Here is a 54,874-nt window from a genome sequence, read left to right as displayed (position 1 = left end):
CATCTGCGACCTCTTCGACCCCGAAGAATGCTTCAACTTCCTCAAAGCGTCAGGATATGTCGCAGATTAAACGCAAAGCGCTCTAGCCGCAGACAGCTGCCATCGGCATCGACTTCGCTCCAGCCCATGTTGATGACTTCCCCACGCCGGCAACCGGTGAGGGCAAGCACGCGGATCATCCCGGCCGCGACTACATATTGCCCATCCTCTTCTATCTTCCGGAGGATTTCGCCGAGCGTGCGATACTCATCTTCGCTCAGGCGACGGGTGTTGATGTTGTCCTTGGGCTTGCGGATGCCGTGGGCGGGATTCTGGTCGATAACCCCAAGCTCAATGGCATAGCTCAAGATACCGCCTAGAAGACTGACGGTGCGAGCGGCTGTGCCGGCGCCGCCACGAACGATCGACCGGCCGCGCAACTTACCGGTCTTCTCACTCATCCGCGTCTTGCCGGCCATGACGTCCTTCATGGCCTGGGTAATGTCCGCCTTGGTCAGGTCCCGCACCTTGCGGGCACCAAGCAGCGGGATGATGTGGCGCTTGATCCGTCCGACATCGGTAATGATCGTGGTTGCTTTCTTCGGGCGCCCTCTCTTGCCCAGAATAAGCCCGCGATCGAGATCGTCGAGGTAGCGGTCGCAGAGTTCCTTGACCGTCATCGCCTCGCGATCGAGTTGGCGATCCTCGGCAGGATTTCCACCCCTGGCAACGTCGCCCAGAAGAGACTTCGCCTCCCGCTTCGCCGTCTCTGGTGTCCACACGCCATGCAAGCCGATCGTATAGCGGCGCGAGCGGCCGGCCGCGCGGTACTGGACGACATAGCTGCGCTTGCCTGATGCGAAGACACGCAAGCCGAAGCCTGGGAGTTCTTCGTCCCAGATGATATAGTCGGATGCGCGTATCTCAGCGCCATCGACGATCCGTTTGGTCAGTTTCGCCATGCTTCGGCACCTCGCGGACAGACCCCTCGCGTAAGCCAAGCGTAAGCACGACAGGGAGAGGTATCAGCCGCTGCATCGTATCGACGGCACAGTTGCGAAGCAAACTTCTTTTTGTATTTCAACGTCATAGCGTGCATTCGGATAAAATCGGATAGTTTCGGCAAGGCCCACTATCCATTCTCCGAAGGCAGAGGTCACAGGTTCGAATCTTGTCGGGTGCACCAATATTTTCAATGACTTAGAAGGTTATGCGGTTCTGCCGAAATGCTCCGGGTAGCACCGGCGTAGCACGCCGGGCTGAGATTTCGCCCCATTCTGGTTGTGAGAAAATCCGCCGTTTTCTGCCGCTTTTCCTGTGAATTCGCGTCGCCCACCTGACCTGCCACCGAATGCATCCCAGACCGCCGCACTGCTGCGGCCACAAGATAGAGTTAGAGATAGGGATATAAGAGAGTTTGCTTTCCTCGGAGCCGCCTTCGCACAAGCGAAGGAAGGCGGTTCCGAGGGAGGCAAACGGCGCTTTCCTTGGTGAGCAAGAGCATGCTGCTCATCCCACCTGCCGCAGAAGCGCCTCCGCCTGTTCCAGCACGAGCTTCACCGCGTCTTCGGCAAGATCGGGGGGATAGCCATATTTTTTCAGGATGCGTTTTACTAGTACTCGCATCCTTGCCCGGGCGCTTTCCCTCTTATGCCAATCAACCGTCGCGTTTTGCCGAAGCTGCTCAAGGAGTTCATGAGCTATCAAGCGAAGCGTGTCGTTTCCGAGCACTTCAATGGCACTCTCATTTTGCGCCAGCGCGTCATAGAAGGCGATCTCCTCGCCCGATAGCCCTTGTTCTTCGCCTCGCTTTCTCGCGGCTTGCAGGTCTTTTGCAAGGGCAATCAATTCGTTGATCATTTCCACCGCCGAAATAGCGTTGGAATGGTACCGTGCAACCGCTTCTTCCAGTCTCTTTGAGAAGGTGCGGCTTTCGACCACGTTGGATTGCATCCGGCTTTTGATCTCGCCGTTCAGCAGCTTTCGCAGCGCCTCTAGGGCAAGGTTCTTTCGTTCCATTCCCTGAAGTTCAGCGAGGAAATCATCCGACAAGATCGAGATATCGGGGCTTTCAATCCCGGCAGCGTGAAGCACATCTATGATCTCGGTGGATGCGACCGCGCGATCAATAAGCTGTTGAACCGCGAATGTTCGGTCAGACTGTGAAATGGCTCCCGTGGCAGTGGATTTCGCAATTGCTGCGCGGATTGTTTGGAAGAAGCCAACCTCATTGCGGATTGCGGCTGCCGCATCGCTGGCGGACGCCAGAGCATAGGCCTTGGTCAGGGCGAGGACCAAATCTTGGTAGGCACGATGCGCCTGCTTTCGGCTTTCATCGTTCGTGGCCTTTCCAGCTTCCTCCTCCTGCCACTTGAGCACCCAGTCGATAGCACCTGCGACAGCTTTCAAGCGCTCTTGTGGTGCTCCCGTCAAACCGGCTTGATAGTCGTGCCCATGAAAAACAGCCTTTACCCGCTGGAAGGCTTCTTGCGTGACAGCTTCGGCCTCGTCTTCCGGGATACCAGTCTTGCTTTGGTCTGTCGGGCTATAATCCTTAAGTGCGTTTTTCAGGTTCTGGAGGATGCCTATATAATCGACGATGAGACCGCCCGGTTTGTCGCGAAATACCCGATTGACTCGGGCAATCGCCTGCATCAGTCCATGACCTCGCATAGGCTTGTCGACGTACATCGTGTTCATGCAAGGCGCGTCAAAACCGGTGAGCCACATGTCGCGTACGATGACGAGTTTAAGCGGGTCATTCGGGTCTCTGGCCCGCTTCGCAATCAGGTCGCGCCGTCGCTTGTTGCCAATGTGCTGCTGCCAGCTCAACGGATCGGATGCCGCGCCGGTCATAACGATTTTGACTGCGCCTTCGGCATCATCTTCAGAATGCCAGTCAGGCCTTAGCTTGATGATCTCTTCATAGAGTTCGACGCAGATACGCCTGCTCATGCAAACCGCCATCGCCTTTCCGTCCAATGAGGCAAGACGTGCTTCAAGGTGCGCGACAAGGTCGGACGCAACCAAACTGAGCCGCTTTTCGGCACCAACCAGCGCTTCTACCGTCGCCCATTTGGCTTTGAATTTCTCCGCCTCGGTTAGCGTATCGTCTTCGACCAGCGATTCAACTTCGACGTCGATTTTCGGTTTCTCGTCCTCGTCCAACTCGATGCGGGCCAAGCGGCTTTCATAGTAGATCGGAACGGTCGCACCGTCTTCTACCGCGCGCGAGATGTCGTAGACGTCTATGTAGTCGCCGAAGATCGCAGGCGTGTTTCGGTCCTCACCTTCAACAGGCGTTCCTGTGAAGCCAATGAAGGAAGCGTTGGGCAACGCTTGGCGGATATAATGCGCATAGCCGTAGCGGCGGATGCCGGTCTTTGTATCAAGGCGCGCATCGAGCCCGTATTGGGTGCGGTGTGCTTCGTCAGCAATGACAATGACATTGCGACGATCAGTCAGAAGCGGGAAGCTTTCTTCGGTTCCGACCGGCAGGAACTTCTGAACAGTGGTGAAGATCACACCGCCCGCTGATCGCTCTAACAGGCGCTTCAGGTCTTCGCGGTTTTCGGCCTGCTCTGGACGCTGGCGAATGAGGTCGCGGCACAGACTAAACGTGCCAAAGAGCTGATCGTCGAGGTCATTCCGATCCGTCAGAATGACCAGCGTTGGGTTTTGCAGCTCGACCGAACGGACCGCCAAACCAGCAAAGAACGCCATAAGGAAGCTCTTGCCTGAGCCTTGAGTATGCCAGATCACGCCGATCTTGCGGTCGCCCTCCGGACTCGATGCGTCAATGGCCTCCCGGATAGCCTTCTGTGCGCCGTGGAACTGATAGTATCCGGCAATGATCTTGAAGGGGCCATCGCCGCGATCACCGAAAACTGTGAAATCCCGAATGAGTTTCAGGAACCGCTGACGCTCGAAAACACCCTGCAATAAAGTGTCGAGTTCCGGCGTGCCGGGTGGCGCGTAATCTGTGCCCTCCACAGTGCGCCAAGGCATGAAACGCTCTTCCTGAGCGGTTAGCGAACCGACACGGGCCTTGATGCCATCTGAGGTGACGAGAACTGCATTCGTCCGAAACAGCGAGGGGATATCGCGCTTGTAGGTCTCGATCTGATTGAACGCCGCCGTGAGGGTCGCATTCTCGTCGCCGGGGTTTTTCAGCTCAAGAACGGCCAGAGGCAAACCATTGACGAAAAGGACGAGATCTGGCCTACGGTTTTTGCGTCCTTCGATCAGCGTAAACTGATTGACCACAAGCCAGTCATTGGCATCTGGATTCTCGAAATCGATCAGCCAGACTTTTTCCCCGACGATGCGCTCCTCTGAGCGATATTCAACGGTCACACCCTCCGTGATCAGTGCGTGAATGCGCCGGTTCTCTTCGACAGCGTCGTGGGTCCGGCTGGTCAGCACTCGCCGGATCGCTTCGGCGCGTACCTCATCGGGCACATCGGGGTTGATCTGCTCAACCCAAGCCTCAAGGCGCTTGAGTAGCACGGCCTCGGAGTAGGACGGGCGTTGGGGTGATGCTCCGTCCGGAGCTATAACGCTGCCGTGCAGATAGAGCCAACCGAGTGTCTTCAGCGTCTCGATGCCGGCCTGCTCGACAGTGTCTTCGGAAAAGCCGCTCATGCCGGCCCCGCCGCTTTACCTGACTTCACGTCCCACACGTCTGTGGCTAGCCGTGTCAGGAACTTCTGTCTGTCCTCCACGGATGTGGAATTCCAGACTGGAAAAACCTCTAGCGATTCTGCCGCCTTGGTGATCTTGTCTGCAACGCCAACTTGGCCGCTTTGTTTGCTCGCCTGACAGCGCGTCAGCAGGTATTTAGATTGCGGATAGACCTTAATCTTCTCGGAGTATTTTCCGTTCTGGATCGCTCGATTGATGGATTTTTCGATAAGCAGTAGATTTCCAAGCCGTTGGATGATCTCCTGATCATCGCCGCCGTCTCCGAATTCAGAGAGCGCGTCGCCATCCCCATTGTCAGGAAGAATGTGCTCTATGTCGTTTCCGCCGGAAACATAGTCTTCTAAATCGTCTCGACCTTGGCTAGGTCCGTAGGCCTGCAAGTCCACGTGCTGGGTGATCTTCGCCAATAGGTACCGGATACGGAACTGGCGGGTGTCTCCAAATTTCAGCGTTTGAAGTCGGGCCGAGAAATGAGTTGCGAGGCTCTCTCGTTCCTTCTTGAAGTGATCGAGAATAAACTGATCAAATTCGTCGTCGGACGTGGTTCGCAACTCATGCGCCGCATCCACAATCCGGCGCTCGTACTCTTTGCCCGGCGTCCCTGTGATAAGCCAGACAAACATCGTCTTCTCAATCTCGTCGCAAAGATTGGCAAAGTTCGATGGCGTTAGGTGCCGCCCGGCCATCAGAATTATGAAGTGCTGCTTGATTGACTTGCCGCCAAGCAGCCGCGTGTTGCCAATGCCCCTTTCGATCCCGCCAGACGCATTCCGGTTCGAAGCGAAGTTTCTGTAAGCCTTTGCCGCATCCAACAGTTTGTTCGCAAACTTGGTCGGCTCGCTTGCGTGCTTGGTCAGCTTTTCGTTCTTTAGGAACCAGTCATAGATGACCTCTTCCCGAAGCTTGCTGTCCACATCAAAGCTAGCGAGGAGATAGTAGCGCAAAAACCGCAACGGCTTCTCGCGGGCGTTGTAGATTTCGTCCGTCAACTGCTTCCAGATGTCTTTTAGCTTGGTGTACTCGCTCTCCTTCGCATTCATGAAAAGAAGGTTTTTGAGAAGGTCCATGGCGTCGAGTCCGACGCCACGATCGTTGATCGTCTCGAATATCTTAAGCGCCTTCGCAATCGTCGGCGTCTGGATGCGGATGATTTTGACCTTGTTGGTCAAATAGCCATGGAATTTACGGATCGCAGCGGGATCGCCTTCCAGCGTGGAGGAAATGAATTCGCGGACCGTCTGATAAGCGTTACCGATGTTTCGAATGGAGCGCGTCTGCTCCTTGTTCGCATCCTTGCCCGTTCCCTCAGCATATTGAACGAGGATGCCGCCAGAATCCTCGTATTGCAGCTCCAGCCGATAGCGCGCGATACTCTCTCCCTGCCAATCCACAGTGCTTGATGCGATTTGACCTTTGAGTTCTTCGGGAAGGCTCTGTTCAAGCTCAACCAATGCGTCCCGAAGTGCGCAAAGCGTCAAATAAGCTGTGGTAGTGCGCTGTTGACCGTCGATCAGCTCGAGAACATCATTGGCGTCTTTGCAGACAACAATTGTCCCGATGAAATATTCCGGCGCAAAGTCCTTGGTGGCGTTTTCATATTCGGTGTAGATGTCAGTAAGGAATTGGTCGACTTCCTCACCGCCTTCCCCCTTGGGGTTGGTCTCTCCCCAGACATATTCCCGCTGATAGTCAGGTACCCGGTAGAAATCCTGAAACATCCGCTTCAGTGTCATGTCGTCGGAGATGATGCTTTGTTCAGTCATCCAGCCCGCCCTCCATCAGTGTAATCAACAGGTCTTCAATATATTGGTCGTGGTCGTCCGCCGGATAATAGATCGGGTGGATTTCGGCTTCGGCTAAAAAGGCTCGGCGTGCCGCTCGGTCGTTCTCAACGGGGCAAGGTAGAAAAGCATAATGGCGCACGGGTGCATCGGCGTTCTGTGCGCGGATATCGCAAAGAGCTGAATAGGTCCGGTCTGATTGCAAACTGGAACCCATGAACAGCAAGCTTCTTGTGCCGATCAGAGCCCCGAGGATGCCGGTTAATGTTACGCCGCCATTATACGCTGCATCATATTCCGCCTGCGTGAGCACCCTGCCGTCCTGCGCATCGGCTTCGCCATGTAGCCGCAATAAGCAGTGCGGGTCGTTTCCTAGCCGCTGGCGGGCTTCACGTAGACGCTGTCCGCAAAACTCGTTGGAAAAGGGGATCGCGGCTCCATGGTAGATATGCGTCAGGACGTAGTCGAAATTGGTCGTCAGTACCTCGTTTTGAAATAAGCTGGGCAGGAGACAAACAGGGCCGGCTGCATTTGGACGATGCCGTCCAAGCTGGTTGTTGATTTCTTCGGCAAGCACACCCGGGCCAAGCGTGTCATGCACAAGCTGTGCGGCTTCTTCATATTTGCCGCGCGTCAGCATCGCTTCGACATCGGCTCTGATCTGAGGCGCATCAGGTAAGAGCGAAAGCAGGAACGCACCCCAAGGCCGATAGCCGCTCGCGATGGACATGCCCGCACCAATGAACGGGAAAATCTGTCCGTTTTGCTTACGAGCGGTCAGCGTGCGGAAGCGGTCAAGGCATCCATTTTCACCGAGGAACTCCGCGACACGATCCTTGGCTTGTTGGATTTGATCTTGAACGTAGACCGTGAACGTTGCCTCATAATCGTGTTCCGCCATTGTCTTGAACACCTCAGCGCTCTCCCACGTGAAGCCTGCGACTTCGACCGAGCCGCTACTGTTGAGGTCATCAATGAAACGCTGGCGGAAATATTCCATCGATCATTCCACCAGCTTTTCGGCATTCCGCATCCGCACTTCACCAGACATGAGTTTTGGCAGGAGATAATCTCGGGTTTCAGCGAGAGTGCGGTTTTCGAGGTCGTTGTGAATGGTACGCTCAACCAGCGACTCGATGATTTCGGTCATCGCCCCAAGCATTGGTTCCGGCGGAGCAATGACGCGCGCCGCCGACAGATGGCCCCGCTGGATATGGCCCATCGTTGTTGCCTTGGAGGCGGCAATCGTCTGGAACTCAGGCAGGTGGTGATGCACCCATTGGGAGTAAAACCATCGCGGATGGGTGGCGGATGACACCTTGAAAAGGTGTTGATTCAATGCTCCTTCGCCTTCGGTCCAGAATTTCGCCATTAGGCTGCCCGACCACGAGAACAGGAAATCCCCATCTTTGATCAGATACTTGTCCGCAATCGAACGGTTCGCGAGGTTGGTCTTTGTTGTGATCCCTCCGCGAAGCTCGGCAATCTTGATGACAGGCAGGTCGTCGTCGCCGGTTGGTGGGAATTTCTGCAGGGCGACGCCGTTTAGAAATTCTGCAACTTCATTCAAACCTTTGTCTTCCCACCCCTCGGGCAAACCATCATCGCCGAATCTGTCCGGGAACAGTCCGGCGAGGGCGACGGCTTTGGCGGGGTCGGTGATGAGACCGCCGAGAATGGCGACGGGATCGGTTACGCCTTCATGCTTACGGCGGGTTGGGCCAAAATCGACGAACCAGTCCTTGAAGATCGCCTGTGCCAAAGCCTCCAGCGTCTCATTTGTTCGCCGGTTCAGCTCAATCTTGTCATCGAGGGCAGAGAGGACTGAGCCAATCTCCTCCTGCTCGTCTAAGCTGTCTGGGAGTTCAAGTGCATGTGTTGTAGCGAACTGAGTATATTGGAAGCGCGCAACTCCCGTATGCTGAACATGGAATGGCAGCAATTCTTCTCTGATATATTCGTCTTGCAGCTTCCAAAATATGTAGCGTGCATCTGCCGAACCTTCGCGAATTCGGAGAAATCTTGCAAAGCTCGCGCAAAGAAGCGGTCGTTCGCTGCCTCGAAAAATACTTTCATTGAGAAAGACGCTTCGGCCCGTGAGCTGATCTTTCGTTCCGCCTGCGGTTTCAATCAGAACATCGCCGGATCGTAGCTTCTTCTTTTCGACAACACTCGACCGCACATAGCGCTTCGGAATGCTGGAAAGGTCTCCATACCGGACATTGCTAAAGTCAGTGCCCCGAATAATCCCGACTTCAACGAGCCCGGCGTCGGGTTCGCCTTTTCCCCACTCTCCATCGCGTGTGAATTCTAACAAGTCGGCGAGTACGGAAACACTCATTCCGCAAGCCTCAAGAGATTTGTCGTGATCTGGCTTTCGAGAATTCGGGCTTGTTCGAACTGAGCCTTTAAGGTGTGACGTAAGCTGCTAATCCGCTCCTCAAACGGCACGCCGTCATCCTCGGCATCCTCGGCCCCGACATATCGGCCCGGCGTAAGTACGTAGCCGTGCTTGGACACCTCTTCCTTGCTTGCCGATTTGCAAAATCCCGGCACGTCCTCATAGCCGCCGTCCTTGTTGCGCCAGCTATGATAGGTACCAGCGATCTTTTCGATATCCTCGGGCGTGAACTCGCGCCGCGTACGGTCGACCATTACGCCCAGTTTGCGCGCGTCAATGAACAGAAACTGACCACGCCGGTCACGGTGGCCATTGGCGCTCTTGCTCTTGGCAAGAAACCACAGGCAAGCGGGAATTTGCGTAGAATAAAACAGCTGGCCGGGCAGAGCGACCATGCAGTCGACAGCATCTTCCTCGATCATCTTGCGCCGGATTTCACCCTCGCCCGATTGCTGTGAAGACATCGAACCATTGGCCAGCACCACGCCCGCTGTGCCGCGTGGGGCAAGGTGGTGGTAGATGTGGCTGAGCCATGCGTAGTTGGCATTGCCCTGCGGCGGGGTGCCGAACTCAGTCCAGCGGATGTCTTCCGCGAGGCTTTCGCGCCACCAATCCGACACGTTGAAGGGCGGGTTGGCGAGGATGAAATCAAAATAGGTGTTGGAGAACTCGTCGCGGGTGAAGGAGCCTTCGTTGTTCCACTTGATATCAGCATCGATGCCGCGAACGGCGAGGTTCATTTTGCAGAGCTTCCAAGTGGTGTGGTTGCGCTCCTGCCCATAGATTGAGATTTGCCGCTTGGCCTCTTCGACATGCTGTTGGTCTGAATGGTCTTCGATGAACTTTTCCGACTGCACGAACATGCCCCCTGAACCGCAGCAGGGGTCATAGACGCGGCCCTTGTAAGGCTCTAGCATCTCGACCATGACGCGCACGACCGAGCGGGGGGTAAAGAACTCGCCGCCGCGCCGTCCTTCTGCTCCGGCAAAGCCCGACAGGAAATACTCGTAGGCCCTACCCAACAGGTCGCGCGCTTTCTCGCCTTCCACATGCATGGTCACATCGGAGAATAACTCGACCAGATCGCCGATCATCTCCTTGTCGAGCGCCGGACGGCCATAGTCCTTGGGCAGAACACCCTTCAGCGTGGTGCTGTTGGCCTTCTCGATGGCTTCCATGGCGGCGTCGATCAGACCGCCGATATCGACCTTCTTTTCCTTGTTGGTGACTGGATCGATGATCTTTAGGTCGCGGGCGCGGGCGTTATCCTTCAGATAGGACCAGCGGGCGATGTCGGGTACCCAGAATACACGATCTTTCAGGTACTCTTCCGGGTCCTCCAAATCGGCGAACTCTTCCTGCTCCAGCTTTTTGCGCTGAGCTTCGAAGGCTTCAGAGATATATTTCAGGAAGATCAGGCCGAGCGCGACATGCTTGTACTCGGATGGCTCCAGATTGCCCCTGAGCTTGTCCGCTGCCTTGAACAGGTCCGCTTCAAAGTTCAAATCGCCATTACCATTGCGCCCGTTCGCCATTATTTTTCTTTCCCTTTTGCGTTTTTCCTAGCGGCGATAGCCTCGGCTTGGATAACGAACAATTCGAGTTCTTCAGCGTTCATGCCTTTTGCCGCGTTTGCAAATCGGTCAATGAACGCTGCTTTCTCAGGATCATCTTCATGCGCACCAGCAACCCCGAGTAGCCAGTTGGGGGTAGTCTGCAACACTTCGGCGATCTTCGTCAGCGTCGTCAAATCCGGCTCCCGCCGACCGGCGATATAGTGACCATATCTGCGCTCCTCCAACCCCGCTCGTCGCGCGGCTTCTGAGTTTGAAATTCCCATTTGATCGGCTCGCTCTCGGAGCCTTTTTGCAAAAATGCCCATGCGAACATTCTGTTCTGCATAGACTCCGTTCCGGCTATGTACTATTTGTTGTAGAGATAGAACTTTATGTAGTAAACGGATGCCCTCGAAATCCATGTCTGATTGGCGATCATGGCTAGAACCGGCTATTTGGTTCCTGTGCCTTTCCCCGATCTGGGGCGCTTTCGCATGGGGATTTTGGGAAGGGTCCATCCGGCCCGGTCTGATCCCGCGCGACGAAATCGTCGCCGAAGCTGATAGGTTATGGGCAATGGACGATGATCGCGCCTTTGACACGGCCTGCATTGAAGAACATGCGGCATGGTATCGCTCCGACACTTTCGAGCAGGGCCGTTGGCGGAGGGTGCGGCGCGAAATCATGCGCAGGGAACGCGCAAGGGGCACCACGTTTCGAAAGGTGCGTCATGTTGCTGACTTTCAGTGAGTTCTGAAGCCCTCCGGTTTGGACTTTTCATCCTCACCGGAAGGCGGATACCGATTTCTCCCAATCGGTAAGGGTTAGGTCTTCCCTATCCTGTCGATTTGTCCTTGCCACACATTCCAACTTCCTAATCCTGATATTATCCGCTGAATTGCTACCTGTTTCCTGATCCGTTTCATGCTCGGGAGCATGCAGTAGATATTCCGGTTGGGGTGCCGGTCCGTTACCCTGATACTCCGCACCGATGACTGAGGCCGGCGACAACCCCGGTGCAGAGATGAAAACGAGAGTCGCATGACGCGCACTTTTCGCTCTCATGTTACGTCCATACAGAGTCGATAATCGGCATCAAATGCTGTGACTCTGGTCGGGCGAATAGATTCCGACGAATTTCGCCGCAGACGCTTCCGCCCCCCGAAGTTTTCGGGCGCGCCAGCCAGCTACGTGTCCTTGCCGCAAATTTCGAAATCGATCTGCCTACAGGTGGCCTTTAGAGCGCTTTGCGTTTAATCTGCGACATATCCTGACGCTTTGAGGAAGTTGAAGCATTCTTCGGGGTCGAAGAGATCGCAGATGTCGCCGAGGGCGGAGATGAGGGCATCGAATGTCCTTGCGCCGATGCGTCTGAGATGGGCTTTAGAAGCGACGGACGATGCCGACTTGCCCAGACAAAGTGGCAATGGAAGCGGCGGCGGTTCCCGCCTGTTTCGCCTGTTTCTTACTCTGTTTCTTTTGGTTCCCGCCGAGAGCTGATTACCGGCCCTACGGCGGCGTGACAGGCATGTGCAGCGTGCTTCTTGTTTCCCGGCAATGATTCTCGGCCAAGGGCAGAATATCTTTGGCCGTGAGTCCACAAGCGTTGACCTGCTCCCCTGAATTGTCCTCGGTTTGAGGTTAGCCTGTACCCTGACTGAAGTGCTCCCCGTCTTTGGACCGCCGCGCGCCGGAACTTCCGGGGTGTCTGGCTCAGGAGGCGGAAGCCGCCGATGAGCCGTTCATGAGCGATATCGGCGGCTTGTTGCCGATAGCGCTGTGCGGCCGGACGGTATTGTAGTCCTGACGCCATTCCTCCATTTTCGTGCGGGCGTCGTCAAGGCAGAGGAACCAGTGGGCATTGAGGCATTCGCTCCGGAACTTGCCGTTGAATGACTCGATGAACGCGTTGTCGGTCGGCTTGCCCGGTCGCGAGAACTCCAACTCGACGCCACGCTGATAGGCCCACAGGTCAAGGTCGCGAGAGATGAACTCGCTCCCCTGGTCGACCCGGATGATCTTCGGATAGCCGACCGATCGACAGGTTCGCTCAAGCGTCGCGACAACATTTTCTCCTCGATAGCTGAACCGCGGATCGACCACCGGTGAGAAGCGCGAGAAGGTGTCGATGACCGTCAGCACGCGGATCTTGCGACCGGTCGCCAATTGGTCGTGGACAAAGTCCATCGCCCACACATCGTTGGAATGCACGGCTTCTGTCCTGTCCTCACGCAGCTTCGCCTTCACCCGCTGTTTTGGCGTCTTGTTCCTGAGCTGCAGGCCCATCTCTTTGTAAAGACGATAGATTCGCTTGGCGTTGACGTTCCAGCCTTCGCGGCGCAGCAAGACATGGATGCGCCTGTAGCCATAACGCACGCGCGTCGCAGCAATCTCCTTGATCCTGGCCTTCAGAGCAGCCTGGTCGCCGCGCTTCGACTTGTAGTGATAGAGCGACGCGTCGATCCGCAGGCAGGCACAAGCCCGTCGGATCGAAACCTTCCAGTCCACGCGGACTTTATCGACAAGCCGACGGCGGCGAGCAGGCTTCATAGCTTTTTTGACAGGACGTCCTGCAACATGGCCTTGTCGAGCGTCAGGTCGGCGACGATATTCTTCAGCCTGTTGTTCTCATCCTCCAGCTGCCGCATGCGTTTGACTTCGGACGGTGTCAATCCGCCATAACGCTTGCGCCAGTTATAGAAGGTCGCATCGCTGATGCCCGCCTTGCGGCAGACCTCCGCCACCGGCGTCCCTTCATCCGCCTGGCGCAGAATGAAGGCAATCTGGGCCTCCGAAAACTTCGACCTCTTCATGGAACTCTCCTTCTCCCCACAACGGGATCATAAGTGGAAAATTCCAGCTCAAAACGGTCCGAAATTCGGGAAGCACGTCAAGGTAGAAGGCCGGGATGATGGCACGTGAAATAAGCCAGAGCATTACTCGTGGTCTCATTATCATGCGAGGTGCACTGAGTTCTTCGTTCGGCGAATATTCCCAATTGGAAAAACGCGCGCGCGCGAACTCGGGCAAGTCCTATTTTCGGCCTTTGTCCTATTCGTCGGAGGGCAGGCGTCGCCGGCGGGCGCCAAGGCCGGCGCGCAACAGGCTGGCCGTCAGGATCGCCAGGATGGCGAGGGAGATCGGCCGCTGGAAAAAGGCGAAATACCAATCGTCGCCGAAGATCTGCATCGTGCGGACGAGTTCCGCATCGGTGATCTTGGCGAGGATGACGCCCATGACGAGGGCAGCGGGTGAATAGCCGTAGCGTTTCATGAAATAGCCGAGAACGCCGAAGCCGAGCGTCATCCAGACGTCGAACGTGGCGTTTCTGAGCGCGAACGTGCCGTAGATCGACAGCATCAGCAGGAACGGTACGAGGACGCGGGTGGAAATCGTCAGCGCCCGCGACATGACGCTGCCGGCCAGGATCGCAAACAGAACCATGACCGGCTGGGAAAGGATGGCGGCGATCACCAGGCCATAGACAAGGGTCGGCTGCTGGACGACCATCATCGGGCCGGGCTGCAGGCCCTGCATGGTGAGGGCGCCGAGGATGACGGCGGTGGCGACGCTGCCCGGCACGCCGAGCACGAGCGAGACGGTCAACGCGCCGCCGGAACAGGCGTTGTTGGCGGATTCGGCGGCAACGATGCCTTCGATCGATCCCTTGCCGTATCGTTCCGGCTCCCGCGACAGGCGCCGGGCGAGCGTGTAGGAGGAAAAGGCGGCAAGCGTCGCGCCCGCCGCCGGGATCAGGCCGACGCCCATGCCGAGGAACGAGGACCGTAAAAGGGTGACCGGATGGCTCAGGACCTCCCTGAACCCGGCGACCGTCGCGCCGATGCTGCGGTTCACTTCCGTGGCGGCGTCGACCACGGTTTCGCGGTGCGAGAGCACGAGGAGTTCGGCGACGACGAACATGCCGATCAGGACCGGCACGATCTGGACCCCGTCGGCGAGATAGGGTTCGCCGAAGGTCGCGCGCCATTCGCCCGTCGGGACGATGCCGATAGTGCCGACAAGAAGGCCGAACATGCCCGAGGCGAGGATTTTCGCCGGCGATCCCGAACCCACCGCACCGAGGATCATGACGCCGCTCAGCGCGATCAGGAAGATCTCGGTCGGCCCGAAGGTCAGCGCGATGCTGGCGACGGAGCTGATACCGAACAGCATGACGAAATAGGACAGAAGCCCGCCGAGAGCGGAAGCGGCGATCGCGACGCCGAGCGCGCGGCCCGACTGGCCGAGCCGGGTGAGCGCGTGGCCGTCGAGCGCGGTTGCGGCGTTTTCCGGCGCGCCCGGCGTGTTGAGCATGATCGCGGTGACGGCGCCGCCATAGGTGACGGCGACATAGACCGAGGTGAGGAAGACGAGCCCGGTCAGCGAATCCATCGTGAAGGTCAGCGGCAGGAGCACCGCGACCGCCATGCCCGAAGAAAGGCCGGGGGTTGCGCCGACGATGATGCCGAGAAGGGTGCCGAGGAGCACGAAGCCGGCCGCGTGCAGCGTGAAAACGGCGTCGAAACCGGCGGAAAGGTCGGTCAGGAACTGCATGGGCGCCTCAGCCAAAAAGACCGGCAGCCAGGCCGGCCGGGATGCGGGCATGGAGAACCATGGAAAAGATGACGTGCAGACCGGCAGCCATTCCGACGGGGAAAAGGACCAGAACGGCAATCCGCCTTTCGCCCATGGCAAAGGCGACGGCGAAGGTCGCGACGAGGGCAAAGAGGATGCCGCCGAGCGTCGACCACAGGCTGAGCAGCACGACGGTCACGACAATGACAAGGGCGGGGACCGCAAGGGCGCGGAACGTGACGGCGGTATCGTCGCTTCCCGCCGTCCCGTCATCTTCGCCGACGGGCCGGAAAATCCGGTAGGCGACCACGGCCAGGAGGGCCAGAAGAGCGACCGTCAGGGCGGCGGGAAAGAACCGCGCCTCGAAACTGAGCGCGTAGGCCTCGCGCCAGTAGGCGGCGACGAAAACCAGCATTGCCGCCGGGACGACGAGTTCTCCGAAGGGAAACTTCTTGATCATGGCTCCGCCGTCGATTGGGGAACGGAACCGGGGACGGCATGGGCCGAAAGGGCCGCCCCCGGGTCAGATGTCCGGATGTCTCGTCCGGTTACTTCGCGGCCTTGGCAACCGCCTTTGCGGTCGCGTCGAAGGAGGCCTTGAAGTCCTCACCGGCTGCGCGTTTCGACAGGTCGTCGAGCTTTTTCGCTTTCACTGCGGCCAGGAAGGTTTCCGAATTCATCGCCTTCAGTATCGCGTCCTGCAAGACCTTATAGTGTTCCGGGTTGTCCTTTTTCATGGCGCTTTGGACGGCATAGATACCGAAACGGGCGAGAAAGTCCGGGGTCGGGACTTCGACGCCGTATTTCGGCATGACCTCTGCCATGACGGCCGCTTCGGGCCAGCGCGGGCTCGGGCCGTCGGCGGCGATGAGAAGGGCGTGGGACTGGTCGCGGATGTTGAGGCGGGAGAAGTCGTCGCCGAGCGCGGCCGTCACATGGCCGCCGAGCATGGCGTTGGCGGCCTTGCTGCCGCCGGGATAGCCGACGATGCGCACATCGAGGCCGAGTTCGCCGACAAGCCACTTGGCGAACAGTTCCTGTGCGCCGCCCTGGGACGCGGAAATCGTCAGCTCGCCCGGGTTTTCCTTCGCCGCTTTCACGAAATCGTCGAAGGTCTTGTAGGGGCTGTCCTTGGCAACGAGAAGCAGCCGCGGGTCGGTGACGTCGACGGCGACAACCGTGAGGTCGTCGCGGGAATAGGGTGCATTTTTCAATAGCGGCCCCATGCTCAGGTCGGGTTCGTTGGTGGCGAGGATCACGGCTTCGTCGGCCGGCTCGCGCAGCACGGCGGTCGCGGCGACCTGGCCGCCGCCGCCCGGCAGGTTCTGGACGGTGACAGGGACGCCGAGGACCTCTTCGAGCGGCCCGGCGAGGAGGCGCGCCTGGCGATCGGTGCCGCCGCCGGCCGAATAGGACACGATGATCTGCACCGGACCGGTAGGCCAGTCCTTGGCGACGGCGCCGGATGCCGCGCTGAAGGCCAGGGCGGCGGTCAGCGTGGCGCCGAGGCATCGGCGAATGAATGAAGAGCCAATCATGATCTGGGATCTCCTTGCTGTTCGCGGCCGATCCGTTGGGAGGACGGAGCGGTCGTTTTGCCGGGCTGTTTGCCAGTCCCGGCTCCCTCTGACATTGGGCATCCATCGGATGCCTAGGCCCATTCAGCTTAAAAGGTATAGTTGATTAGTCAAGAACTCTTGGAGACTGGCCTGGCGCCAGCGACGCTTATTCGTTCTGCCGGACCTGGTAAGGCACCTGAAACTGCTCTTTGTAGAAGGATTCTCCGAAGACAAGCGGGCGTCCGTCGGCGTTCTTCAGTGTGTAGTCACGAATGAGGAGGGGGGCGCCGGGCGGCACATGCAGCAGGTCGCCCATCGTCTCACCGGCCAGGCCCACCCGAATGACGCCTTCGATGGCGGCGACGGGTTGCCCGACCACTTCAGCGAGGATGCGATGGATGGACAGCGTGTTGAGCGCGTTGACGGTCAACTGATCGGCGATGTCGGCGGGGATGAAGCGGCGCTCCAGGCTGAGGGGAACGGCGTTCACCAGGCGCAGACGCTCCAGCAGGTAGATGCCGCCGTCCTTCTGCTGCAAAGCCGCGCGAACCTTGGCTTCGTCGGCGATGCGGAAACTCACGAGCTGGTAGGATATGCGCTCGCCACTGGCCGCGACCTGTTCGTCGAAGGAGCGGATGCGCGTCGTCTCGAAGGGGATGTTCAGGTTGCTCTCGACGACGAAGGTGCCGCTGCCCGCGCGCCGCTCCACGGCCCCCTCGAAGACCAGTTCCTGTAGCGCTCGGGCGACCGTTGCCCGCGTTGTCTTGAACTGGGCCGACAGTTCCTTTTCTGACGGCAGTCGCTCGCCGGCACCATAGGTGCCGGATTCGATCCCGTTGCGGATGAAGTCCCGAATTTGCGCATAAATCGGCGTGAACTTGGAAGGGGTCGCCATGGCGGTGTGTTTTGCTCTCTTGAAAAGAATAGACAACTAGTCATTATAGGGGCATCTGATCGATGACTCGGCGTGAGGCGGGGTAACCCGCCCGTAAGAAGCTTAGGTGACCGGTCAACCTGTTGTCCATCCGTCGCGCCGGCGCGCCCGCGCGGCGTCCGAAATTCCGGGGGGAGGTAGACGGTGAACGTGGAATTGCAGGCAAGGTCCGACGACCTCACGGATATCGGGCGACGCGTCGCCAGCGCCTTTGCCGCCCTTGGCCCGGATGACCTGCCTGCCCAGGTGCGGCAGGTTACTTGCGATTTCCTGCTCGACACGTTCGGGGTGATCGCCGGGGCGGCCCGGGCGCCGGGCATGGTCGAGCTGCGCCGGGCGATGGACGGGTTTGAGCCGGAGGGGGCGGCGACGGATCTCCTCGGCGACGTCGGGCGCAGCCCCGCGACGGCGGCTTTCCTCAATGCCTCTTCGGCACATGCGCTCGACTTCGACGACCAGCACGATCCCGCGCGCGTTCATGTCTATTGCGTCGTGTTGCCGGCGGCGCTGGCGGCGGCCGAAGCGCGCGGCGGCATCGACGGGCGGACCTTCGTTGCCGCGATCGCCTGCGGCGTGGAGCTTTTCTGCCGTCTCGGCCTTGCCTGCTACAACAGCCTCGGCAAGGGCTGGCATCCGACGACCGCCTTCGGGTCGCTCGCCGCCGCGCTGACCGCCGGTCGCATCTTCGGCCTCGATGGCGAGCGGATGACCCATGCGCTCGGCCTTGCCTTCACCCAGATGAGCGGAACGACGCAATTCATCGCCGACGGTGCCCTTGCCAAGCGGATGGGTCCGGGCTTTGCCGCGCGAAACGGCGTCACCGCGGCCCGGCTCGCCGAAGCGGGATTAACCGGTCCGACGCGGTTTCTGGAAGGCGATGCCGGGCTTTTCGCGCTCCACGAGCGCGGCGAGGTGCGGCCGCAGGTGCTGCAGGACGGCATCGGCGATCGGTGGCACATCCTCGACATTTCGATGAAGCCCTATCCGTGCTGCCGCTGCGTCCATTCGACGATCCAGCTCGGACTGGAGCTTCATGCCGAAGGCGTCCGCGCCGCCGATGTCGAAAGCGCCGTCATCTCGCTCGGCCGGGTCAATGCCGACATCGTCGGCGCGCCGTTCGATCCCGCAGCCGCCAATCCGGTCGTCCATGCCCAGTTCAATGCCTGCTACGGCCTTGCCGCGGCGCTGACCGACGGCACGGTCGGGCTTGCGACCTATACCAAGGAGCGCATCCAGGCGCCGGAGAGCCGGTCGGCGACGCGGTTTTCGGTTGTCGTTCCAGGCTCGATCGAGCCGACGGCGATCGCCCCGGCCGCCATCGATCTCACCCTGAAGGACGGTCGCCGGATCACCAGGCGCACCGAGACCATGAAGGGCGCGCCCGACGATCCGATGTCGCCGGAGGAAATCCGCGAGAAATTCGCCGGCTGCCTCGCCTGGGGCTTCAGTGCCGACAGGGCGGCAAGCGACGGCCTTGCCGAGGCGATCCTTTCGATCGAGGACGCCGCCGACATCCGCACCGTCGTCGATGCCTTCAGCGCTTTGCGCCGCGCCCGGCGCGACTGAGCATTTCTTGAACCGGAAATATCGAACAGGACCATGACCAGACAGAGCTTTCGCCTTGGCGTCGATATCGGCGGCACCTTCACGGATATCGTCCTCATCGACGACGACGGCCGGGTCTTTTCCAAAAAGATCCTGTCGACGCCGCGCGATTATTCCGAGGCGATCGAGGTGGGTTCGCGCGCGCTTTTCGCCGAGCTCGGCGTCGATCCGGCCGATATCCGCGAGTTCGTGCACGCAACGACGGTCGCGACCAACACGATCATCGAGCGCAAGGGCGCCAAGGTCGGCCTGGTGACGACGCTGGGATTCCGCGACGTCCTCGAAATCGCCCGGTTCCGCACGCCGCGGCTCTACGACATCACCTACCGCAAGCCCGACCCGCTGGTGCCGCGTGACCTCCGGTTCGAGGTCGCCGAGCGGATGGGCGCGGACGGTGCCGTCGTTGCCCCGCTCGATGAAAGCCGCCTTGAGGACATCGCGTCGGCGATGGAGACGGCGGGCGTCGAGGCGGTGGCGATCACGCTGATCAACTCCCACGTCAACGCCGATCACGAGCAGCGCCTTGCCGATTTCTTCCGCAAGCGCATGCCTGACCTCATGGTCACCGCCTCGTCCGATCTGGTGCCCCAGATCGGTGAGTATGAGCGCACGTCCACCACGGTCGTGAACGCCTATCTGCGCCCGATCGTGACGCGCTACGTCGAAGCGCTGCAGCGGCGTCTCGATGGTATGGGCATCGCCGCGCCGCTGATGATCATGCAGTCGTCGGGCGGCATCGCCCCCGGCATGCTCGTCAAGGATCAGCCGATCACCATCATCGAAAGCGGTCCGGCCGCCGGTGTCCTCGGCGGGGCGCGGCTTGCCAGTCACATCGATCTCGGCGACGTACTCGTCTTCGACATGGGCGGCACCACCGCCAAGGCGACGCTGACCGAGGCGGGCGCCTACACGATTTCGCCGGAGACCGAAGTCGGCGGCGAACCGGTTCTCGGCGCCCGCATGGTGCGGGGCGCGGGCTATCCGGTCCAGGTGCCGACGATCGATATTGCCGAGGTCGGCGCCGGTGGCGGCAGCCTGGCCGCCGTCGACAGCGCCGGCGGCATTGCCGTGGGGCCGCGCAGCGCCGGTTCGGAACCGGGGCCCGTCGCCTATGGGCGGGGCGGCACGCAGCCCACCGTCACCGACGGCAACCTGATGCTCGGCTATCTCAATCCGCAGGCCCTCGTCAGCGGCGAACTGTCCCTCGATCACGGGGCGGTTCGCCGCGCTTTCGGCACGCTTTCCGGCGAGCTGGCAGTGGCGGAAACGGAAGCCGCCTATGGCGTCCATCAGATCGCCAATGCCTCGATGCTGCGTGCCTTGCGCGGCGTTTCCTCCGAAAAGGGGCGGGATCCCGCACAGTTCGTGCTGATGGCGATCGGCGGCAACGGGCCGGTCCATGCCTGTTCGCTGGCCGAAGAGGCCGGCATGCACCGGGTGGTCATCCCGCCGGTGGCCGGACTTTATTCCGCCCTCGGCATGCTCTTTGCTGATGTCGAGCACCAGCTTGTCGCGGCCTTCTACCACCGCCTGGACGAAACCGACCTTGCCGCACTTCAGGCGACGATCGACGGTCTCGTTGCCCATGGAGCGGAGCTTCTTGAAGGCCAGGGCTTTGGACCGGATGCGCGCGACATGCGGATCGAGATCGACATGAAATATGCCGGTCAGACCTCCCCGCTGACGGTGATGCTGGGCGGCACGGAGGCAAGCGAGGCGGCGATTGCCGCATTGATCCGGTCGTTCCACGAGCAGCATGCCCGGACCTTCGGCTATTCATCGGCGCATGAGCCGCTTCAGTTCGTGGCGGTGAAGGCGGTCTGCCGCGGCGTGCCGGAGCGGCCGCGCATGCCCGAACAGTGCCTGCGCGGCAATGAGCGCAGCCTCGGAGCGACCGGTCGCCGGGCCTATTTCGGCGCGCAGGGCTGGCACGAGACGCCCGTCGTCACCCGTGCCGACCTGAAGGCGGAGCCACGCTCCGGGCCGCTGATCGTGGAGGAATACGACACGACCTGCGTCATCCGGCCGGGTTGGGAGGCCTCTCTCGACCATTGGAACAACATTCACGCGATCAAGAAGGAAAGCGCCGAGGCATGAGTACGATCAGTCCGATCCAGCGCGAACTCCTGAAGAATGCCCTCGTCACCATTTCCGACAACGCGCTTGTCATGGTGATGCGCACGGCGCGCACCGCCAACGTCAAGAACTCGATGGATTTCTCCGCCGCGATCTGCGACGGGACGGGCAATCTCGCCGCACAGGGCCTTGCCGTTCCGGTCCACCTCGGAGTGGTCAATCCGGCGCTCAAGGGCTGCCTCGACTATTTCGGCGACGACATTGCGGAAGGCGACGTGCTCGCCTCCAACGATCCCTATTCGGGGTGTTCGCACCTCAACGACATTTTCACCTTCAAGCCGGTCTATGTCGACGGCAAGCGGGTCGCCTTCGTCGTTCTCGTCCTGCACCATACCGATCTCGGCGGCCGGGTGCCCGGCGGCAACGCCGCCGACAGCCAGGAGATCTTCGAAGAGGGCCTGCGCCTGCCGCCGGTCAAGATGCGGGTTGCGGGCAGGAACAACGACGCGGTCTTTCGCATCATCGAGGCGAATACGCGCATTCCCGACCGTGTCATGGGCGATCTCAACGCCCAGCTTGCCGCGCTCGACGAGGCGGCGGCCGAGGTGGAGAAAATCGCCCGGCGGATGGGACCGGAGGCCTTCGGCCGCTATCTCGTCGATCTGATCGACTATGCCGAACAGCTCACCCGCAACTCCATTGCCGATCTGCCCGACGGCGAGGTCGAGTTCGACGAATGGAACGACGACGACGGCGCCGGCCACGGACCGATCCACCTCCACGTCAAGCTGACGAAGAAAGGCGACGAGATCGTCGTCGACTATGAGGGCACCCAGGAAGACACCGGCGGGGCGGTCCACTGTAACTGGGAATTTGCCGTCTCGTGCACCTATGCGGCGCTTCGCACGGTGCTCGCCGCGGAAGTGCCGAACAACGCCGGCCTCTATCGTCCGATCACGGTCAAGGCGCCGAAGGGCACCTTCATTTCGGTGGAATTCCCCGCCGCCGTCGGTTCGCGCGGCCAGATCGGCTTCCGCCTGCGCTCCATCATCCTCGGTGCGCTCGCCAAGCTCGTTCCGGGGCGCATGCCGGCCTGCGCCGGTGGATCAGAATTCGCGCTTGCCGCCTCCGGACGCACGGAGACCGGCCGGTCCTTCCTGCACCTGGAGTTCCACAACAATACCGGGCTCGGCGGCGGCCCCGACCGGGACGGGCAGGACGCCGGACCCTATTGCATCGGCAATCTGGCCAACGTTCCCGTCGAACTGATCGAGAGCGAGAATCCGATCCGGGTGGAGCAATACGCCTTCCTTCCCGACACCGGCGGAGCGGGCGAATATCGCGGCGCGCTCGGGCTGGTCCGCGACTATCGGTTTCTCACCGACGCCGTGCGGGTGCAGGTCCGGTCCGATCGCTACACGTCGCAGCCCTGGGGCCTGTTCGGCGGCGGGCCGGGAGCCGGCGGCAAGCTCGTCCTCAATCCGGGCACGCCGGGCGAGGATCCGCTGCCCTCGAAGTTCATCAGGACGTTCGCCAAGGGTGACCTCTTGAGCGCCCAGATGGCGGCCTCGGGCGGCTATGGCGAGGCGGCGAAGCGCGACCGCGCGGCGGTGGCGCGCGATCTTGCGGAAGGCAAGATGACGGCCGACCATGCGCTTAAGGCCTATGGGTTCAGTGCCGGGGAGGAGCCGGACGCGTGACGACAAGCCCGAATGCGGGACTGATCGGCAGGGACGGCGCGCGGCAGAAACTGCTGACGCCCAGCCTTCTCGTCGACTGCGAAACGCTCGACGCCAATCTCGCCAGGATGCAGGCGATCTGCGAGGCGGCCGGCGTCGCGCTCCGCCCGCATGGCAAGGCCCACAAATGTTCGATGCTCGCCAGGCGTCAGATCGAGGCCGGCGCGGTCGGTATCTGCGTTGCCACGCCCGGCGAGGCGGAAGCTTTCGCCAATGCCGGGGTTGGCGACCTCCTGCTCACCTCGACCTTTGCCAGTCCGCAGGCGATCGAGCGGGTGGTGCGGATCTGTGCCGGCGGCGTGCGGCTTTGTTGCGTCGTCGACCATCCCGATGTCGTCGAGCGTATCGCGGCGGCAGCGCGCGCCAAAGGCATTACCGTTCCGCTGCTTGTCGATCTCGACATGGGGCGCAAGCGGGCGGGCGTCCGCGGACCGGACGAAGCGGTACTGCTCGCCCGACGCATCCTTGAAACGGCAGGCGTCACGATGGACGGACTGCAGGCCTATGCCGGCCATCTTTCCCACTGTGTCAGCTATGGCGAGCGCAAGGCCGGGGCCGCGGAGGCCGTGGCTCGCATCCGTGCCGTCATCGAGGCACTGGCTAGCGAACTGGATTATACGCCGGAGCGGGTGACAGGCGGCAGCACGGGCGCCTTTCCGCTGGAACTTGCCGGCGGCGTCTACACGGAAATGCAATGCGGCAGCTATGCGCTGATGGATACCGAATATGCCGCCGTCGATGCGGATGGCAGCGGCGAGCCGATGTTCCCGCCGAGCCTCTTCGTCGCCACCTCGGTGACAAGTGCCAACCACCCGGGGCTTGCGACGGCCGATGCGGGTGAAAAACGGCTGGCAACGAAATACGGCGTGCCGCCCCGGATCGCGCGCGGCGCGCCCGACGGGGCGACCTATCGGGCAACGAGCGACGAACACGGCCAGATCACGCTGCCGGAGGGTGTCTCGCTGTCGCCCGGAAACCTATTGGAACTCGTCGTCCCCCACTGCGATCCAACGGTCAATCTCTACGATCACATGCATGTCGTCAGCGGTAACCGGCTGATCGATATCTGGCCGATCGACGCGCGCGGCGCCTGATTGACAGGGGGGCTCGAGTCTCCTGCGATGCCTGAGTCCTGGCGCAATGAATTTGAGGCAACCTCACCTTCCGGACAACTTCGCGGCGCTGCGAAAGAACTCTCCCCGAAAGCTACAGAAATTTTGGATAACAGATTGCGTCAAAACAATATTTTAAAGTATTCCGCGTGTTCAGGCGCTACGGACTTGACCCACTGCTGTCCGGTTTAGTTTTATGAGAGTTCGAAGGCCAATTGTCGTGGGTCTGTGGGTGATCTCCGGCATTCTTCATGTCCTCAAGACCGGATGCCGCTGGCGCGATGTGCCGGCCGAGTACGGCCCGGCGACCACGGCCTACAACCGCTATCATCGTTGGGCCAGGCGCGGTATCTGGCAGCGCATTTTCGAGAGTTCGGCTGCCACCGGGCCGGTGCCTGCCGAACTCTCGATCGATAGCAGCCACGTCGAGGCGCATCGGTCTGCGCAAAGCTCAAAAGGGAGGCGTGGACGCAAGCGAGTGGCACCTCACGTGGTGGACGAACGAGCAAAATCCATGCTTTGGCCGATGATCAGGGCCGACCAATGGCCTTCGCACCGACGCCGGGCAACATTGCCGACATCAGCATGGCAATCCCTCTGCTTGAAGGAATTGCGCCTCCGAAGCGGCTCATTGCCGACAACGCCTATGCTGCCGACAGGTTCCGCAACTGGCTAAAAGCCCGCAACATCAAAGCCGTCCTCCCGTCCAACGCGACACGAAACCGACCCTATCCTCTTGACCGCACCGCCTATCGCCGACGCAATGTCATCGAGCGCATGTTCGGCAAGCTGAAGAACTGGCGCCGCATCGCGACCCGGTACGATCACCTGGCCAGAAACTATCTTGCCGCCCTGGCGCTCGTTTCCATCGTTATCGCTTGGATTTAAATGAGCCCCCAACCTAGGTCACGCATGATAAATCTCAATTTTGGCGTTATGTGGCATATGAACAACGTCTTTTTATCAATAATCGGACTCGGCATACCATAAAATTATCTGACTTCATCAGCTTTGCGCATATCCTCGACGTATTTGGGTACCTCGAAGAACCCCTCCCATGAGCGCGGTCTTCCGATTCACTCTCCCGGTGAATTTGCGCGGAGGCAGCGAATGCGGGATAGCAGGTTCTTCGAAATGTCCAGGTGGTGGCAAGGACCATTTTCAGATTAGCTATCTATTGAGCTCCAAGCTTAGCAGTTTCAGCTTGAAAGGATTGCTCAAAAATCGCAGCGACTTCTGCTTTGGCCGGCAACGGTGTAGCTGGCAATGACGGCTGCACCGAAGCGACCGCAACAACTGAATTTCCAGCGGGCAACATTTCATTTCGGGAAGCTTGAAGCAGGTGCGAACGCTGCGCCTTGGTAAGATGTCCTGTCTGCTGGTAACCATAGGAGGCTTGGAAGCGACGGACGGCGCGCCGGGTTCCCTCGCCGGCAACGCCGTCGACCGTGCCCGCGTCGAAACCGAGAGAATTTAGCGCAGATTGCATCTTCCTCACGTCTTCCCGTCTCGCGTGTGTTATCGTTCGATCGGATCTGCGGCTACGATGACCTTTCGTGCGAGAAGAATGCGAGTTGTTGCGGCGGGATTTGCGCCGCACGTTCCTTTTTTTCGACATCGCCCCGATAGCAAGACCGGTCACCACGCCTGCACCAAAAGTTACCAAATCTCTGCCGCCTGCACGCGCTTTCATGTTTCCGTTCATGCCAGGCAAAGCAAAACAAAAAGCGGCGGTCAGAAGGGCAATGCCGAATCTATTAACTGACGAAATTATCATCGATCGACCTCCAAATGCGTGCAGCAATTATGCATGCCGGCGGCATCGTTGACAATCGCAGATTGGTGCTGTCTTCTGGTCTAGCAAGGTTATGTTCAGACGTCGGAAATTCGTGGTAAATCGGGAAAATCATGCGATATCAAGTTATTTTCAAATAGGTACAACGTTGTTCTTGTGTTTTTTGCGATGCGCCAAGCTCTCCAGAGAAATAAGATGCAACTCCACCGTACAACAAAACGTCTGATTGTTTGTGCCGCAATCTACGCCGGTCTGGCCGTCGCCATGGTGTCGCCGGTCAGGGCTGCAAAAATCGCTCTCGGCTACATCGATTTCATCGATCTTGAGATGTTCGTGGAAACCGATGGCGGCGACTGGTGCAGACCGGTGCCCTCGGTGCGCATCGTCACCTCCAAGGTCGGCACCTTCGCGAGCCGGGCGCCGTTGCAGGACTCGCTCGGGAAACTGGGCCGGTTGCTGCGTGACAAGTGTCCGCAGATGCAGGCTATTTCGGTGTACGGGTTCGTTCGCGGGCAGACCGAGGCAACCTACACGGGCTTGTTCGAGGCGGGCACCGGTTGGGCGTACGCGGATTTGGATCCGCGAAGGGTGGCGGCCCTCGAGGCATCGGCCGACCAGCGCCAGTTTGCGGGCACTCGGAGATATTCCTCCGATCCGCTGACGGTGGCAGAGGTGCGTCTGCTGCAGCAAGCACTCAACACGCTCGGATACAACGCCGGCCGGGTGGACGGGCGCGCTGGGCGCCAGACCGGGCGCGCCTTTTCGCGGTTTCTCACCGACAACGGCTTTGTCCCGGAAACGACGCCGGCGCGCCAGGGTTTGGCATTGGTTGCCGAGACCGCAGGACTGGACTACACGCCTCCGGGTGCGGCGGGATACGACGCTGCGAAAGCGCGATCCGGCGAGATATCGGTATTCGCCGGCCCGGCTCCTCAAGGGCGGACCGATCCGGCAGACCGCGCCGACCGCGTCGGGAGCGCATTCAATCCTGACGACTTCGACCCCTTCCACATGGATGAAACCTTGCGGTCGGGCGGTTCCCATTCTCCCGACCTGCTCCGCATGGTCGTCGCGCAGAACCCCGATCTGTTGACCGATGACGCCGTCGACCGGATCATGACGGCAGAAGGGCGGAGCTTTGATACCAAGTATTCCCGCGAAAGCGAACGGGTGCAGTTTCGACAGGCCTATCTGGCGCGGCCGGCGCGCGAGACCATCCGGCTGGCGGTTACCTATTCCGCATCCATGAGCCGCGGAGGCTACAATAAGAACGGCGGCATGTTCCCGGTGACTTACAGTTTTCGGGAACTTTCCAGCTTGCGCTATCCGGGGCTTTCTCTACCGGAAATCGGGCGCGATATCTTTATTGCGCTTCCCGATCTGCCCGACATCACGGGCATTCCGATGGCCGTCGGAGCCGCCGAGAGACTAGAAAGGACGAAGTTCCGGGGCGCCTATGACGACTCCATAAGCCTGCAGATCACGGTTTACGTCGAATTGGCCAATCTGCGGTTCGACGCCAGTCGCAACCGGATGGAGGCGGACGCGACGCTGTTCGGCGTGTCCGCGGAAGAAGAAGAATACTCGGCCCGGAAGACTGAGACCGAACCCTTCCGCTACACGTGGGGTGTCGTTCCACCCAATCGATTCTACACTGCCGAAAATCCCGTCGCAGACGCCGTGGCGTTCGCCGACGTAATGGGCGGGCTGACGGTCATCCGCAATCACATCGCCATTGCCCCGAAGAGCAATTGGGGTTCTCTGACCGCAGCCCTGCTCATGTCGCGTTTGCCGAACGTGCTCGATCAGGACGGCGCGGCGATCTCTCTTGCACAAGCGTTGCTAACGGAGGCGGAACAACAAGACCTCTGGGGCGGACGGCCGCCGAGCGACCTGGACAGGGCGAACGAGTTCGACCTCAAGGATGCGGCGGACAAAATTCGCGAAAAATACGGCGACGTGCTGCATTCACGCACTGTCTACGCGCCCTTCAAGGCGGTCGAAATCAGGGACGTGGACCTTGGGGACTACGATTTCGGACAGAGTGCCTTCAGCATGGACTACTATGCCTACAAGGATGTGAGCTTTTTCCTCTCCTTGGACTACCCGGCCATTCCGCAAGCCGATCTCGGTTCGACGTTTCTCCCGGAACGGCTGCCCTTGCCCGAGATGCAAGCCCGCCAGCTCGATGGCATCCTGCGGTTCAAAGGATCCCGCAAGGTTTATCTCGGCATCTTTTCCGACGTGACGACCGCCGCCGCCGAGCCGACGCAGCACGACACGATGAAGGTCTATCGCGACGGTCGCTACTACAACCTGAACCTGGCGCTGTCGGTCACGCGCATCGCGCTCTTCGCCGACCCCGACCTGAAAAACCTGATCTATGACTTCTACAGCGAGGACCGGGACAATTTACGCGAGCTACAAGTCTCGCAAAGATCGGTGCTGGAACTCTACCGTCTGAGACCGGTTCGCTTTGAGCAGCTCGCAGTGATCGCGGACAGGCTGCTCGACGATCCGGAGTACGTCCCCGCGCTCATCAAGACGTCCGACGACTACAGGCGCGCCAACGAAATCGAACGTCTCGATATCGAGGCGCGATTGCAGCGGCAATTGGCCGAGACTCATGAGCCGCCCGAACTCTGGTTCTGGGGCAAGATCAAACTCGGCGAATATTCCGTCGAGAAGCAGGAATTCAGCGTCGAACGGCTTTCCCTGGACCATCGGCGCGCCTCGATTGCCTCCTTCAACGGGCGTTTCCAGTCTGAAGACGTCAACGAGACCGATGTTTCAGTGCCGATGCCCATCGACAAAGCCAAGGCGTTGCTGGCAGACATCCGGAGCCGCGAATTCCAGGTCCGCGTCCGCGCAACGCCGGTCAGCGCAACGTGGGAGAGCGACACCTCCGATGAGCCGGTCGTGGCGTTCGCCTATCATCTCGACGAAGTGCACATTCTGCGCGGCGACGGCGACACGCCGGATCGCGAGAAGGCTGTGATTGCGAGACTCGACTTCGAGCCCTTCAAGGGCTTCGGCGGCGCATCGATGCCGGCACCTACCGCGAACACAGGGCAGGGTCGTCCGCTTTTCACCCAGGAACTGGCGATCCTTCTCGCTCTCAAGCAATCGCCGGTCGCCTTGTCGGATGCGTCCGGCAGTTGGCTTCTGGCCAGCCAGTGGCTTCGCGACCAAGGGTCTTCGAACGGCCTAGCACCTTCGCGATATCCGTTCTTTCGCAAGGGCGCAAGGGCGCCGAGCCGGGCGACCCTCGGCCAATTGCAGCGGCAGTATGCAAACTGGATTCGGCAGCTTCCTTTGACCATGCCAGGGACGGTTCGGATCCGGTTCTCGCCGCCATACTTGCCCCAGCCACTGGTGACGGACACGGCCTGCCACAACGTATTTCACAATCCGGAAGACCGGAGCTACGAAGACTCCATCGAAGAATTCGGTCCGTCAGCCGCCGAAGAAGACCAACTTTCACGCTGGCGCCGCCAACAGGCCGAAAGGGTGCGAGCGGTGTCGCGGGAGCGAACGGGAGCCCCTCCGGCGGTTGACGAACGTCCTATCCTGACGTTTCGCGCCGGTGCCGCTGCCGATTGCCGTTTCCTCTCGCTCGAAGACGGGCTCGAGGAGTTGTTGGAAGCCGCTAAGGGAAAGCGCCCAACGATTTCCGTCGACGTCGATTCGCTGCCGTCCAACATCCTGTTTTCTCAGCAGGACGGGTTCGGCCGGCGAAAGTTTGTCACAGGGTATATCGACGTTCGCCTTAGCGGAATGAACGTCATTGCCAACGGGAACGAAATCCCTTCGGTCCGGTTCCAGGCATCTTTCGAGCGTGCGGGTTTCGACGTGTTCGTGGAGGAGGCATCCGGAGAGATCAGTCAAACCGTCCAAGCGGGCGAGATCACGCGCGACGGCCTGGAAAAGGCGGCGAATGCTGCGCCCGAAAAGCAGCAACGCGATGTCATCGGGCTGACGCTGGGGATGACGGAACAGGAAGCTGACAAGCTCCTGCGGCAGCATTTCGGCGATCCGGTCATATTGCGTTCCTACATCGACCGCAGCCCGGAGATTCCCCCCTTCTCGGATGCGGTCATGTATCACCGCCGCGACAAACAGGAACGGGTATCGCTGTATTTCGAGGCGGGAAGCGGCGACCGCAGGATCCTGGCAATTGAGCGGATCGTCCGCGCGCCGAACTGGGGACTGTCGCGGGAAGATGTCAGCACCTCCGCAACGGCAAAATACGGCAAGCCCGAACAGGCAAGCTATGACGACAGTGTGACTGTGCTCTACTGGGGCGACAACTTAAGCAATAACTATTGTACCAGCGTGACCCAGGAACGCATAGATTATTGGGTCGATTCAAAGAACAACAGGCACGCCGTCTGGGAGTATTTCGATTGGGCGCAGGCGCGTGATTCCGGCATTGGATACTCTCCGGGATTGTATTCTTCGGAAATGATTTCTAATCCCGAAAACCCATACAAAAATTGCGGCGAATTGCTAAGTTTAAAGCACACCAGCCAATCCTTGTCTCTTTTTTTAGTTAACCTCAAAGAATACACGCATGCGCTTAGACAGACGCGGGTCCAGATAAAGAAGCAGTTCGAAGGAGAAGCGGCAAGCAAGGAGAAGCCTAAGATCAAGCTCTAGCGCCGGCGGCTCTGAATTGGGTATCAACCGGGCTCGCGGGTCGCATTGATTCATCGTGCGTCGAACGCCGGACCCGATTCAAGAACTGGCGTTTCCTTGCGGCCTGTTCGACGTCCGCTCCGGGCCGAAAGATGTCGGAGATCACCAACGACTGCAAAAGGCAACCTGGGGACGAATTCCTACGACCCTCTCAGTCTTGTCCGTCGGCAACTATTTTCGGTCTCCCGCTGATCGCGCATATCGACAAGCCGCCCGCTTTCGGCGAGCTGCGCGAAGATCAACGCGTCCAGCTCTTCCCTGTCCCGTAGCTCGCTGGCTTAGGCCTCCGTCTCGTTGCGTCGTTGAATGCGTTTTGTCTCCCCGCGAGCCCAATCCCACAGACCCTTCAGGCCGGAGCGGAAGCGAGATTGGCGGGGGCGGGCTTCCTCCCATTTGCGGCAGTCGATGGCCTCGATCAGCCTTCGTCGCGTGGCACGGTTGCGGTGAACCATGGCGCGGCGCTGTTTGTGCAGTTGGCTGTTGCGCGGCTGGAGGTCTTCGAGCAATCCGTTCTTATGCCGCTGCACAGCCCCTCCTGCATCTCTTCGGCAATGCGGGCCTTTGCGGTCGCCACATCCGGCAGGTCGTCCTCATCACCCAGCCGTTGGCGCACCGTCTTCGTCCTCACGCCAACGCATTTCGGAAGTGCGTAGACCTCGCCATGCATGTCGAGAGCGACGAAGCTTCGTCGGTCGCCTCTGGCCAGCCGGTAGCCGCGCTCTTCCAGCGCATGGATGAAGGACGCCTTCGTATCGGAGATCGCCCAAGCCTCCTGGAGGGCCGTCTTGATCGCACGAGGATCCTTGTCCTGGCGCTTTGCCTGTTGCCATTCGGCGAGAGAGAAATTGCACGGATCGCGTGCCTCGCTTTGAGTCAGGGCCGCGCGGCATCATCCAGCCGTGTTCAAGGAAAAGCTTCCGCGCCATCCGCATAACAGTCTTCTTCGTGTACGAAAGCTGTACGGCTTTCATGTCGTCGGCCTTGATACGGCTCCACACCGCATCGGCATGACGACGCCCTTCCTTCTTATGAAAGACGATCGCGCGTGGCTGGCCATCGAGGTCCAGTTCGTTTTCAATCCGCTCAATCGCTGCTTCGAAATCCGCCGTCCCGACCTCGGCAAAGAAGGGCGGATTGAGGGAAAGCGAATAGAGATATTACTTGCAGCGCGTACCGCGACTGACGGCGTAGGCCTCGTTCAGGGCTCCATACAGGTCCTGCGCGACGAAGCCACGAAGCTCTTAAGACCTGAACATGGTCGTTCTCCTCCTTCAGAAGATGAAGAGCGAGTTGCTTCCCGCCGCCGCGCTGATTGCCGACGAGGATCATTGACCATCGTCCGGCATGACCCTGAGCGCTTGCATCAGCGCATCGCGCATGGTGCGGATTTCAGCACAGGCGCAATGAAGCTCGTCGACCAGCTCCGGCGTCACCGGCAAGGCGCCCATCCTTGCGGCCTTCGCTATGTCCTGGAGACTGCGACCGAACTCCGACCGGCCCAAGGCAGCCAGGACCTGGGCGAGAAGGGCGCGGTCCATGCTCGGACGCTGCTGCTTCCGCGACGGGAGCTTTCCCCGTCGCGGTGACGCCGTCTCGCCGAAGAGCTTCTGCCGGATATGCGAGGCGAGCGACAGCTTGCCGGCTTCCCGCAACAGCATCTTCCGCTCGTCGTCGCTCAGCCGGATGGAGAACGGTTTGGCGACCGGCTTGCGCCGGCCGCTGCCGGCTTTCGTCTTCTCCAAGAAATTCTCTCGCAGTCCGTCCGGCTTTCCCGCCGCCGTCACGGCGACGGTCCCCGACGGATCGGTCCGCCGGATGATTTTCTCCGTTTATCTGGTTCGGAATTTGCCGCCTTGAGGCAGGTGTGCCAGTCTTCCAAGGCCTTGAAGAGAGCGTTCAAATTCTTTCCCTCAAGGCGCGCCATGTCTTTTCGCTCGCCACAGGGCTGCTGTGCTTGATGTCTCCGCGGCGGTGGGGGTCGTCAGGCGGTGTCGCTGCGCTGCCGGTTTTTTCAGCGCCTCGCGGCGGGTTGAAAAACTCTGTGCTTCTGGAATGCGAACCGGTCGGGTCATCCGGTCGCGCATCCCGGCGGGCCATTCCGGTGGTCCCTTCGATGCGTTGACAGTCGCCCGACATAAGCCTGTCCTTGGGGATATCCCCAAGCCTCCTTGCTTACGCCGGACTGTCCGATCGAAACGGGGGGCGGTTCATTCACCGATCTGCATTTCATCGACGACTCGCCCGGCGAGTTCATGACCACCCGGCTCTGTCTTCGGCGCGAAAAGATCAACGTGACCCTGTCGAGCTACGCCGAGTTCGGCGAGTTCGAGAAGACGGTGCTTGAGACCGAGCGGACCCTCGGCGACAGCGACCTGGTGGTGGGCGACCTCCCCTTGCGATCTCCCGCGGCATCGACGCGGTCAAGGCGCTGCGTGGCAACGAGAACGGCAAGGGACTGATCGTCGGCATCTGCACGGGCCCGGAGGACCCGAAAGATCGCCTCATTGAGATGGCGAAGGACAATGTCGCGGGGATCTTCCTGGACAGCCGCCTGCCGCCCTACACCGACTACCGGCAAACCGTGCCGAAGCTTCGCGGCAAGGGCTTTGCCGGCCGGATCGTCGTCATTTCGTCGGATATCCAGGACCCGGTCTTTGACCAGTTCGAGGAGTTCGACGTCGACGACTGCCTCGACAAGGTCCACATCGACCTGAAGACCTTCAAGGACATCGTCGCCGCTTATCTGTGAAGAGCCGGGGGTGGCGACAGCGCCTGCCGCTTGGCCGGAGCCGCCGACGGTCTTTATCGGTCGGTGCGGAGATCAGCCCTAAACCGAGGCCCGAAAGGTGCGGGCGCTTTCGCGGATCAGGGCGGCTTCGGCGCGCAGTTTGCGGGAGACGGATATCAGATGGGCGGGCTCCGACAGGAGTTCCGGCGCTCACTCGCGGCTTGTCTTGACCTGGCCAGAAGCGGAGCGGAAGGGCGTTTCTTCTTGCACGCTGGCAGTATCCAGCAGACCGACCCCTGATCTGTTGTTACCGGGAAATATCTTCACCGAGATCGTAGGTAATCGACAATTAACCCCACGCTGTCGATGCTGGCGTCGACGACCTGGCTGGGCGCCCGCGCCATCGCGTTCGGTTGACAGGCTTCGCCCCGCGTCCAAAAGTGGCGATTCGGTCACCCAAGCCGGCACGGATATGAACGAGACCCCGCACATCAACGATTCCGCCTTCGACTTCCTGCTGCAGAGCTTTGCGGCAGATACCGGAGCGACGCTGCCGGCGGTCATCTGGCGCGCCGATCTCGTCAAGAACGAGATCAACTTCCTCAATGAGCACGTCATTCCGGGGCTGGAGGAGGGCGTCGCCCAGCTCCTGCAGGACGCCGCCGGCGCCGAGGAGATGCTGGCCGAGGACGACCGGTCGGTGTTCGCCCGCTTCCAGGAGCGGCTGCACCAGCGCCAGCCGGTCTCCGAAGTGATCCGCGCCCGCGGCCGCGACGGCGTCATGCGCTGGCTCTATATCCTCGGCTCGCCCGATCCGGAGATGACCTTCTGCTATATCGGGCTCCTCGCCGACTGCACCTCGCTCGCCAACGCCATCCTGAAGCGCGGTTCGCAAGCCGGGCTCGCCGAGCATGTGGAGCTGTTCTCCAACCCGGTCTTCATGGTCCATGTGGGCAGCCGCCAGGTGGTCGCCGCCAACGAGGCCGCCCGCATCCGCCTCGGCATCGATCCGGCCGAGCGCCAGACCGGTGTCGCCGACCTCCTCGCCGGCAATCCGGAGGCCTATCTGCGCGACATCTACGAGCGGCTGCTGTTCGACCTCTCCTGGAACGGGCTCCTGGAAATCCGCACCGCGACCGGCGAGACGCTGGCCTGCACGGCGCGGGTCCGGGCCTACGACCGGGACGGCCGCCACCTCCTGTGGTTCTCGCTGACGCCGCGCCACCAGGTAGCGGTCGCGGAGCCCGCCGCCCGGCCGGTGCTGTGCAAGGACGGCCAGCGCCGGCTGAAGGGGGCCAAGTCCCTTGCGGACCTGTTGACCGTCGTCCTCGACCACCAGCCGGAGACCGGCCGCGCCGATGCCGCGCTCTTGTCGCAGATCTTCATTTCCGAGGGCCATGTGGTGGTGACCGGCGTCGGCGCCGCCTTCAAGGACATCCAGAAGAACAACACGCACCCCTATCCGGGCTCGATCGCGGAGAACATCGTCCTTTACAACCTCGACCACCTGATCGTGGACGACACCTCAAAGAGCATCAAGCCGATCGACTGGGCACTGTTCATCCCGCACGGCATCCGCTCCTATTTCGCCGTGCCGTTCTTCCACGAGAACGTGCTGCGCGACGTCGTCATCTTCTGCTCCACCACGCCGAACGCGTTCTCGCCGGACAACATCCAGCCCTATCTGGGGCTTGCCGAAAGCCTCTGGCCGCACCTGCCGCGCATCGTCGGCGACCTTATTCACCAGAAGACGCCGGCCTGATCGGCGCCCTGTCCGCCATCGCAGGCGGTGCCGGCAAGCTTTTCGCTCACTGCCCGCAAACTGGTTGCCAGGGAGCGCACCCACCGCTGCGAGCCGGCCGTGACGGCCGCCCGCTCGAGCCCTTGATGCGGCCCGGTCGGGTTCTGCGACAATCTGGTCCAACAAAATATCACCGGCCGGGATTCTTAAAAATTCCCAGAATCCCAAGCCTTTGGCGGGTTCTTGCGCCTTTGGTCGAATCTTGAAATTCAATTGGTCCAGCCAAATGGCGATTCATTCTTGCGAAGTGCCGAATTTCTGATCTAAGTCAGCGGTATCGTGTTACGAACCGTCCCGAACACGATAATTGGTTGGACCAGATGGGCGCTAAAAAATGGCACATCCCTGCCTCGACAGCTTGCTCACCGTCATCGACTCCCTGCACCTGAAGGCAGGCGACAGGTTGCCGAGCGAGCGCAGCCTCGCCGAACAGCTCGCGGTCAGCCGCAACACGGTCCGCGAGACCCTGATCGCGCTCGCTGCCGCCGGCCGCATCGAGATACGCGGCCGCAGCGGCTGTTACCTGCGCGATGCGTCCGCGATCACCTGGAATTCCCTGCGCAAGAAGGGCGCGCCGGGCGACACGCTGGAGGCCCTTCGCCTCATTGCGCCGCAACTGGCCGCCCGCGCCGCCATCCGCTGCACGCCGGAAAAGGCCCAGGCGCTGCAGACCCTGACGACCCGGCTCGGCCGCGCCCTCGTCAACCGCGACGGCGCCCTGACGGCGCAGATTTCCCTGTCCTTCGTCGGCATCCTCGCCGACCTTGCCGGCAATCCCTATTTCGTCCTGCTGATCCGTGAGATCGCCGCCAACGACCAGTTGCCGACCACCCTCGGCGAGCTCGACCAGCCCCATATCGACGCCTTCTTCCCGCTCCATGTCGGGCTTCTGCAGGCCGTCCAGAGCCATGACGGCGAGCGCGCCCGCGTGCTTGCCGCCCATTGCCTGGAGGCCTTTGCGGATCTGCTCGGCTTTCCGGTGAACGACGCCGTCTCGGCAAGGAGCCAGGACCAATGAACCGGCGCCAGTTCCTGTTAGGCCTCAATCGCCTCGGCTCCGGGCGCGCCGCCGCGCCGGAGGCAATGCGGATCGCCGCGCCCGTCGATGCGGCGCGCGACGCGCTGTTCCGGGCGGCAATGGCTGCGGGCCTGGACCCGGCGACCATCGACCCCGCGCAGCTTGAGACGCTGCTCGGCGAGGAGGAAAGGGAGAGTTCTTAAAACCGGAGAAGAGGGTGCGGGGGCCGTACCTGCAAGTCGTTCCCCCACACCTGACTATCCACATTGAAGGAGGGTTGATCCATGCAAGTGGACAATCAAGCGGTAAGTTACCTTGAAAGCCGCAAACTCGTCAAACGATGGAGCGGGCCCTGGCCGGCCGTCGTCAACACCCTGCTGATCTTTGGGTTTTTCTACGCCACATGGTGGATCTTCCAGGATCCCCGCGGCATCATGCGCATGTACACGCCCTATGTGGGCTACATGGTCTGCCGCTGGCTGCTGATCCTGTTCATCTGGCTGGCCTACATCTTCGATTTCTGGCCGTTCAAGCGCACCTGGCTCAACAGCGCCCATCCGCTGCTGAAGGGCGTCGTGCTGACCGCGGTCAGCGTCGCGGCCATGCTGCTGCTGATCAAGGGCTTCTTCATCGAGATCCTTGGCAATTTCGGCATCGCCTATTTCAACCCCGACCGCCTGATGGCCATGGGGCTGACAGACTTCTATTCGATCGAATACGCCGCCGAAGCGGTCATGATGTTTGCCGCGATCGCCTCCTGGCTGTCGCCGAGCTGGGTCGTCGCCTGCGAAAACGCGCCCTGGCAGAAACTGACCCAGCCGACCCGCGGCATCACCATCGTCATCGTCACCTTCTTCCTGTCGATGATCGTCTACCTCCTGACCATGCATTCGCACATGGCGATCCTGTTCTACCCCTGGCAGCAATACACCGCGATCACGCCGCCCTACTGGGAGGGCTTCGCCAACACGGTCTCCGGCAACTTCCACATCGCCTGGATCATGTGCTGCACGGTGGTGGTCTGGGTCTATGAGAGCATCTGGCAGCGCTATCCGTTCAACCTGATCCAGACCGACTGGCTGCGTCGCACCTCGTCGTTCTTCGGCATCATCCTCGTCGCCCTTTGCATGTGCTTCTTCCTGTACTACGCGCAGGATCTGGTCTGGGGCGAGGCGATCCGCGGCACGCGTCGTGAGATGGCTCCCGACTGGCGCTGGCTCCATGTCGGCGAAACGGCGATCTTCTGGCTCGTCGGCGTCCTCTACCTGTCGTTCTACGGCGGCAACTGGCCGACCAAGTTCTCCCGTCCGGTCAATGTGCTGCTGCGCACGCTGATCAGCCTGGCGATCGGTGCGGCCGTCTACATCATCTACTACAAGACCGCCCACCTCTTCCTCGGCACCCAGAAGGGCTTCTCGCATCCCCAGCAGTTCCCGATGATCCCGACGATCTGGCTGATCAACATCTTCCTGATCAACATGTGGTTCATGGACGGCTGGCCGGGCTGGAAGGCCGTGCCGAAGACCGCCGAAGAACTTCAAGAAACCCGCAATGAAGTGGTCGCAAGCGACGTCCGCTGGACACCGAGCCTCGGCAAGGGCCTCCTCGCAGGCGCAGCCGCCGGTGCCGCCGTCTACTTCGCCGTCATCACCGTCCTGCCGTGGATCGGCGAGACCGTGACGATCGTCAAATAGGGCGAGCAAGGAGAACCGTTATGACCGAACAGAAAACCCCCAACCGGCGCGATTTCGTCAAAGGCGCCGCCACCGGTGCGATCGGCGGAACGCTCCTTGGAATGGGTGCCTATTCCTACTCGCCGCTCGCCTACAGCCGGATGTCCAAGGTGGCCCGGCAGCAGGCCGACTTCGGGGCCTGCCGCAGCGTCAAGGTGACCTCGATCTCCGAGACGAGCTGGTTCAACAACGCCCACCTCGTCGGCGACATCCATGCCGCCGGCGGCCTCCTGGTCGACCAGTATTCCATCAACTGGGCGCCCTTCGGCAACGGCAAGGGCGTCGCGCAAGGGTCGTACAAGGACGGCATCGACTCCATCAAGAAGATGATCCCCGGCGACCTTGAGGAAGCCTGGGCGACCCAGCAGAAGCTGGCGCTGCACCCGGACAACGCGGGCGGCTATTCCTGCCTCATCGAGGTCGAGGACCTCGACGGCACGAAGCACAAATACCTGCTCGACGCCGGCTGGTCTTACGACTGGATGGACCAGAGCTTCAAGCGCGAGGCCATCGACCAGATGCTGGCGTCGGGCGAGATCGAGGCGCTGATCCTCAGCCACGAGCATTTCGACCATTTCTGGGGCTTCCCGGTGGTCATGAAATACAACAACAAGATCCCGACCTACGCCCATGACGGCTTCTACGAAGAGGGCATGCAGTACATCAAGGACAGTGGCTATGAGGGCGACCTCAAGGTCATCGACAAGGAACTGACCCCGATCCGTCCGGGCATGATGGCGATCAAGTTCAACGTGCCGATCATCACCCGGGTCTATGGCGAGGTCTCGCTGGCCTTCAACATCAAGGACAAGGGCCTCGTCCTGATCTCCGGCTGCAACCACCAGGGCATCCTGCAGATGACCTCCACGGCGTACCAGAAGCTGAAATACGACAACGACCGCTTCTACGGCGTCTATGGCGGCCTGCACATCTCGCCGTTCGAGGACTGGGATCCGAAATACGACGATCTCGTCATCTCGCTCGGCAAATGGGACTTCGAGCGCGTCGGCTGCAACCACTGCACCGGCCACTTGACGGCCAAGAAGTTCATCGAGGCCGGCTATCCGGTGGTCAAGGGCACGGCCCGCTTCCGGACCTCCTCGCCGGACTATCTCGGCAACGGCGACACCATCACCTTCTGATCGCCTCCCTCCGCCAACCGGGGTCGCGCCTTATCTGGCGCGGCCCCACCTCCCACCTCCCGGGAGTTCCAAGAAAATGACCGCTTCCCTGTTTCCCCGCCTGTTCGGCCCCGCCGGCCCGCAAGGCCTTTCAAACGACGCCCTTGCCGGCCTGCCGCGAAGCTGGATGACCGCCGCCTGCATGGACGCCCGCTTCCGCCGCGCCGAAGGCTGGCTCGGCCTGTCCCAGTGCGACAGCGACCCGCGCGCCTTCACCTGCCGCATCGACAAGCGCCCCGGCGTCTACGGCCTCATCCCCGTGAACGTCACCGCTGACGGCGATCCCGCCAACGTCGACTACGCCCTTTGCTATTTTCCCGACGCCGACGAGCCGCTGCTCGACAGCTTTGCGATTTCCGCCGCCATCCTCGCTGCCACCGACGGCACGCCGGAGCGCCTGCGCGACTTTCCGGCCCATCCGGATCTCATTGCTGCCTTTTCGATCGCGTCCCTGCGCCTTGCCGTTGCCACAGACGGCGCCGCGATCGGCCTGGCGCTGACCGCCGAGCGCCGCCGCCGTGTGCTGGTGGAAGCCGGCATCGAAGCGCCCGGTGGCGGCTTCGTCGTCGCCCCCGGCGCCGCCGACGAGGACCTTGCCGCTTTCGACGTCGCCCGCGACCTCGTCGCCGTGCTCGCCGCCGGACTCACGGTGTCGTCCGGCGCCGCGCCCGCCCGGATCGACGCCTTCGAGGCATCGTCTTCCGTCACCCTCTGGCGCACCGCCGGCAGCCTCGCCACGGTCTCCGCCGCCGGCGCCTATCGCGATACCGACCGCCTCGTCTGGGGCGAGGCGCCCGCCCTCGGCCGCTGCCTTGAGCCCCTCGGCGGCACCTTGCGCGCCGATGCCGGCCTGGAACGCTACCGCCGCGATCCGATCCCGCTGGTCCCGGCGACCGAGCGCCCCGAGAGCTATGGCGACCGGCCGCGCCTCATCGTCCTGTCCGGCTTCCTCGGCTCCGGCAAGACCACCTTCCTCAACCAGTTTATCGAGTACCATGTCGGCCGCAACGAGCTCGTCACCGTGATCCAGAACGAGCTCGGCGAGACCGGCGTCGACGCCATGCTCTTGGAAGGCGACGACTCGGTGATGGCCGTCGATGCCGGCTGCGTCTGCTGCACGCTGTCCGGCGCGCTCGCGCCTGCGATCCGCACCCTCAAAGAGCGGTTCGCGCCGGACATGATCGTGCTGGAGACCACCGGCCTCGCCAATCCGCTCAACATGGTGGAGGAGTTGCGCGACCTCGACGACCTGGTGCAACTCGACGCGGTCGTCACCGTTGTCGATGCCGCGCGCTATTTCACGACCATCGCGGACTCCGAGATCGCTAGCGGCCAGATCGCCGCCGCCGACACCCTGGTCCTCAACAAATGCGACCTCGTCGATGACGCAACGCTCGTCGCCATCCACGCCGATCTCTCCCGGCGGGCGCCGGGGGTGAACGTCATCGAGGCGCGCCAGGGGCGGGTCAATCCGAAGCTTCTCGGCGCCGGTTTTTCACGGCTGCTCGCCGACGAAGAGGACGAGGTGCCCTGCTGCTGCGGCCACGCGCATGGCCGCGATCATTGCGATGGCGAAGGGCATGGTCAGTGCCACGGTGACGGACACCACGGTGACGGGCACCACGGCGACGGCGACCATTGCCACGCCCACCATCACGACCATCACCATGCGCATGCCCACGGCCACGACCACGACCACGCCTCCCATCTCGGCGAAGGCTTTTCGTACCTCAAGCTCACCCTGCCCGACGAGGTCGACATCGACGTCCTCTCGCGCCTCCTCGTCGAGTGCCCGGATGCCGTCGACCGGGTGAAGGGCGTGGTGAAACTCAAGGGCGTCGACGAGCCGCAGATCCTGCAATTCGTCCCCGGCCATGCAGAGTTCGTGGCGCCGGAGCGCGCGGTGACCGAGCCGCCCTTCCTCATCGTCATCGGCCGCGGCGTCGACAGCCCCGACCTCAGCGCCCATTGGGCCCCCCTGACAGAAGAGGCCCCCGAACCGGAGTCGCAAGACCTGGAGTCCCCCCATGTGGTTCATTGAAGACGGCGGCCTCGTCATGTGGCCGCTGATTGCGCTCTCCGTCCTCGTCGTCGCGATCATCCTCGACCGGCTGCTGGTGTTCACCACCCTGCCGCTGTTCGACGCCGACATGGAACGGCGCCTGGAAGCGGCCGCCCGCGGCGAGGACACGGACGAAACCCTTGCCGCCGCCGCGGAAAAGAGCCCGCCCCTGCGCCCGCTAGTCGAAGCCCTCCTCGGTCGCGGCGCGGCGAGCGTCCGGGAAGGCCGGGCGACGATCGCCATCGAGGAAATCGTGCGCGGCCTCGACCGCCGCATCGGCTTCCTCGGCATGGCCGCCCGGGTGGCGCCGCTGCTCGGCCTTCTCGGCACCGTCATCGGCATGATCCAGACCTTCTCGCGCCTTGCCTCGGCGAGCGGCGCCATCGACATGACGCTGCTTGCCGACGGCATCTGGCAGGCCTTGCTGACGACCGCCGCCGGCCTCGTCATCGCCATTCCGGCGGTGATCGCCCAGAGCGGCTTCCTGCGCCGCGAAGAGCAGGTGGCGTTTGCCCTGTCGCGGCTCTCCAACCGCGTCCTGATGACCGAGGCGGCAGCGAGGCCGTCATGATCCCGCTGAGGTCAAAGCCCCGCGACGGCAATCTGCCGGACGTCACGCCGATCCTCGACGTCGTCTTCATCCTCCTCATCTTCTTCGTCATCGCCGCCGCCTTCACCACCCATGGCGTCGACATGAACCTGCCGAAGTCGGAGGTCGCGCGCACCTATGCCGGGCGCACGCTGGAGATCGTGCTTTCCGCCGACGGCAGCCTCCTGGCCGACACCGAGCCGATCGATCTGCGCGAGCTCGGCTTCAAGGTGAAGGGGGCACGGGAAGTGCCGGGCGGCATGCAGATCGTCCTGAAGGCCGACCGCGACGCCTCCGTCGGCAGCTTTCTTGCCGCCGTCAGCACCATCCGCGAGAATGGCGGCGACCGCCTCGTTATTGCGACCAAGCCGGCCCGCCACGCCGCTGTTGTGGAGACGCAGCCGTGACCGACGGCGAGCGCATCGCCGCGGCGATCGCCATCTCGCTCGCCGCCCACTGGCTGGTCCTCGGCGGCTTTCCCGCGGCCGAGACGGAGATGGCCGGCGACGACATGATCGTCGTCGATTTTTCTGCCCCCGACGTCGCCATGAGCCTTGCCGCGCCGATCACGTTGGAGGAACAGGCGCCTGCCCGCGAAAGCAGCAAGGCCCGCGCCGACCGCCGCCGCCGCGCCCTCAACGATTACCTGGAAGACGTCTCCGACGCCGTCCACGCCCGCCGCATGGCGGCCGGCAGCGCCAGCGCCCTTGCCGGCAATGCCCGCTTCGCGCTCACCATCGACGCCGCCGGCGCCTTCAGCAACGTCCACATGCTGCAAAGCTCGGGCGATACGACGCTCGACGCCGACGCCCGCCAGGCGGTTCTGGCCGCCAGCGGCGTCGTCCCCCGCCCGCCGATCCTTGGGTCGCGACCGCTCTCCCTCGACCTTCGCGTGAAGTACCAATACGGGTTGTGAGAAGCGTATTCCCGCAAAGTGGGAACCGGTTTTCGGATAAGAATTCGCTCTAAAAAACCCTATCGCGGCAGGAAATAGGCCGTGTCGCCGTCCAGGTCGCCGGTGCGCACCATGCCGGTGTCGAGCATGTGCTCCAGCACCTGTTCGACCCGGGAGAGCCGGTTGCGGCCGCCCTTGAACTGGGCCGAGATGTCGGCCGGGCGCGCCGGCGCCTGGGCCTTGGCGAGGACGTCGCGCAGCAGCCGGATCTGGTCGAGCCCGTCGGCCGGCCATTTCGGCTTTTCCGGCAGCAGGATCGGCGTCATGTCGGCGGCGATCTGCTCGCCCTCCTCGGGCCTTGCCACCTTGTGGCCGAGCTTCGGGATCTGGTAGTCGGGCCGCAGCCAGCGGACGAGCCCGCGCGCCTCTTCCGCCGCGCGCTCCCGGTTGAGCGCGACGAGCCGGGTCAACAGCTCCTCCTCGGCCGCTTCCTGGTCGGCCGTCTTGTGCGGGCTCGGCGTCGTCGCCCCCGGCTTTCCCACCAGTTTTTCGGCCAGGTCGTCCCAGCCATAGGCGGCAAAGGCCGCCCGGTCGATGTCGTCGTGGAGTTCCTTCAGGACGCCGACGAGCCCGGCCTCGTAGATGTCGCGCTCCTTGTCGGAGAGCGGCGGCACATCGCACCCGGCCTCCAGCTCGCGCACCCGCTCCAGCACATTGTAGAGCCCGGTCATGGTCAGGAACTCGTGCTCGGCCAGCCGTTCCTTGCGAAAGGCATCGAGCCGCTCGCCGAGATCGCCCAGGCGTTTTTTGAGCGCCGGATCGCTGTCGTCGGTGACGCAGGCCGGAAAGGGGAAGGGATTGAACGTGCTTTCATGCTGATATCGCGGATCATTGCCAACGCCTAACCAACCGCCAGTGGCCAAAGAAAAAACGGTGTGCAAGGAGCTCGATAGAACGGATACGCACCACGAGGCTTGGAGGCCAAGCATTACGACAGTGCTTTCGACAACAGTGTCGACGTCTACAAACAAGAAGTACCTGTGAGATGATTGGCGAACCGTTACGATGTATTTTTCGAGTTCTCGAATAGAATCTCTCTGGGCATCGTGCGGACGGCCGTACCACCACCATTTATTCCTCCTAAATCCGTCGTTATTATTTTCTCTTTCAGGCTTCACTTTCTCCAGTAATAATTGATATATGCCAGGGTTCTTGATTTCTATCTCACTTATATCTTCTGGATAGGTATCAATCGTAAATAATTCTCTCGACTTTCGCGCAATGTCGCGCCCGATAAGGTATTTTTTTACCCATCTAGGTGTTTTTATTCGCAAGCGATCTGCTTCATTTTTGCTGATAACAAAACCCTGACCATGTAGTTTGAATCCCATAAATGAAAGGTGTTCATTTGATTTGAGGCGGACGAGAGAAGAAAGATCTGGCCCAACAGCAATATTTGCTTGAATTTTCCCTTCCCGAGTTTCCAACCCGACCTTCGGCGTATCGCTATTCAACCCTTCTTCCGACACCACCTCGGCCAGCACGCCTTCGCTCTCGCCGGCTTCCGCCACCGTCATGGCGATGCGCACCGCGGCCTTGTCGCTCGCCTTCAGCCACGGGTGGTTCGGGATGGCAAAGACCAGGGACAGCGGGGTCTTGGCCGCCATGTGCCGCTCGATCACCCGGCGGGAAAAGGTCTGGGTGATGGAGTTGGTGGTGATGAAGCCGAAGCGGCGCAGGGGATTGGGGGATTTCTTCGTTCCCTTGCGGGTCAGGCGGGTCGCCGCCTCGTCCCAGAAATGCATGACGAAGTCGGCCCCGCCCGGCATCTGCGGGCGCGCCTTCCAGCACGCCTCGGCATAGCCGTCGCCGAGTTCGGCCCGCATGTCCTTGCCGCCGATGAAGGGCGGGTTGCCGACGATGAACTCCGCCTCCGGCCAGGGCGCCGGGCGCGGGTTGACGTAAGCGTAAACCGGCACGGTCGCCGCCGGATCGGGCACCTCCTCGCCGGTGATCGGATGCGGCTTCTTCGTCACCCCGTCCCAGCGCGCCAGTGGCGTGCCGTCCTCGCCGCGCACCAGCTCCCTGGCGTCATAGGCAAGGATCGCGTCCTGCTCGCGGATCGTGCCATAGGCATGCAGGATCGGCTCGGTGATGGCGCCCGGCCCGCCGGTCTTCAACTGCCATTTCAGATAGCCGATCCACAGCACGAGATCGGCGATCGGCACCGCGCGGGGATTGAGTTCCAGCCCGAAGAATTGGCGCGGCCCGACCGTCTCGCCCTCCATGGTGAAGCGGGCCTGGTCCTCGCCGAGGTCGTCGAGAGCCTCCAGCACCTCGCCCTCCAGCTTCTTCATCAGCTCCAGCGCGACATAGAGGAAGTTGCCAGTGCCGCAGGCCGGATCGAGCACCCTTGTGGTGCAGAGCGTGTGGTGGAATTGCTTGACGACCCGCAAGGCCTCGTCGTCCCTGCCGGCCTCGTGCAGGTCGCGGACGCGGACCTGGATCTCGTCCCAGTCCTTGCGTAGCGGCTCGATCAGGGTCGGGATGACCAACCGCTCCACATAGGCGCGCGGCGTATAGTGGGCGCCGAGCTTGGAGCGCTCGCGCGAATCGAGGGCGCGCTCCAGGAGCGTGCCGAAGATCGCTGGCTCCACATGCTTCCAGTTTCGTCCGGCAGCGGCATGGAGGTCGGCAATATCCTCCGCTTCCAGCGGCAGGGCCTTGCGCGACTTGAAGAGTGCGCCGTTGAAGCGCCTGACGGTGGCGTTCAGGTGCGGGGCATAGCCGCCTTCATCCATTACAGCCCACAGGCTTTCCAGCGCCGGCACGAAATGCTGCGGCGTCTCCTTCATCCGGCCCATCAGCTTTTCGAAACCATCGTCGGCCAGCAACTCGACATCCTCGGCGAACATCGTGAACAGGCACCGCATCAGGAATTCGGCGACGTCCTTGGGATCGTGCTTCTTTTCCAGCCGGCGGGCGATCTTGGCGAGCCGAGTTGCGACTTCGCGCGTGACCTCGGCAGATTCCTTCGCCGGATCGAGCGACAGCGGGTCGTTCCAGATCGCGGCGAGTTGGTCCTGGACCTTCTCGTCGAAGAGGTCGTCCATGGAAATGCGGTAGGACCGGCGGTCCGGGAAATGGGCGTAGTTCTTGCCCTGGCCGGAGAAGTCGGCAAACACCTCGATGACGTTGCCGACGTCGACCACCAGGAGGAACGGCGGATAGCCGTGCTCCACCGGCAGCGCGCGGGCATAGTCCTCGGCCTGCTTGCGCGCGGCAACCATGACCTTGTCCCAGCCGCGCGTGCCCCTCTTGGCATGGCCGGGTTTCTTCTGGCCCGCGTCCTCCGGAAGGAGGGCGAGCTGGTCGCCAGTAGCCTTTTTCGTGCGCTTGGCCGACTGCTTGGCCTCCAGCACGAAGCAGTCGCGCTTGTAGCAGTCGATGCGGCCGGCCGTGCGGCTGCCGTCCGGGTGCTTGAAGTCGACCCGGCGTTCGAAGACATAGTCGTTGAACTGGTTTTCCTCGCCCGCCATCTGCGGCCGTTCCAGCCCCAGCGCCTCGGCCAGCCCGACGACGAAGAGCTGGTAGTTGGCAAGCTCCGAGCCGCCCGAGGCCTTGGCCTCGGCAACGAAGGTCTCCAGTTTCGGTTGTGCGCGCGCGGCAGAATCCCCCATGGGCCGAAGCATAGGAAATGGCGTTTTTGCCGTCTACGGCCTTTGCGCCGCCCCGGCTATTGCGCCGCGCCCTTCACCGCCTTCACGATGTAGTCGGCCGTCATCAGGTCGAGATGGGCGCCGCCGCCGTTCTTGAAGACGGTTATCTCGTCGTCGCCCGTGCGGCCGGGGGCATTGCCGGCAATGAGGTCGTAGAAGTCGGCAAGGACGGCGGCCTCGGAAATCGCCCCGGCGGCGATCGGCATCATCAACTCGCCGATATGGTGGATGGTGGTCTCGCGGCTGTCGACGAAGAGGCGGCCCTCCGCGATCAGGGCATCGTCCGCCTCGCGCATGTCCGGCTTGAAGGCGCCGATGAGGTCGATATGGGTGCCGGGCGCGATCCAATCGCGTTGCAGGACCGGCGCGGTCGCCATCGTCGCCGTTGCGATGATGTCCGCTTCGGCTGCCGCTTCTGCAAGGTCCGGCGCGGCGGAAACCGCGATGGCATGGCCGGCGAACTCGGCCGCCAGGTCCTTGGCCTGCCCGCCCCGGCGCGCCCAGATCGCGATCCGCTCCAGCTTCGGGAAGATCGCCGAATAGGCATGGACCAGGCTGCGCGCCACGGTGCCGGCGCCGACGATCAGAAGCTCCTTGCTGTCCGGCCGCGCCAGGAGCTTAGCGCCGAGGACGGAATCGCCCGCGGTCTTGAATTCTGTGACGAGCCGGCTGTCGATGACCGCCTCGATCCGGCCCTCGCTCGGCTCATAGAAGAACATCGCCCCCTGCACCGTCGGCAGCCCGCGCGCCGGGTTCTCGCCGAAGACTGTGACCGCCTTGACCCCATAGCCGAGCCCCGGGACATAGGCCGCGCGGGTCAGCAACGTGCCGTCGGAGGGCCCCAGAAAAACGTCGCCGACCTCGGCCTTTGCCCGCAGATGCCCGGCCCGAAGGGCCTCCACCGCCCCCTCCCAGGAAAGCGCGTCATAGGTGTCCTCGTAGCTCAAAAAAGGTGGCGTCACGAAAATGTCTCCCGTTTTTTGAAATGAGTCCCGCAAGCTATTGCATGTTTGGGGCTGAGGGAAACCGCGCGCGCATCCGTGACTGGTGTCGCCCACAAACCTCGCTAGAATGCCGGGCAATGAGAAAAGATCAGGGGAACGCCATGGGGAGGATCGGGCGCTGCGTCCTTTTGGGCGTGGTCGCGGTGTGTCTGGCCGCCGCCCCGGTGCGCGCCGAAGAGCCGGTGTGGATCGAAAAGGCGATACCGGCCCATCTGGGGCTGGAAAGCGTTACGGGCGCGCTCGACGGGGATCGGCTGAAGACCGTCGTTAAGCACGGAAAGATCCTCTTTGAGGCGCGCTTCACGGTCCATGACGGGGCCGGGCGGCCCGCGGCCACCCAGGCGATCATCCCGACGAAGAAGAAGCGGCCGGTGCGCGAGACGTTCGCGCGCACCTTCGGGCCGGATGCCAATGCCTGCACCTCCTGCCACAACGTGCCAGAGGCTGGCGGGGCCGGCGATTTCACCGCCAATGTCTTCGTCTCCGAAGGTTTTGAGAGCGCCGACTTCGACAGCACGGCGCCGCAATTCTCCAATGAGCGGGGAACGCCGCATCTCTTCGGCTCGGGCCTTCTGGAACTGCTCGCCCGGGAGATGACGGCGGATCTGAAGGCCCAGCGCCACGCGGCGCTTCTTGCGGCGCGAAAGGCTGGTCAACCGGTGACCGTCGAGCTTGCCACCAAGGGGGTCGGTTTCGGCAGGCTGACGGCCTCTCCAGACGGCGCGGTCGACGTTTCCGGCTTCGACGGCGTTGACACCGACCTCGTCATCCGCCCGTTCAGCCAGAAGGGCGTCTTTGCCTCGCTCCGCCAGTTCACCATCAACGCCCTCAACCAGCACCACGGCATCCAGCCCGACGAGCGCTTCGGCACCCGCTGGACCGGCACGGAGGATTTCGACGAAGACGGGGTGATGAGTGAGATGAGCGCCGGCGACGTCTCGGCCGTCGTCGCCTTCCAGGCGACCCTGCCGCCGCCGGAGCAAAAGACGCCGGAAAACCCGGCCTGGAAGGACGCGGCAAAAACGGGAGAAAAATTCTTTGCCGATATCGGCTGCGCGGAATGCCACCGGCCGACCCTGCCGCTCAACAGCCTCGTCTTTGCCGATCCGGGACCGAACGATACAGCCGGCACCTTACGTCAAGGAGATGTCGCGGCGCCCGGCGCTATCGACCTCTCCGAAATGCCCTTCGCCAGGCACCTGACGCGAGACGAGAGCGGCGCGTGGCTGATCCCGGTGTTCGGCGACCTGAAGCGCCACCGCATCGCCGACAACCAGGTCGACCATTTCGGCAACGAGATCCTGGCCCAGCGCTTCGTCGAGGCGGACGTCTTCCTGACCGCCGAACTCTGGGGCATCGCCGACACCGCGCCCTATGGCCACCGCGGCGACCTGACGACGCTCGACGCAACCATCCGCGCCCATGGCGGCGCCGGGCGCGCGTCCCGCGATGCGTATGTGGCGGCGAACGACGAAGAGCGGGGAAGCCTGATTGCGTTTCTGAAGACGCTGGGGATCGCCCGATGAGCCGTTTCATACGCCTTGCTCTTGCGGCGACGTTCGCGGCCCTCGCGGTCTCCGCGCCCCGCGCCGGCGAGCAAGCGAAAATCACCGCCGACATCCCGGTGCTGCACGAAGAGGCCAAGGCCGCTGGCATCGACCACAGCTATTCTGGCCCCTGGGAATTCTTCGTCGGCGGCGGCGTCGCCAGCTTCGACTGCGATGGCGACCGCAAGCCCGAGCTGTTCTTCGCCGGCGGCAAGGAGCCGGCAAAACTCTATCGCAACCGCTCCCGGATCGGCGGCGAGCTTCGTTTCGAGCCGGTCAAACTCGACATCGGCGAGCGCACCCTGAAAAACGTCCTCGGCGCCTATCCGCTCGACATCGACGACGACGGACATATGGACCTCGCCGTCCTGCGGCTCGGCCGCAACGCGCTCCTGAAGGGCGGCCCGGACTGTTCGTTCTCGGTCGCCAACCGCGCCTGGGCCTTCGACGGCGGCCGCGCCTGGACGACGGCCTTTTCCGCCATCTGGGAGGCGGATCAAAAATTCCCGACGCTCGCCTTCGGCAATTATGTGGACCGCTCCGCGCCGGGCTCGCCCTGGGGCACCTGCCACGACAACGCGCTCATGCGCTCTCCTTCAGGTCCGCGCCCCGACTATGGCGATCCGCTGACGCTCAGTCCGGGCTATTGCGCGCTCTCCATGCTCTTTACGGACTGGAACCGCTCCGGGGAGCCGTCGCTCAGGGTCTCCAACGACCGGCAATATTACCGCGGCGGCGAGGAGCAGCTCTGGCACGTCCCGCCGGGCCGCCCGCCGACGCTCTACACCCGCTCCGACGGCTGGCAGACGCTGCGTATCTGGGGCATGGGCATCACCGAGGGCGACCTCGACGCCGACGGCTATCCGGAATACGCGCTGACCTCCATGGGCGACACCAAGATCCAGACGCTGGACCGGGAGGCCGAAGAGGATCGCCCCGTCTATCGCGACATCGCCTTTGAGCGCGGCGCCACCGCCCACCGGCCCTATGCGGGCGGCGACAGGCGCCCGTCCACCGGTTGGCATTCGGAGTTCGCCGACATCAACAATGACAGCCTCCTCGATCTCTTCATCGCCAAGGGAAACGTCGAGGCAATGCCCGATTTCGCCGCCACCGACCCGGACAATCTCTTGCTCGCCCGCTGGGACGACACCTTCGCCGAGGCGGGATCGGAAGCCGGCATCGCGCTGCCGAGGAAGGGCAGGGGCGCCGCCGTCATCGACCTCAATCTCGACGGGGCGCTCGACCTCGTCGTCGTCAACCGGAGCGCGCCGGTCAGCGTCTTCCGCAATTGCGGCGCCAGGGCCGGCGGCACCACCAGGCCGCTCGGCAACTGGCTGCACATCCAGCTCTCCCAAAAAGCGCCCAACCGCAACGGCATCGGCGCCATCCTCAACGTCAAGACCGGCAACCACTCCATGACCCGCAAGCTCGCCGTTGGCGGCGGCCATGCCTCCGGCAGCGCCGGCTGGGTCCATGTCGGCCTCGGCACGGCGGAGCGGGCGGAAGTGCGGGTGAAATGGCCCGACGGCTTCTGGAGCCACCCCTACCGGGTTTTTGCGAACCAGTTCGTGGTCGTTGCGCGCGACGCGGAAAAGGCGGCGTACTGGTACCCGCTGGACGACGAGGAACCAGTGGCGGCCGGCAGGGCTGCGTCGGTCAGAAGATAACTTTAACGTAAAAGGAAAGCCGTCGGGTGACGGCAATCGGATGCAGCCCTTGCGCCTCGATGCCGGCCCTCCCATGAGGGCGCATTCCGCTCCTGGCGCAATTAAGAGTCGTTCCCAATTCCGGCGCGTCCCAACGCGGACCGGCTGTCAAAGTTGACGTCTTCTATCCGTTGGAGCGCCCGCCGTTCCGGTCGCATCGGAACGGCGCTCCAGTTGCTCGTTCGAGCATCGGACCTGAAACCGGTTCCCGCTCTTGGGTCCGATGCTCTGCCGCGTGGGGGAGACGCCGATGACCGCGCTTCTGCTGGATGCCGATAGTCGCACCGGGCTCGATGCCGTGCGCCGGCCGATCGAGACCGCCGCCGGCCTTGCCAACGGCTTCTATACGGACCCTTGCTGGTTCGAGGCGGAAAAGCGCACGGTCTTTACCGACAACTGGACGGCCATTGCCTTCGATCACGACGTGGCGGAACCGGGCATGGCGGTGCCGGTCCGGTTCCTCGGCGAGCCGCTGCTCCTGGTGCGCGACCGGCAGGGCACGCTCCGCGTCTTTTTCAATGTCTGCCGCCACCGCGGCATGGTCCTCATAGAGGCGCCGACGCGGCTCGGATCGGTGATCCGCTGTCCCTACCACGCCTGGTGCTACAATCAGGACGGAACCTTGCGCGGCACGCCCCATATCGGCGGGCCGGGCTGCAACAAACATGAGGCCGTCGATCCGGCAACGCTCGGCCTCATCGAGGTGCGCTCGCACGTCTTCCTCGGCGTCGTCTTCGTCGATTTTTCCGGCAAGGCTGCGGCTTTCGAGGAGGCGAACGACGCGCTCCTTCGGCGCTGGTCCGAATTCGCCGGCCGGCCGCTCTTTTCCGGCGGTGCGTCGGCGTCGTTCTCGCTCGACCTTGCCGCCAACTGGAAGCTCGCCGTGGAGAATTACTGCGAGAGCTACCACCTGCCCTTCGTCCATCCCGGGCTCAACAGCTATTCGCGGCTGGAAGACCACTACAACATCGTCGAGCCGGGCCGGTTCTCCGGCCAGGGCACCCTGGTCTACGCACCGCAACTGGACGCCGGCGGGCGCCGCTTCTCAGACTTTCCGGGATTGTCGGAGACGTGGGCGACGGCGGCGGAATATGTGGCGCTCTATCCGAACGTCCTCCTTGGCGTCCACCGCGACCACGTCTTTGCCATCCTGCTGGAGCCGGTCGCGCCCGACCGTACCGTCGAGCGCGTCGAAATCTTCTATGCGGATGCGGCGATGACGGGCCCGGACCGGGCCGCCATGCGACAGGCCCACGGCGCCATGTGGCGCGAGGTTTTTGCCGAAGACATCTTTGTCGTGGAAGGCATGCAGAAAGGTCGCTCGGCGCGCGGCTTCGATGGCGGCCGGTTCTCGCCAGTCATGGACACGGCGACCCACGGCTTTCACGCCTTCGTTGCCGAGGCGCTTTGCGACGCTGCCTGACCGCGCGGGACCGGTTACGCCGGGCGTTCGGTGGGCAGGCCGCGGCCGAGCCAGCCGGGTCCGGAGAACGAGCCCATCATGCCCTCGTTGACGTCGTAGATGTTGTGGAAGCCAAGGCGCCGCATCTCGCCGGCAAGCCAGGACGAGCGGTTGCCGGTGGCGCAGATCACCGCGATCGCCTTCGACTTGTCCTCGCCGACAAGGTCGAGGACCTTCTGCAGGAAGGACGGATCCTGGAGCGAGATCGCTTCGGCAGCGTCGCCGACGCCGGTGCGCTGCCATTCCATGGGCGTGCGGATGTCGACGAGGAGGAGCCGGCCGGCCAAGGCTTCCTCGCGCGCGGTCGCGGCGTCGACAATGCCGTTCTCGCCAAGTTCGCCGGTGGGGGAGGACGGGGCTCTCGGGGTCATCTGATCCATGGGGTCGGGTCCGGTTCGCTGCGTGTTGACAAGATGTCGCAGGGCAAAAGTTAGGGCGGATGCGGGTTTTTGACAACGCACATGTATATAAGAATTTTATAATATAATGCAACCTTTCCGAATCTCCCCGCCAGACCATCGCGCTAAACGGTATCTGCGGTTGACATTTCGCAGTCCGTACACGCGACAATCGCGACCGTGTCGGTCCGTTCCGGGAGGATGGCCCGGTTGTGCCTTCTCCTCGCCACGCGGGACGGCTAGCCTTTGAGTCGGCCTCGGGAACGCCGCCGGGCGGCATCTCCGGCAGGGTTAACGGCCGGTAAACCGAAAACCGCAGAGGATGGGCGGATGCGCTTTTGTCCAAGAGCCGACCGAGGAGCCGAGATGACCAGCCGGACCGTCCTTTTGCATATCCGCCCGGCGCTGGCCGTTCTGGCGCTGGCCGTGCTGGCGCCAGCCGCTCTGGCCGCCGGACCCGAAACCACCCTGCCGCAGCCGAAGCCGAAACTGGACCGAACGGACCTCAGCGCCACGATCGCCGACGACGATGCGCCGATCCCCCGTCCGGCGCCGACCGACCGGCCGCAGCGGACGGCGTCGCTGGTGCCGCAGAGCGTCGATCCCAACGCCCCGGCAAAGCAAGTCTTCGGTCGCCAGCAGACGCCGGCACCGCTGAAGCCGCGGGCCATCGGCTTTTATTCCAAGGGCTGCCTTGCCGGCGCCAGGCCGCTTCCCGTCACCGGCCGGACCTGGCAGGTCATGCGGCTGTCGCGCAATCGCAACTGGGGCCACCCGGAACTCATCGACTATCTGGAGGACCTTGCCGGCGATGCCCCGAAGCTCGGCTGGAACGGGCTCCTCATCGGCGACCTGGCGCAGCCGCGAGGCGGGCCGATGCTGACCGGCCATGCCAGCCACCAGATCGGGCTCGATGCCGACATCTGGCTGACGCCGATGCCGGGCCGAACCCTGAGCGCCCAAGAGCGGGAAAAGATGGCGGCGACCTCCATGCTCGGGCCGAGGATGGCGCGCATCGAAATCCCGGAGGGCGGCCGGGTCGACAGATCCATCTGGACCGACGCCCACGCGCGCCTCATCAAGCGCGCGGCCGGCGACCGGCGGGTGGCGCGGATCTTCGTTCATCCGGGGATCAAGAAGAAACTCTGCGACTGGGCGACCGGCGACCGCTCCTGGCTGCGCAAGGTGCGGCCCTGGTACGGCCACCACTACCATTTCCACGTCCGGCTTTCCTGCCCGCGCGGCAGTTCCGGCTGCAAGGACCAGAGTGCGCCGCCCGCCGGCGACGGCTGCGGCAAGCCGCTCTCCTGGTGGCTGTCGGATGCGCCCTATGCCAAGCGGCGGGCGCGAATCGCCGCGGCGAAAAAGGGCGCAAAGACCTGGAAGCCGATGGCCGTGCGCCAGCTTCCGGCAGCCTGCAGTCAGGTGCTCGTCGCGCGCTGACGGCCCCCGCCATTGACCTATTGCGCGGAAACGCCCGCTCCGGCCGGACAGGTGACGCCGGTGCCGCCGAGGCCGCAATAGCCGCTCGGATTCTTGGCGAGATATTGCTGGTGGTAGTCCTCGGCGAAATAGAAGGGCTGGGGTCCGCGGATTTCCGTCGTGATCTCGCCCTTGCCGGCTGCCGTCAGCGCCGCGTTGTAGGCATCGCGGGAGGCCTCGGCCGCCGCCTTTTGCGTCGCGTCGCCGGCATAGATCGCCGAGCGGTACTGGGTGCCGGTGTCGTTGCCCTGGCGCATGCCTTGCGTTGGGTCGTGGCCCTCCCAGAAGGCCTTCAGCACCCGATCGAGCGAGACCAGCTTCGGATCGAAGACGACGCGCACGACCTCGGCATGGCCGGTCATGCCGGAGCAGACCTCCTGGTAGGTCGGGTTCGGCGTATAGCCGCCGGCATAGCCGACCGCCGTCACATAGACCCCTTCCATCTGCCAGAACAGGCGTTCTGCCCCCCAGAAGCAGCCCATGCCGACGACGATCTCGGCAAAGCCGTCCGGCACCGGCGCATCGACCGGCACGCCGTTGACGGCATGCGGGCCGGGCGTGGCGATCGGCTGGTCGCGGCCGCGCAGCGCCTCGCTCTCGGGTGGCACGCGCATCTTGTGCTTGAGGACGTCGAACAGGAACATGGCTTTTCCTTTCCGGCCGGAGCGGCCACAGAAACGCCGGGTCAGGCCGGCAGCTTGTCGGCGGTGCGGGTCTTTGCCGTCGTCAGCCAGACGATGAGGAAGCCGAGGCCGCCGATCACCGCCCAGTTGGGCAGCATCAGGACCCATTGCAGCACCGGGTCCCAGAGATAGGGGCTGATATGGCGCTGGATGCCGGCCTGCAGGGCGTTGAGGCTGCCCGGGCTCAGCGCGAACCAGGTCTCGCCGAGCGGCGTGATCACCAGCGCATTGGCGGCGATCGACTTGGTGCCGTCGATGACGATGCCGACGATCGCCGCGGCGATCATCCAGTAGCCGAGCACCCTTGCCAGAAACACGAACACGTCTCGTCCCCTCCCGGCGCATGGCG

Annotated in this window: 39 protein-coding genes and 4 pseudogenes; 21 read left to right on the top strand and 22 right to left on the bottom strand. The window is 62.3% G+C overall.

The genetic code is table 11. The features are described from left to right. Window positions 1–83 precede the first annotated feature (83 nt). The 13 genes and pseudogenes from CH339_RS16525 to CH339_RS16465 all read right to left on the bottom strand — a co-directional run. Window positions 84–941, bottom strand: a pseudogene (locus CH339_RS16525) (tyrosine-type recombinase/integrase); the annotation flags it as partial. 547 nt (window positions 942–1,488) lie between these two features. Further along, a complete protein-coding gene (locus tag CH339_RS16520; protein WP_111435475.1) occupies window positions 1,489–4,623 on the bottom strand; it encodes a type I restriction endonuclease subunit R in 3,135 nt (1,044 codons plus the stop codon). After that, window positions 4,620–6,446 (bottom strand): DUF262 domain-containing protein, encoded by a 1,827-nt coding sequence (locus CH339_RS16515; RefSeq protein WP_111435474.1) that lies wholly within the window; start codon window positions 6,444–6,446, stop codon window positions 4,620–4,622. Before CH339_RS16515 ends, CH339_RS16520 begins: the two co-directional genes overlap by 4 nt. After that, on the bottom strand, window positions 6,439–7,464 hold the full coding sequence (locus tag CH339_RS16510) for an SIR2 family NAD-dependent protein deacylase (protein ID WP_111435473.1): 1,026 nt from the start codon (window positions 7,462–7,464) through the stop codon (window positions 6,439–6,441). Before CH339_RS16510 ends, CH339_RS16515 begins: the two co-directional genes overlap by 8 nt. Window positions 7,465–7,467: 3 nt before the next feature. Next, the gene (locus tag CH339_RS16505; protein WP_111435472.1) at window positions 7,468–8,805 is read right to left on the bottom strand and encodes a restriction endonuclease subunit S; all 1,338 of its coding nucleotides are present in this window, start codon (window positions 8,803–8,805) and stop codon (window positions 7,468–7,470) included. After that, window positions 8,802–10,400 carry a class I SAM-dependent DNA methyltransferase gene (locus tag CH339_RS16500; RefSeq protein WP_111435471.1) on the bottom strand — a complete coding sequence of 533 codons (1,599 nt, stop codon included), beginning with the start codon at window positions 10,398–10,400 and terminating at the stop codon, window positions 8,802–8,804. The genes CH339_RS16505 and CH339_RS16500 overlap by 4 nt, the downstream gene beginning before the upstream one ends. Continuing rightward, window positions 10,400–10,747 (bottom strand): helix-turn-helix domain-containing protein, encoded by a 348-nt coding sequence (locus CH339_RS16495; protein ID WP_111435470.1) that lies wholly within the window; start codon window positions 10,745–10,747, stop codon window positions 10,400–10,402. Before CH339_RS16495 ends, CH339_RS16500 begins: the two co-directional genes overlap by 1 nt. A gap of 927 nt (window positions 10,748–11,674) precedes the next feature. Then, window positions 11,675–11,806 (bottom strand): annotated as a pseudogene (locus CH339_RS25170) (IS630 family transposase); the annotation flags it as partial. A gap of 328 nt (window positions 11,807–12,134) precedes the next feature. Then, window positions 12,135–13,234, bottom strand: a protein-coding gene (locus CH339_RS16485; RefSeq protein WP_420825897.1) for an IS3 family transposase whose coding sequence is annotated in 2 segments (ribosomal slippage) — window positions 12,135–12,973 and window positions 12,973–13,234 — 1,101 coding nt in all. Because the reading frame shifts where the segments join, the coding sequence is not laid out codon by codon here. 238 nt (window positions 13,235–13,472) lie between these two features. Continuing rightward, window positions 13,473–14,975 (bottom strand): tripartite tricarboxylate transporter permease, encoded by a 1,503-nt coding sequence (locus tag CH339_RS16480; protein ID WP_170138558.1) that lies wholly within the window; start codon window positions 14,973–14,975, stop codon window positions 13,473–13,475. A gap of 7 nt (window positions 14,976–14,982) precedes the next feature. Further along, on the bottom strand, window positions 14,983–15,456 hold the full coding sequence (locus tag CH339_RS16475) for a tripartite tricarboxylate transporter TctB family protein (RefSeq protein WP_111435467.1): 474 nt from the start codon (window positions 15,454–15,456) through the stop codon (window positions 14,983–14,985). 88 nt (window positions 15,457–15,544) lie between these two features. Continuing rightward, window positions 15,545–16,534 carry a Bug family tripartite tricarboxylate transporter substrate binding protein gene (locus CH339_RS16470; protein WP_170138557.1) on the bottom strand — a complete coding sequence of 330 codons (990 nt, stop codon included), beginning with the start codon at window positions 16,532–16,534 and terminating at the stop codon, window positions 15,545–15,547. Window positions 16,535–16,721: 187 nt separating this feature from the next. Next, on the bottom strand, window positions 16,722–17,450 hold the full coding sequence (locus CH339_RS16465; protein WP_111435465.1) for a GntR family transcriptional regulator: 729 nt from the start codon (window positions 17,448–17,450) through the stop codon (window positions 16,722–16,724). A 183-nt stretch (window positions 17,451–17,633) separates the two neighbouring features. On the opposite strand from CH339_RS16465, the gene CH339_RS16460 reads away from it, so the two are divergent. The 5 genes and pseudogenes from CH339_RS16460 to CH339_RS16440 all read left to right on the top strand — a co-directional run. Further along, entirely contained in the window at window positions 17,634–19,055 is a 1,422-nt protein-coding gene (locus CH339_RS16460; RefSeq protein ID WP_111435464.1) for an MmgE/PrpD family protein, read from the top strand. A gap of 33 nt (window positions 19,056–19,088) precedes the next feature. Next, window positions 19,089–21,191: a hydantoinase/oxoprolinase family protein gene (locus tag CH339_RS16455; RefSeq protein WP_111435463.1), complete on the top strand. Its 2,103-nt coding sequence runs from the start codon at window positions 19,089–19,091 to the stop codon at window positions 21,189–21,191. Then, window positions 21,188–22,870 carry a hydantoinase B/oxoprolinase family protein gene (locus CH339_RS16450; RefSeq protein ID WP_111435462.1) on the top strand — a complete coding sequence of 561 codons (1,683 nt, stop codon included), beginning with the start codon at window positions 21,188–21,190 and terminating at the stop codon, window positions 22,868–22,870. The genes CH339_RS16455 and CH339_RS16450 overlap by 4 nt, the downstream gene beginning before the upstream one ends. Further along, window positions 22,867–24,003: a DSD1 family PLP-dependent enzyme gene (locus CH339_RS16445; protein WP_111435461.1), complete on the top strand. Its 1,137-nt coding sequence runs from the start codon at window positions 22,867–22,869 to the stop codon at window positions 24,001–24,003. The genes CH339_RS16450 and CH339_RS16445 overlap by 4 nt, the downstream gene beginning before the upstream one ends. A 244-nt stretch (window positions 24,004–24,247) precedes the next feature. Continuing rightward, window positions 24,248–24,909: pseudogene (locus tag CH339_RS16440) on the top strand (IS5 family transposase); the annotation flags it as partial. 286 nt (window positions 24,910–25,195) lie between these two features. Here CH339_RS16440 and CH339_RS16430 read toward each other — a convergent pair. Further along, window positions 25,196–25,798, bottom strand: a complete 603-nt coding sequence (locus CH339_RS16430; RefSeq protein WP_111435458.1) for a peptidoglycan-binding domain-containing protein — start codon at window positions 25,796–25,798, stop codon at window positions 25,196–25,198. A 213-nt stretch (window positions 25,799–26,011) separates the two neighbouring features. Here CH339_RS16430 and CH339_RS16425 point away from each other — a divergent pair, with 213 nt between their 5' ends. After that, window positions 26,012–30,475 (top strand): peptidoglycan-binding domain-containing protein, encoded by a 4,464-nt coding sequence (locus tag CH339_RS16425; protein ID WP_111435457.1) that lies wholly within the window; start codon window positions 26,012–26,014, stop codon window positions 30,473–30,475. A gap of 454 nt (window positions 30,476–30,929) precedes the next feature. On the opposite strand, the gene CH339_RS16420 is transcribed toward CH339_RS16425, so the two are convergent. From CH339_RS16420 to CH339_RS16415, 3 genes and pseudogenes are all read right to left on the bottom strand, one after another. Continuing rightward, window positions 30,930–31,127: a hypothetical protein gene (locus CH339_RS16420; RefSeq protein ID WP_146610216.1), complete on the bottom strand. Its 198-nt coding sequence runs from the start codon at window positions 31,125–31,127 to the stop codon at window positions 30,930–30,932. Continuing rightward, window positions 31,108–31,623, bottom strand: a pseudogene (locus tag CH339_RS26055) (relaxase/mobilization nuclease domain-containing protein); the annotation flags it as partial. The gene CH339_RS16420 and the pseudogene CH339_RS26055, both read right to left, overlap by 20 nt. Before the next feature lie 216 nt (window positions 31,624–31,839). Beyond that, window positions 31,840–32,256, bottom strand: a complete 417-nt coding sequence (locus tag CH339_RS16415) for a hypothetical protein (RefSeq protein ID WP_184443265.1) — start codon at window positions 32,254–32,256, stop codon at window positions 31,840–31,842. A 510-nt stretch (window positions 32,257–32,766) separates the two neighbouring features. Here CH339_RS16415 and CH339_RS16410 point away from each other — a divergent pair. The 11 genes from CH339_RS16410 to CH339_RS16360 all read left to right on the top strand — a co-directional run bounded on the left by CH339_RS16410 (window position 32,767) and on the right by CH339_RS16360 (window position 42,542). Further along, window positions 32,767–32,973: a hypothetical protein gene (locus CH339_RS16410; RefSeq protein ID WP_146610215.1), complete on the top strand. Its 207-nt coding sequence runs from the start codon at window positions 32,767–32,769 to the stop codon at window positions 32,971–32,973. A 50-nt stretch (window positions 32,974–33,023) separates the two neighbouring features. Beyond that, entirely contained in the window at window positions 33,024–33,263 is a 240-nt protein-coding gene (locus CH339_RS16405) for a hypothetical protein (RefSeq protein WP_111435453.1), read from the top strand. 451 nt (window positions 33,264–33,714) lie between these two features. Further along, entirely contained in the window at window positions 33,715–35,004 is a 1,290-nt protein-coding gene (locus tag CH339_RS16400; protein ID WP_111435452.1) for a GAF domain-containing protein, read from the top strand. Window positions 35,005–35,377: 373 nt separating this feature from the next. Next, on the top strand, window positions 35,378–36,061 hold the full coding sequence (locus CH339_RS16395; protein WP_111435451.1) for a FadR/GntR family transcriptional regulator: 684 nt from the start codon (window positions 35,378–35,380) through the stop codon (window positions 36,059–36,061). Continuing rightward, a complete protein-coding gene (locus tag CH339_RS16390; protein WP_111435450.1) occupies window positions 36,058–36,264 on the top strand; it encodes a hypothetical protein in 207 nt (68 codons plus the stop codon). Before CH339_RS16395 ends, CH339_RS16390 begins: the two co-directional genes overlap by 4 nt. Before the next feature lie 81 nt (window positions 36,265–36,345). Next, complete coding sequence (locus CH339_RS16385) at window positions 36,346–37,755, top strand: hypothetical protein (RefSeq protein WP_111435449.1); 1,410 nt, start codon at window positions 36,346–36,348, stop codon at window positions 37,753–37,755. 20 nt (window positions 37,756–37,775) lie between these two features. Continuing rightward, a complete protein-coding gene (locus tag CH339_RS16380; RefSeq protein ID WP_111435448.1) occupies window positions 37,776–38,936 on the top strand; it encodes an MBL fold metallo-hydrolase in 1,161 nt (386 codons plus the stop codon). Window positions 38,937–39,012: 76 nt separating this feature from the next. Further along, window positions 39,013–41,016, top strand: a complete 2,004-nt coding sequence (locus tag CH339_RS16375; RefSeq protein WP_111435447.1) for a CobW family GTP-binding protein — start codon at window positions 39,013–39,015, stop codon at window positions 41,014–41,016. Further along, window positions 41,003–41,608, top strand: coding sequence for a MotA/TolQ/ExbB proton channel family protein (locus CH339_RS16370; RefSeq protein WP_111435446.1), 606 nt, complete (start codon window positions 41,003–41,005; stop codon window positions 41,606–41,608). Before CH339_RS16375 ends, CH339_RS16370 begins: the two co-directional genes overlap by 14 nt. After that, complete coding sequence (locus tag CH339_RS16365; RefSeq protein ID WP_111435445.1) at window positions 41,605–42,033, top strand: ExbD/TolR family protein; 429 nt, start codon at window positions 41,605–41,607, stop codon at window positions 42,031–42,033. The genes CH339_RS16370 and CH339_RS16365 overlap by 4 nt, the downstream gene beginning before the upstream one ends. Beyond that, window positions 42,030–42,542, top strand: a complete 513-nt coding sequence (locus CH339_RS16360; RefSeq protein ID WP_111435444.1) for a TonB family protein — start codon at window positions 42,030–42,032, stop codon at window positions 42,540–42,542. Before CH339_RS16365 ends, CH339_RS16360 begins: the two co-directional genes overlap by 4 nt. 59 nt (window positions 42,543–42,601) lie before the next feature. Here CH339_RS16360 and CH339_RS16355 read toward each other — a convergent pair whose 3' ends face one another. Together CH339_RS16355 and CH339_RS16350 are read right to left on the bottom strand one after the other, a co-directional pair. Next, entirely contained in the window at window positions 42,602–46,201 is a 3,600-nt protein-coding gene (locus tag CH339_RS16355) for a class I SAM-dependent DNA methyltransferase (RefSeq protein WP_111435443.1), read from the bottom strand. A gap of 56 nt (window positions 46,202–46,257) precedes the next feature. Next, on the bottom strand, window positions 46,258–47,202 hold the full coding sequence (locus CH339_RS16350) for an ornithine cyclodeaminase family protein (protein WP_111435442.1): 945 nt from the start codon (window positions 47,200–47,202) through the stop codon (window positions 46,258–46,260). A 119-nt stretch (window positions 47,203–47,321) separates the two neighbouring features. Between CH339_RS16350 and CH339_RS16345 the strand changes: the two genes are divergently transcribed. From CH339_RS16345 to CH339_RS16335, 3 genes are all read left to right on the top strand, one after another. Next, on the top strand, window positions 47,322–48,770 hold the full coding sequence (locus CH339_RS16345; RefSeq protein WP_244669139.1) for a cytochrome c family protein: 1,449 nt from the start codon (window positions 47,322–47,324) through the stop codon (window positions 48,768–48,770). Beyond that, the gene (locus tag CH339_RS16340; RefSeq protein ID WP_111435440.1) at window positions 48,767–50,461 is read left to right on the top strand and encodes a CRTAC1 family protein; all 1,695 of its coding nucleotides are present in this window, start codon (window positions 48,767–48,769) and stop codon (window positions 50,459–50,461) included. The genes CH339_RS16345 and CH339_RS16340 overlap by 4 nt, the downstream gene beginning before the upstream one ends. 289 nt (window positions 50,462–50,750) lie before the next feature. Then, a complete protein-coding gene (locus CH339_RS16335; protein WP_111435477.1) occupies window positions 50,751–51,923 on the top strand; it encodes an aromatic ring-hydroxylating oxygenase subunit alpha in 1,173 nt (390 codons plus the stop codon). Window positions 51,924–51,937: 14 nt separating this feature from the next. Here CH339_RS16335 and CH339_RS16330 read toward each other — a convergent pair whose 3' ends face one another. Then, window positions 51,938–52,342 (bottom strand): rhodanese-like domain-containing protein, encoded by a 405-nt coding sequence (locus tag CH339_RS16330; protein ID WP_111435439.1) that lies wholly within the window; start codon window positions 52,340–52,342, stop codon window positions 51,938–51,940. Between the two features lie 384 nt (window positions 52,343–52,726). Here CH339_RS16330 and mepA point away from each other — a divergent pair, with 384 nt between their 5' ends. Further along, on the top strand, window positions 52,727–53,803 hold the full coding sequence (mepA, locus tag CH339_RS16325) for a penicillin-insensitive murein endopeptidase (RefSeq protein WP_111435438.1): 1,077 nt from the start codon (window positions 52,727–52,729) through the stop codon (window positions 53,801–53,803). A gap of 17 nt (window positions 53,804–53,820) precedes the next feature. Here the strand turns inward: mepA and msrA are convergent, their stop codons facing one another. Then, window positions 53,821–54,486: a peptide-methionine (S)-S-oxide reductase MsrA gene (msrA, locus tag CH339_RS16320; protein WP_111435437.1), complete on the bottom strand. Its 666-nt coding sequence runs from the start codon at window positions 54,484–54,486 to the stop codon at window positions 53,821–53,823. Window positions 54,487–54,527: 41 nt separating this feature from the next. After that, a complete protein-coding gene (locus CH339_RS16315; protein ID WP_201241020.1) occupies window positions 54,528–54,848 on the bottom strand; it encodes a hypothetical protein in 321 nt (106 codons plus the stop codon). Window positions 54,849–54,874: the final 26 nt, after the last annotated feature.

This window comes from Rhodobium orientis, from assembly GCF_003258835.1.
In the GTDB taxonomy this organism is placed as follows: Bacteria; Pseudomonadota; Alphaproteobacteria; order Rhizobiales; family Rhodobiaceae; genus Rhodobium; species Rhodobium orientis.
Note: the sequence above shows the minus strand (reverse complement) of the source record. Positions and strands in the feature narration are given on the sequence as shown.

Coding starts and splice junctions, on each gene's coding strand:
- CH339_RS16520 (WP_111435475.1), bottom strand. CDS start 4,623: ATGAGCGGCTTTTCCGAAGACACTGTCGAGCAGGCCGGCATCGAGACG.
- CH339_RS16515 (WP_111435474.1), bottom strand. CDS start 6,446: ATGACTGAACAAAGCATCATCTCCGACGACATGACACTGAAGCGGATG.
- CH339_RS16510 (WP_111435473.1), bottom strand. CDS start 7,464: ATGGAATATTTCCGCCAGCGTTTCATTGATGACCTCAACAGTAGCGGC.
- CH339_RS16505 (WP_111435472.1), bottom strand. CDS start 8,805: ATGAGTGTTTCCGTACTCGCCGACTTGTTAGAATTCACACGCGATGGA.
- CH339_RS16500 (WP_111435471.1), bottom strand. CDS start 10,400: ATGGCGAACGGGCGCAATGGTAATGGCGATTTGAACTTTGAAGCGGAC.
- CH339_RS16495 (WP_111435470.1), bottom strand. CDS start 10,747: ATGGGCATTTTTGCAAAAAGGCTCCGAGAGCGAGCCGATCAAATGGGA.
- CH339_RS16480 (WP_170138558.1), bottom strand. CDS start 14,975: ATGCAGTTCCTGACCGACCTTTCCGCCGGTTTCGACGCCGTTTTCACG.
- CH339_RS16475 (WP_111435467.1), bottom strand. CDS start 15,456: ATGATCAAGAAGTTTCCCTTCGGAGAACTCGTCGTCCCGGCGGCAATG.
- CH339_RS16470 (WP_170138557.1), bottom strand. CDS start 16,534: ATGATTGGCTCTTCATTCATTCGCCGATGCCTCGGCGCCACGCTGACC.
- CH339_RS16465 (WP_111435465.1), bottom strand. CDS start 17,450: ATGGCGACCCCTTCCAAGTTCACGCCGATTTATGCGCAAATTCGGGAC.
- CH339_RS16455 (WP_111435463.1), top strand. CDS start 19,089: ATGACCAGACAGAGCTTTCGCCTTGGCGTCGATATCGGCGGCACCTTC.
- CH339_RS16450 (WP_111435462.1), top strand. CDS start 21,188: ATGAGTACGATCAGTCCGATCCAGCGCGAACTCCTGAAGAATGCCCTC.
- CH339_RS16430 (WP_111435458.1), bottom strand. CDS start 25,798: ATGATAATTTCGTCAGTTAATAGATTCGGCATTGCCCTTCTGACCGCC.
- CH339_RS16425 (WP_111435457.1), top strand. CDS start 26,012: ATGCAACTCCACCGTACAACAAAACGTCTGATTGTTTGTGCCGCAATC.
- CH339_RS16410 (WP_146610215.1), top strand. CDS start 32,767: ATGACCACCCGGCTCTGTCTTCGGCGCGAAAAGATCAACGTGACCCTG.
- CH339_RS16405 (WP_111435453.1), top strand. CDS start 33,024: ATGGCGAAGGACAATGTCGCGGGGATCTTCCTGGACAGCCGCCTGCCG.
- CH339_RS16400 (WP_111435452.1), top strand. CDS start 33,715: ATGAACGAGACCCCGCACATCAACGATTCCGCCTTCGACTTCCTGCTG.
- CH339_RS16395 (WP_111435451.1), top strand. CDS start 35,378: ATGGCACATCCCTGCCTCGACAGCTTGCTCACCGTCATCGACTCCCTG.
- CH339_RS16390 (WP_111435450.1), top strand. CDS start 36,058: ATGAACCGGCGCCAGTTCCTGTTAGGCCTCAATCGCCTCGGCTCCGGG.
- CH339_RS16385 (WP_111435449.1), top strand. CDS start 36,346: ATGCAAGTGGACAATCAAGCGGTAAGTTACCTTGAAAGCCGCAAACTC.
- CH339_RS16380 (WP_111435448.1), top strand. CDS start 37,776: ATGACCGAACAGAAAACCCCCAACCGGCGCGATTTCGTCAAAGGCGCC.
- CH339_RS16375 (WP_111435447.1), top strand. CDS start 39,013: ATGACCGCTTCCCTGTTTCCCCGCCTGTTCGGCCCCGCCGGCCCGCAA.
- CH339_RS16370 (WP_111435446.1), top strand. CDS start 41,003: ATGTGGTTCATTGAAGACGGCGGCCTCGTCATGTGGCCGCTGATTGCG.
- CH339_RS16365 (WP_111435445.1), top strand. CDS start 41,605: ATGATCCCGCTGAGGTCAAAGCCCCGCGACGGCAATCTGCCGGACGTC.
- CH339_RS16355 (WP_111435443.1), bottom strand. CDS start 46,201: ATGGGGGATTCTGCCGCGCGCGCACAACCGAAACTGGAGACCTTCGTT.
- CH339_RS16345 (WP_244669139.1), top strand. CDS start 47,322: ATGAGAAAAGATCAGGGGAACGCCATGGGGAGGATCGGGCGCTGCGTC.
- CH339_RS16340 (WP_111435440.1), top strand. CDS start 48,767: ATGAGCCGTTTCATACGCCTTGCTCTTGCGGCGACGTTCGCGGCCCTC.
- CH339_RS16335 (WP_111435477.1), top strand. CDS start 50,751: ATGACCGCGCTTCTGCTGGATGCCGATAGTCGCACCGGGCTCGATGCC.
- CH339_RS16330 (WP_111435439.1), bottom strand. CDS start 52,342: ATGGATCAGATGACCCCGAGAGCCCCGTCCTCCCCCACCGGCGAACTT.
- mepA (WP_111435438.1), top strand. CDS start 52,727: ATGACCAGCCGGACCGTCCTTTTGCATATCCGCCCGGCGCTGGCCGTT.
- msrA (WP_111435437.1), bottom strand. CDS start 54,486: ATGTTCCTGTTCGACGTCCTCAAGCACAAGATGCGCGTGCCACCCGAG.